The 57,288-nt window shown below is 72.5% G+C and carries 52 protein-coding genes and 1 riboswitch (1 of these 53 only partly in view); of the genes, 25 read left to right on the top strand and 27 right to left on the bottom strand.

Translation table 11 applies throughout. The features are described from left to right. Together AB0C36_RS08115 and AB0C36_RS08110 are read left to right on the top strand one after the other, a co-directional pair. A protein-coding gene (locus AB0C36_RS08115) for an enoyl-CoA hydratase/isomerase family protein (protein ID WP_358350975.1) crosses the window boundary here: on the top strand, window positions 1–616 show its 3' portion. The gene continues 212 nt to the left of window position 1, outside the view; 616 of the gene's 828 nt are visible here — the last part of the coding sequence; its start codon lies beyond the left edge, outside the window; its stop codon occupies window positions 614–616. A gap of 1 nt (window position 617) precedes the next feature. Then, window positions 618–1,745: an acyl-CoA dehydrogenase family protein gene (locus AB0C36_RS08110; RefSeq protein ID WP_358350972.1), complete on the top strand. Its 1,128-nt coding sequence runs from the start codon at window positions 618–620 to the stop codon at window positions 1,743–1,745. Between the two features lie 58 nt (window positions 1,746–1,803). Here AB0C36_RS08110 and AB0C36_RS08105 read toward each other — a convergent pair whose 3' ends face one another. From AB0C36_RS08105 to AB0C36_RS08095, 3 genes are all read right to left on the bottom strand, one after another. Beyond that, entirely contained in the window at window positions 1,804–2,769 is a 966-nt protein-coding gene (locus AB0C36_RS08105; RefSeq protein WP_358350969.1) for a hypothetical protein, read from the bottom strand. A 117-nt stretch (window positions 2,770–2,886) separates the two neighbouring features. Further along, entirely contained in the window at window positions 2,887–3,987 is a 1,101-nt protein-coding gene (locus AB0C36_RS08100) for a class II histone deacetylase (RefSeq protein ID WP_358350966.1), read from the bottom strand. 80 nt (window positions 3,988–4,067) lie between these two features. Next, window positions 4,068–5,126 (bottom strand): helix-turn-helix transcriptional regulator, encoded by a 1,059-nt coding sequence (locus AB0C36_RS08095; RefSeq protein WP_358350964.1) that lies wholly within the window; start codon window positions 5,124–5,126, stop codon window positions 4,068–4,070. 305 nt (window positions 5,127–5,431) lie between these two features. Here AB0C36_RS08095 and AB0C36_RS08090 point away from each other — a divergent pair, with 305 nt between their 5' ends. The 6 genes from AB0C36_RS08090 (at window position 5,432) to AB0C36_RS08065 (ending at window position 10,290) form a co-directional block, all read left to right on the top strand. Further along, window positions 5,432–6,175 (top strand): class I SAM-dependent methyltransferase, encoded by a 744-nt coding sequence (locus tag AB0C36_RS08090; RefSeq protein ID WP_358350961.1) that lies wholly within the window; start codon window positions 5,432–5,434, stop codon window positions 6,173–6,175. A 222-nt stretch (window positions 6,176–6,397) separates the two neighbouring features. Then, a complete protein-coding gene (locus tag AB0C36_RS08085) occupies window positions 6,398–6,580 on the top strand; it encodes a hypothetical protein (protein WP_358350958.1) in 183 nt (60 codons plus the stop codon). Window positions 6,581–6,627: 47 nt separating this feature from the next. After that, window positions 6,628–7,410 carry a hypothetical protein gene (locus tag AB0C36_RS08080; protein WP_358350955.1) on the top strand — a complete coding sequence of 261 codons (783 nt, stop codon included), beginning with the start codon at window positions 6,628–6,630 and terminating at the stop codon, window positions 7,408–7,410. After that, window positions 7,407–8,351, top strand: a complete 945-nt coding sequence (locus AB0C36_RS08075; protein ID WP_358350952.1) for a DUF6895 family protein — start codon at window positions 7,407–7,409, stop codon at window positions 8,349–8,351. Before AB0C36_RS08080 ends, AB0C36_RS08075 begins: the two co-directional genes overlap by 4 nt. Continuing rightward, the gene (locus AB0C36_RS08070; RefSeq protein WP_358350949.1) at window positions 8,348–9,484 is read left to right on the top strand and encodes a serine hydrolase domain-containing protein; all 1,137 of its coding nucleotides are present in this window, start codon (window positions 8,348–8,350) and stop codon (window positions 9,482–9,484) included. Before AB0C36_RS08075 ends, AB0C36_RS08070 begins: the two co-directional genes overlap by 4 nt. 80 nt (window positions 9,485–9,564) lie before the next feature. Next, window positions 9,565–10,290, top strand: a complete 726-nt coding sequence (locus AB0C36_RS08065) for a hypothetical protein (RefSeq protein ID WP_358350946.1) — start codon at window positions 9,565–9,567, stop codon at window positions 10,288–10,290. 31 nt (window positions 10,291–10,321) lie between these two features. On the opposite strand, the gene AB0C36_RS08060 is transcribed toward AB0C36_RS08065, so the two are convergent. Continuing rightward, window positions 10,322–13,192, bottom strand: a complete 2,871-nt coding sequence (locus tag AB0C36_RS08060; protein WP_358350943.1) for an RNA polymerase sigma factor — start codon at window positions 13,190–13,192, stop codon at window positions 10,322–10,324. A gap of 361 nt (window positions 13,193–13,553) precedes the next feature. Between AB0C36_RS08060 and AB0C36_RS08055 the strand changes: the two genes are divergently transcribed. From AB0C36_RS08055 to AB0C36_RS08025, 7 genes are all read left to right on the top strand, one after another. After that, window positions 13,554–14,048 carry a hypothetical protein gene (locus AB0C36_RS08055; protein ID WP_358350940.1) on the top strand — a complete coding sequence of 165 codons (495 nt, stop codon included), beginning with the start codon at window positions 13,554–13,556 and terminating at the stop codon, window positions 14,046–14,048. A 296-nt stretch (window positions 14,049–14,344) separates the two neighbouring features. After that, complete coding sequence (locus AB0C36_RS08050) at window positions 14,345–15,271, top strand: DUF4328 domain-containing protein (RefSeq protein WP_358350937.1); 927 nt, start codon at window positions 14,345–14,347, stop codon at window positions 15,269–15,271. A 351-nt stretch (window positions 15,272–15,622) separates the two neighbouring features. Beyond that, the gene (locus AB0C36_RS08045) at window positions 15,623–16,285 is read left to right on the top strand and encodes an RNA polymerase sigma factor (protein WP_358350934.1); all 663 of its coding nucleotides are present in this window, start codon (window positions 15,623–15,625) and stop codon (window positions 16,283–16,285) included. Then, window positions 16,273–16,701: a hypothetical protein gene (locus tag AB0C36_RS08040; protein WP_435839007.1), complete on the top strand. Its 429-nt coding sequence runs from the start codon at window positions 16,273–16,275 to the stop codon at window positions 16,699–16,701. Before AB0C36_RS08045 ends, AB0C36_RS08040 begins: the two co-directional genes overlap by 13 nt. 341 nt (window positions 16,702–17,042) lie before the next feature. Next, a complete protein-coding gene (locus AB0C36_RS08035) occupies window positions 17,043–17,516 on the top strand; it encodes a YxiG-like protein (protein ID WP_358350931.1) in 474 nt (157 codons plus the stop codon). Between the two features lie 373 nt (window positions 17,517–17,889). Beyond that, window positions 17,890–19,401, top strand: a complete 1,512-nt coding sequence (locus AB0C36_RS08030) for an MFS transporter (RefSeq protein ID WP_358350927.1) — start codon at window positions 17,890–17,892, stop codon at window positions 19,399–19,401. A 45-nt stretch (window positions 19,402–19,446) separates the two neighbouring features. Beyond that, entirely contained in the window at window positions 19,447–19,980 is a 534-nt protein-coding gene (locus tag AB0C36_RS08025) for a MarR family winged helix-turn-helix transcriptional regulator (RefSeq protein ID WP_358350924.1), read from the top strand. A 145-nt stretch (window positions 19,981–20,125) separates the two neighbouring features. On the opposite strand, the gene AB0C36_RS08020 is transcribed toward AB0C36_RS08025, so the two are convergent. The 14 genes from AB0C36_RS08020 to AB0C36_RS07955 all read right to left on the bottom strand — a co-directional run bounded on the left by AB0C36_RS08020 (window position 20,126) and on the right by AB0C36_RS07955 (window position 36,647). Further along, a complete protein-coding gene (locus tag AB0C36_RS08020) occupies window positions 20,126–21,811 on the bottom strand; it encodes an ABC transporter ATP-binding protein (protein ID WP_358350921.1) in 1,686 nt (561 codons plus the stop codon). After that, window positions 21,808–22,629: an ABC transporter permease gene (locus AB0C36_RS08015; RefSeq protein WP_358350919.1), complete on the bottom strand. Its 822-nt coding sequence runs from the start codon at window positions 22,627–22,629 to the stop codon at window positions 21,808–21,810. The genes AB0C36_RS08020 and AB0C36_RS08015 overlap by 4 nt, the downstream gene beginning before the upstream one ends. Continuing rightward, window positions 22,626–23,576, bottom strand: a complete 951-nt coding sequence (locus AB0C36_RS08010) for an ABC transporter permease (protein WP_358350916.1) — start codon at window positions 23,574–23,576, stop codon at window positions 22,626–22,628. Before AB0C36_RS08010 ends, AB0C36_RS08015 begins: the two co-directional genes overlap by 4 nt. Further along, the gene (locus tag AB0C36_RS08005; protein WP_358350913.1) at window positions 23,573–25,195 is read right to left on the bottom strand and encodes an ABC transporter substrate-binding protein; all 1,623 of its coding nucleotides are present in this window, start codon (window positions 25,193–25,195) and stop codon (window positions 23,573–23,575) included. Before AB0C36_RS08005 ends, AB0C36_RS08010 begins: the two co-directional genes overlap by 4 nt. Window positions 25,196–25,275: 80 nt before the next feature. Further along, the gene (locus AB0C36_RS08000) at window positions 25,276–26,637 is read right to left on the bottom strand and encodes an MFS transporter (RefSeq protein WP_358350910.1); all 1,362 of its coding nucleotides are present in this window, start codon (window positions 26,635–26,637) and stop codon (window positions 25,276–25,278) included. Beyond that, the gene (locus tag AB0C36_RS07995; protein WP_358350907.1) at window positions 26,634–27,767 is read right to left on the bottom strand and encodes a dipeptide epimerase; all 1,134 of its coding nucleotides are present in this window, start codon (window positions 27,765–27,767) and stop codon (window positions 26,634–26,636) included. Before AB0C36_RS07995 ends, AB0C36_RS08000 begins: the two co-directional genes overlap by 4 nt. Then, the gene (locus AB0C36_RS07990) at window positions 27,764–28,828 is read right to left on the bottom strand and encodes a PLP-dependent cysteine synthase family protein (RefSeq protein ID WP_358350904.1); all 1,065 of its coding nucleotides are present in this window, start codon (window positions 28,826–28,828) and stop codon (window positions 27,764–27,766) included. Before AB0C36_RS07990 ends, AB0C36_RS07995 begins: the two co-directional genes overlap by 4 nt. Then, window positions 28,825–29,751 carry a Rossmann-like domain-containing protein gene (locus tag AB0C36_RS07985; RefSeq protein WP_358350901.1) on the bottom strand — a complete coding sequence of 309 codons (927 nt, stop codon included), beginning with the start codon at window positions 29,749–29,751 and terminating at the stop codon, window positions 28,825–28,827. Before AB0C36_RS07985 ends, AB0C36_RS07990 begins: the two co-directional genes overlap by 4 nt. Beyond that, a complete protein-coding gene (locus AB0C36_RS07980; RefSeq protein ID WP_358350899.1) occupies window positions 29,748–31,025 on the bottom strand; it encodes an ATP-grasp domain-containing protein in 1,278 nt (425 codons plus the stop codon). Before AB0C36_RS07980 ends, AB0C36_RS07985 begins: the two co-directional genes overlap by 4 nt. A 350-nt stretch (window positions 31,026–31,375) precedes the next feature. Then, window positions 31,376–32,056, bottom strand: a complete 681-nt coding sequence (locus AB0C36_RS07975; protein WP_358350897.1) for an ABC transporter ATP-binding protein — start codon at window positions 32,054–32,056, stop codon at window positions 31,376–31,378. Beyond that, complete coding sequence (locus tag AB0C36_RS07970) at window positions 32,053–32,982, bottom strand: ABC transporter ATP-binding protein (protein ID WP_358350894.1); 930 nt, start codon at window positions 32,980–32,982, stop codon at window positions 32,053–32,055. The genes AB0C36_RS07975 and AB0C36_RS07970 overlap by 4 nt, the downstream gene beginning before the upstream one ends. Further along, a complete protein-coding gene (locus AB0C36_RS07965; RefSeq protein ID WP_358350891.1) occupies window positions 32,979–33,917 on the bottom strand; it encodes an ABC transporter permease in 939 nt (312 codons plus the stop codon). The genes AB0C36_RS07970 and AB0C36_RS07965 overlap by 4 nt, the downstream gene beginning before the upstream one ends. A gap of 1 nt (window position 33,918) precedes the next feature. Further along, the gene (locus AB0C36_RS07960; RefSeq protein WP_358350889.1) at window positions 33,919–34,953 is read right to left on the bottom strand and encodes an ABC transporter permease; all 1,035 of its coding nucleotides are present in this window, start codon (window positions 34,951–34,953) and stop codon (window positions 33,919–33,921) included. Next, window positions 34,950–36,647 carry an ABC transporter substrate-binding protein gene (locus AB0C36_RS07955; RefSeq protein ID WP_358350886.1) on the bottom strand — a complete coding sequence of 566 codons (1,698 nt, stop codon included), beginning with the start codon at window positions 36,645–36,647 and terminating at the stop codon, window positions 34,950–34,952. The genes AB0C36_RS07960 and AB0C36_RS07955 overlap by 4 nt, the downstream gene beginning before the upstream one ends. 108 nt (window positions 36,648–36,755) lie before the next feature. Next, window positions 36,756–37,001: riboswitch (cobalamin riboswitch) on the bottom strand. A gap of 247 nt (window positions 37,002–37,248) precedes the next feature. Here AB0C36_RS07955 and AB0C36_RS07950 point away from each other — a divergent pair. The 3 genes from AB0C36_RS07950 (at window position 37,249) to AB0C36_RS07940 (ending at window position 43,061) form a co-directional block, all read left to right on the top strand. Continuing rightward, window positions 37,249–38,253, top strand: coding sequence for an LLM class flavin-dependent oxidoreductase (locus tag AB0C36_RS07950; protein ID WP_358350883.1), 1,005 nt, complete (start codon window positions 37,249–37,251; stop codon window positions 38,251–38,253). A 190-nt stretch (window positions 38,254–38,443) separates the two neighbouring features. Further along, window positions 38,444–39,736, top strand: coding sequence for a TerD family protein (locus AB0C36_RS07945; RefSeq protein WP_358350881.1), 1,293 nt, complete (start codon window positions 38,444–38,446; stop codon window positions 39,734–39,736). Window positions 39,737–39,914: 178 nt separating this feature from the next. Continuing rightward, window positions 39,915–43,061, top strand: a complete 3,147-nt coding sequence (locus AB0C36_RS07940) for an AfsR/SARP family transcriptional regulator (RefSeq protein ID WP_358350878.1) — start codon at window positions 39,915–39,917, stop codon at window positions 43,059–43,061. A 90-nt stretch (window positions 43,062–43,151) separates the two neighbouring features. Here the strand turns inward: AB0C36_RS07940 and AB0C36_RS07935 are convergent, their stop codons facing one another. The 3 genes from AB0C36_RS07935 to AB0C36_RS07925 all read right to left on the bottom strand — a co-directional run bounded on the left by AB0C36_RS07935 (window position 43,152) and on the right by AB0C36_RS07925 (window position 45,585). Further along, window positions 43,152–43,913, bottom strand: a complete 762-nt coding sequence (locus AB0C36_RS07935) for an ABC transporter permease (protein WP_358350875.1) — start codon at window positions 43,911–43,913, stop codon at window positions 43,152–43,154. Next, window positions 43,910–44,857, bottom strand: a complete 948-nt coding sequence (locus tag AB0C36_RS07930; protein WP_358350872.1) for an ATP-binding cassette domain-containing protein — start codon at window positions 44,855–44,857, stop codon at window positions 43,910–43,912. The genes AB0C36_RS07935 and AB0C36_RS07930 overlap by 4 nt, the downstream gene beginning before the upstream one ends. A 116-nt stretch (window positions 44,858–44,973) precedes the next feature. After that, entirely contained in the window at window positions 44,974–45,585 is a 612-nt protein-coding gene (locus AB0C36_RS07925; protein WP_358350870.1) for a TIGR03086 family metal-binding protein, read from the bottom strand. Window positions 45,586–45,744: 159 nt separating this feature from the next. Between AB0C36_RS07925 and cynS the strand changes: the two genes are divergently transcribed. The 4 genes from cynS (at window position 45,745) to AB0C36_RS07905 (ending at window position 49,135) form a co-directional block, all read left to right on the top strand. Further along, window positions 45,745–46,194 (top strand): cyanase, encoded by a 450-nt coding sequence (gene cynS, locus AB0C36_RS07920; RefSeq protein WP_358350867.1) that lies wholly within the window; start codon window positions 45,745–45,747, stop codon window positions 46,192–46,194. Window positions 46,195–46,244: 50 nt separating this feature from the next. Beyond that, complete coding sequence (locus AB0C36_RS07915) at window positions 46,245–46,697, top strand: amidase family protein (RefSeq protein ID WP_358350864.1); 453 nt, start codon at window positions 46,245–46,247, stop codon at window positions 46,695–46,697. Between the two features lie 101 nt (window positions 46,698–46,798). Continuing rightward, window positions 46,799–47,524 (top strand): TetR/AcrR family transcriptional regulator, encoded by a 726-nt coding sequence (locus tag AB0C36_RS07910; RefSeq protein ID WP_358350862.1) that lies wholly within the window; start codon window positions 46,799–46,801, stop codon window positions 47,522–47,524. 75 nt (window positions 47,525–47,599) lie between these two features. Beyond that, complete coding sequence (locus tag AB0C36_RS07905) at window positions 47,600–49,135, top strand: MFS transporter (protein ID WP_358350859.1); 1,536 nt, start codon at window positions 47,600–47,602, stop codon at window positions 49,133–49,135. Window positions 49,136–49,290: 155 nt separating this feature from the next. Here AB0C36_RS07905 and AB0C36_RS07900 read toward each other — a convergent pair whose 3' ends face one another. From AB0C36_RS07900 to AB0C36_RS07885, 4 genes are all read right to left on the bottom strand, one after another. Beyond that, on the bottom strand, window positions 49,291–50,025 hold the full coding sequence (locus AB0C36_RS07900; RefSeq protein ID WP_358350856.1) for a rhomboid family intramembrane serine protease: 735 nt from the start codon (window positions 50,023–50,025) through the stop codon (window positions 49,291–49,293). Between the two features lie 234 nt (window positions 50,026–50,259). Then, window positions 50,260–51,495, bottom strand: coding sequence for an SUKH-4 family immunity protein (locus AB0C36_RS07895; protein ID WP_358350853.1), 1,236 nt, complete (start codon window positions 51,493–51,495; stop codon window positions 50,260–50,262). Window positions 51,496–51,809: 314 nt separating this feature from the next. Next, window positions 51,810–52,127, bottom strand: coding sequence for a DUF3759 domain-containing protein (locus AB0C36_RS07890; RefSeq protein WP_358350851.1), 318 nt, complete (start codon window positions 52,125–52,127; stop codon window positions 51,810–51,812). A 96-nt stretch (window positions 52,128–52,223) separates the two neighbouring features. Next, on the bottom strand, window positions 52,224–52,715 hold the full coding sequence (locus tag AB0C36_RS07885) for a hypothetical protein (RefSeq protein ID WP_358350848.1): 492 nt from the start codon (window positions 52,713–52,715) through the stop codon (window positions 52,224–52,226). A 180-nt stretch (window positions 52,716–52,895) separates the two neighbouring features. Between AB0C36_RS07885 and AB0C36_RS07880 the strand changes: the two genes are divergently transcribed. The 3 genes from AB0C36_RS07880 (at window position 52,896) to AB0C36_RS07870 (ending at window position 56,105) form a co-directional block, all read left to right on the top strand. Beyond that, the gene (locus AB0C36_RS07880) at window positions 52,896–53,666 is read left to right on the top strand and encodes an NAD(P)-binding domain-containing protein (protein ID WP_358350845.1); all 771 of its coding nucleotides are present in this window, start codon (window positions 52,896–52,898) and stop codon (window positions 53,664–53,666) included. Window positions 53,667–54,264: 598 nt separating this feature from the next. Then, on the top strand, window positions 54,265–54,768 hold the full coding sequence (locus AB0C36_RS07875; protein WP_435839006.1) for a nucleoside deaminase: 504 nt from the start codon (window positions 54,265–54,267) through the stop codon (window positions 54,766–54,768). A 218-nt stretch (window positions 54,769–54,986) separates the two neighbouring features. Next, window positions 54,987–56,105: an acyl-CoA dehydrogenase family protein gene (locus AB0C36_RS07870; RefSeq protein WP_358350842.1), complete on the top strand. Its 1,119-nt coding sequence runs from the start codon at window positions 54,987–54,989 to the stop codon at window positions 56,103–56,105. Between the two features lie 109 nt (window positions 56,106–56,214). Here the strand turns inward: AB0C36_RS07870 and AB0C36_RS07865 are convergent, their stop codons facing one another. After that, window positions 56,215–56,721 carry a dihydrofolate reductase gene (locus tag AB0C36_RS07865; protein WP_358350839.1) on the bottom strand — a complete coding sequence of 169 codons (507 nt, stop codon included), beginning with the start codon at window positions 56,719–56,721 and terminating at the stop codon, window positions 56,215–56,217. After that, window positions 56,718–57,288 (bottom strand): thymidylate synthase (gene thyA / locus AB0C36_RS07860; protein ID WP_358350835.1); only part of this gene is annotated, 571 nt, incomplete at its 5' end. The genes AB0C36_RS07865 and thyA, both read right to left, overlap by 4 nt.

The following is a 57,288-nucleotide window of genomic DNA, read 5'->3' as shown; positions in this document are numbered from 1 at the left end:
CTTCTGCACGGGGGCCGACGTGAACGTCGTCGCCGGACGCGGCGGGATGAGCACGGGCACCGGCCCCCTCACCGACGAGGTGTTCTGGTCGCCGCGGCAGAACCGGGTGTGGAAGCCGGTCATCTGCGCGGTCAACGGCCTCGCGGCGGGCGCCGGGCTGCACTTCGTGGTCGACGCCGACATCGTCGTCGCCTCCGAGCGGGCGGCCTTCATGGACAGCCACGTCAACGTCGGGCTGGTGGGTGCCATGGAGAACATCGGCCTGGCCAAGCGCCTGCCGCTGGGGTCCGCGCTGCGGATGACGCTGATGGGCAAGGACTACCGCATGCCCGCGGAGCGCGCCTACCAGCTGGGGCTGGCCGACGAACTCGTCGCCCACGAAAGCCTCATGGACACGGCCGAGGAAATCGCCCGCAGCATCGCCAAGAACTCCCCGGCCGCGGTGTCGCTTTCGCAGCAGGCGGTCTGGGGTTCGCTCGAAATGGGCTACGCCCAGGCCTGCGAGTACGGATGGGCCCTCCTGCGCATGCACTGGGCGCACCCCGACTCCAAGGAAGGGCCGAGGGCGTTCAGCGAGGGCCGCGAGCCCAAGTGGACCACCGGCGAGGACGACTGACGTGGACTTCGGATTCACCCCCGAGGAGGAGGAGTTCCGCGCCCAGGTGCTGGAATTCCTCGCGGACTTCCGGGACTTGGACGGATACTTCCACCGCCGCGAGAAGACGGGGGAGGGCGTACGCGGGCTCTACCGGGCCCTCGGCGACCGCGGCTGGCTGTCGCTCTCCTGGCCGGAGGAGTTCGGCGGCGCGGGGCTGTCGCCCGCCTACGAGTTCATCCTGTGGGACGAAATGGCGTACGCGCGCGTCGCCCGTCCCCCGATGGGCCCCGGCCTGATGGCCAAGGCGCTGATGGCACACGGAACCGCCGAGCAGCGCGACCGCTTCCTGCCGCGACTGCGAGAGGGCCGCCTCAACTTCGCCCTCGGCTACTCGGAGCCCGACGCGGGATCGGACCTGGCCGCGGTCCGCACCCGTGCGCAGCGCGTGTCCCAGGACGAGTACCAGGTCGACGGCGCGAAGTGCTGGACCTCCAACGCCCATTGGGCAGACTGCATCTGGCTGCTCTGCCGGACCGGCGCGGCCGACAGCAGGTCGCGCGGGCTCAGCGTGCTGATCGTCCCCCTCGACCACCCAGGGGTCACGGTGTCCCCGATCCCGACGCACGACGGCGGCCGCCTGAACGAGGTCCGCTTCGATGATGTGCGCGTCCCGGTCGCGGACCGCGTCGGCGCGGAGAACGAGGGCTGGCAGGTCGTCGGGTCGGCCCTCGCCGTCGAGCGGCACGTGCAGTTCCCGCCCAAACGGCTCCGGCGCGACCTCCAGGACCTGGTCCGCTGGGTCGAGGACGCGGGCCTCGGCCAGGACCCGGCGGTCCGCGGACGCCTGGCCGAGCTGGCGGTGCGGGTGGCGGAGGTCGAAGCACTGGCCCTGGCGCTGCTGGGCGAGATCATCGCCGGTGAGCCGTCCGCGGTCCCGGCCGCGTACCACAAGCTCGCCGGAACCACCGTTGCCCAGGAAATCGCCCGTGCGGCCATGGAGTTCGGCTCGCCGGAGGCGCTCGTCAAGGGCACCGACATCGAGTTCATGTGGCGGCAGGCGATCCTGGAGACCATCGGCGGCGGCACCTCCGAAACCATGCGCGGACTCGTCGCCCGCCAGGCTTTCGACCTCGGCGCCCGCACCTGACGCGCCACGCTTCGCCCGGTCGAGTGGGGCCGACGTTCCCGTGGCGCGAGCCGGCGCGTCAGTTGAGCGAGCCCTCCATGCCGCTGTAGATCTCGGTGGCCTCGCAGAAGGCGAAGCCGTGCGCCTCCGCGTACGCCATGGCCTCGTCGACTTTGGTCAGGTCCGTGGCCAGGTCGTGGCCCCAGCCGTCGGCGTGTGCGGGGGCCAGGAGTTCGTCGCGGTGCGTGCGCAGATTGGCGCGCGCCGCGGCGACCGCGTGCGGAGGGACCAGGCCGCCTACCGAGTAGTTCCCGGTGATGGTGGGCTCCGCCGCCCAGTCGCGGCTCGGGAACACCTCGGCCAGCGCGTCGTACAGCGGAGTCGGCAGGCCGAAGCCGACGTCGTCGACGCCCGCGGTGGCACACACCCGGGTCGGCCAGGTGTAGCCCCGCGACATCCAGCCGGGGTGGAAAATGGCCGCGAACTCGACGACGCTGAAGGGGACTTCGCTGTCGATGAGGACGCCGGGCGGGTGTTCGCGCCCGGTGTCGGGATCGCGTACGGTCGGCGCGCCGGAGCGCAGTGCGGCGCCGGCCGCCCGCAGGATCCGCATGCGCCACGACATGTGCTCGCGCAGCGCCCCCGCCTCGGGGATGACGCCTTCCGTCGAAGGGGTGGCGTGCGCGGCGAGCCCGGGGTGCAGGCGGTCGAGCATCTCGCGGGCGAGCGCCGGGACTTCCTCCGGCGTGGCGGCCAGATAGCGCCCGATGTCGTGGACGACCTGCGCAGGATCGTCCCCGGTGACGAAGAACGGGCGGCCCCACACGTGCAGCCTGGTGTCGAACGCGTCCACGCCCAGCCCCTTGGCGGCGTCGATCGCCCCGACCGCCCACTGCTTGGCCTCGAACCGCGTCCGGCGGACGGCCACCGCCCGGTCGAGGAGGTCGTCGAGGCCGTCGTCGTCGCCGACCCCGGCGATGTACGGCAGTAGGCGGTCCTGGACGAGGGCCAGGTCAACGGGGTGGAAGCTTGTGTCGAAACCCATGCGTGCCGACGATACCCGGTCGGGGGCCGCCGGTCGGAGCCGGTTCGGCAGGGCGGCTCACACCGCCGCGCCGATCGTCCGACTGCCGCCCCGGCACCGCGCGTTGCGGCGCCGCCGTCACTTGAGGAGCGACCGGGCGGCGTCGACGGCTTCGCGCTGATGGGGCTGGAGGTCCTGGCCGGCGAAGCCGGAGACGATCGGGAGGAACGGGTCGTCCAGCGTGCGGACTCCGGCCATCGCCTCGATCACCGCGAGGCCGCAGAAGGGGACGTACGACGGGTTGTAGCCGCCCTCGTGCGACATCACGACCCGGCCGCCGCACAGGTCGGCCGCGGTGTCGAGCAGGCGTTCGGTGAGTGCCCGGTAGCCCTCGGAGGTGACCATCTGGCGGGCCATCGGGTCCATCGCACTGGCGTCGAACCCCGAGGCGACCAGCACGAGTTGCGGCTCGAAGGCACGGAGCGCGGGGACGACCACGGTGTCCATCGCGTACAGGTAGGCCCCGTCGCCGGAACCGGCCGGGAGCGGGACGTTGACGGCGGAGCCCAGCCCCGCCCCCTCGCCGCGCTCGTCGCGGTACCCGCTGCGCGGCGGGAAAACGTCGTCCTGGTGCAGCGAGATCGTCAGGACGTCCGGGTCGGCGTAGAACGCCTTCTGGGTGCCGTTGCCGTGGTGCACGTCCCAGTCGAGGACGGCGACGCGCTCGATGCCGCGCGCCGCCATGGCGTGCCGGACCGCGACGGCGACGTTGCCGAAGATGCAGAAGCCCATGCCGGTCTGCGGTTCGGCGTGGTGGCCCGGCGGCCGCACCAGGGCGTACGCGTTGTCCACGACACCGTCCAGCACCGCGTCGACCGCCACGATGGCGCCGCCCGCGGCGAGCGCCGCGATCTCGTACGCGCCCTGGCCGAACGGGCTGAGGCCGTCGCCCGCGTCGCCGCCCTTGGGCAGCAGGCTCTCGGCCCGCACCCGGTCGAGGTGCGCGCGGTCGTGCACGCGCAGGATCTCCTCCTCGGTGGCCGCGCGCGGTGCCAGCCGCACCAGTTGGTCGGCGAGCCCCGAGACCACCAGGAGTTCGTGCAGGCGGCGCTTGGTCTCCGCGTTCTCGACGTGGACCAGCGGCTGGAGCCCGGCGGCGGGGTTCGAGGGGAACAATCCCGCGTGGGTTCCGGTGTCATGCCAGCCGAAGATCTCGTGGTAGACGTATCCGGTGGTCATTGCGGCCTCCTCGGCGCATCGCGGTCCGGCGTTGGGGATGCAAGCCTCGGGCGCGCGGGGTGGGCGGCGGGTCCGTGAGTTCACGGACAAGTTCGCGCGTCAGGCCACCGAGGGGTGCCCCGGCGGGACGCGGTGCGGGTGAACGAGGCGCGATCGCCCAGGTCCCCGGACCCGGGACGCGGGCGCACCAGGCCGTTGCGCGCCGCGACGGCGGCCAACTCGCTGCGCGAGCGGCAGTCGAGCTTGCCGAGCAGGCGTTCCACGTACGTCTCCACCGTGCGGCGCCCGATGGTGAGCCGGTCCGCGATCACCGGGTTGGCGTGCCCGGCGGCGATGGCGGTGAGCACGTCGACCTCGCGCATGGTGAGGCCGCTCTCGTTGGGATACGCGCGCGTGAGCAGCACCGCCCCGGCGTACGACGACCGCCCGGCGGCGAGCAGGACCGCCTGGAGCCAGCGCCGGCCGACGGGCCACAGGAACTCCAGGCGCGGTTCGCGCAGCGCCGCGAAGCGGACGGCCAGCGAGCGGAGCCCGGCGTCCTGCGCGGTCGGCCCTTCCGGCCGCGCGCGCAGCGGCAGCACGCGGCCGTCGGGAGTGACCCGGTTCCCCGTCCAGTCGGGACCGTACGCCGCGTCCACCTGCGGACTCAGGCACGGGTCGACATGCGGTACGAGGAACGCCGCAACCTCCGCCACAAAGGCCCGCGCCGCCTCCCCGAACGCCGCCGGGCGTCCGGCGCTCATCTGGATGAACCCGGCGGGCCGCCCCGCCTCGTCGCGCAGGCAGGCACCGAGCCCGTCGTCGTAGCCGGCCGGTGCGAGCCAGTCGCGATAGTGCGGCGAGCCCCGGAAGCCGAGGCCCTCGTCGTCCATCAGCAGCGGCAGGTCCGAATTGCGCAGCAGCCGCCCCCACACGGTTCCCGGCATGCCGGTCAGGTCGGCCGAGACGCCGCTCGGGTAGCCCTGCTCGGCGACCACCGCATAGCGCGACGCGACCGGGTCCCATCCCGTGACCTGCACGGCGCTCAGCTCCGGCAGGGCGAGTGCGAGCGCGTCGAACGCCTGTCTCCAGTCGGCACCGCCGGGCCGGTTGAGGGCAAGGCCCACCCCGACCGCCGCGGCGACCGTACGTCTTTCCATGTCCGCCTCCTCGTGCCCGCCCGGCGCCGACCCGGCCGCCGATGGAGGTACATCGTTTGACCGCAAACAATGCGCCGTCAAGCTCCCCGCCCCACCGAGCCCTACGAAGCACCGCCGAGTGGCCTAAGATGATCGGCCAGACGGCAAGCGCAGCCGACGCCCCGATCAGCGGGAAACAGGCCAGATCCGTCATCGACCTCACCAGGGTCCGGCGTTGGCGGCGGTGGTCAACCGGCCTGGTGGGTAGTGGTGTTCGGGGTGGGGGCTGCCCGCGGGGGTGATCGGGCCATCCGGATACTTGGGCCATGAACATCTACGACACGATCGGCACTTCGTACGTCCACACCCGGCAGCCGGATCCGCGGATTGCCGCGCAGATCCACGCGGCGCTGGGGGACGCGTCCGACGTGATCAACATCGGGGCCGGCAGCGGCTCGTACGAACCGCCTCAGACGGTCCTCGCAGTCGAGCCCAGCGAGGTCATGATCGCGCAGCGGCCGCCCGGTGCCGCGCCCGCCGTGCGCGCGGTGGCCGAACGCCTGCCGGTGCGCGACGGCGCCGCCGATGCCGTCATGGCCCTGCTGACCATCCACCACTGGACCGATCCGGAGGCCGGGATCGCCGAGCTGCGCCGGATCGCCAGGCGCCGCATCGTGGTCCTGACGTGGGACCAGCAGGTGTTCCGCGAACGGTTCTGGCTGGTGCGGGACTACCTCCCGCAGGCCGCCGAGTTCGACGACGAGCGGGCCATGCCGATCGACGTCGTGGCCGAACTGCTGGGCGGGGCATGGCAGGAGCCCGTGCCCATCCCGCACGACTGCACCGACGGCTTCGGTGCCGCGTTCTGGCGGCGGCCGCAGGCGTACCTGGACCCCCGGGTACGCGCCGGCATCTCGATGCTCGCGCAGACCGGCGACGCCGCCCTGGCGCCCGGCCTGGCCGCGCTCGAGGACGACCTGAACACCGGTCGCTGGCAGGACCGTTACGCCGATCTATTGGCACTGGACAGCATCGACGTCGGCTACCGCCTCCTCGTCGCCGAACTCTGACCGCCGCGGTCGCGGCCACGACCCGTTTGGGCCAGGCCGGCGTGCGCCGTCCGGCCGCAACCCGTACCCTCCGGCGCCCGGTTCTCCGACCGGGAAGAACAACGATCCTGGGCCCGTCCGTCCGGCGCGCCAACCAACCGTGTCGGCTGGCGACCTCGATCATGATTTGTGACTCTGAAGAGACGGCGCCATCCGGACGCCGTTCGATCGTGAGGAGATCTCATGCTCACCAAGCTGCACCCGACAACGGAGGCCGTGGCCTCGTCGGTCGAGCAGACGGCGCTGACCGCGCTGCTCGCGGAGGACGAGGCGCCCATCAGCGACGCGCCCATGCCGTGCCCGGCGTCGGCGTACTTCCTTCTGCTTCTCCTCTCCCCGAAGCAGCCCAAGGAAAAGGGCCGGTAGGTCCCCTGGTCCGACTTCACCCGCCCTGACAGGAGGCTCCACAAGCCATGCCAGTCACCGCAGACGCGCTGCGCGACGAATACGCCGACGCAGTTGAGCGGATGGCGGGTCGCGCCCTCGACGCCCTTGCGGGCGGCGGGGGTGCGGTCGTGTTCCCGGATCCGCCCTCCACCGCCGAACTTGCCGCCGTACGGGTGCTCGGCCCCGATGTCTTCGCCCCCGCCCTGATGGATTCCCGGCCGCCCGATCCGGAGACGGCGACGGTGGTGGCGAGTGCCTTCCGGGTCTTCCCGCCCGCCGACGGCCCCGGAGCCCACGCGTCGCCGGCGGTCTGGCGGGACTGGGCCGCCGGACGCCTCGCCGTCCAGGCCGGTGCCGTGATCCCGGCCGTCGCGGCGCCGGAACGGCCGCCCCAGGGCGGCGGCTGGCAAGCGTGGTCGCTTGCGATGGCGCAGTTGTCCGCGCTGGCGCTGCCCGGCCTCGAAGGCCCGGTCCACGACGCCGCGCGGCGCGACCCGCTCTCGTTGTCCCGGGGCGCGGTCCGTGCGCTGTTGCGGCGCGACCACCGCACTGCCGTACGCCTCACGCGCTGGCTGGCCTGGTCGGAGCGCGCCGGGGTGACGCTGCCGGTGGAGGTGCCGCCGATGCTGGTACGCCTGCGGCAGATCGGGGACGGAAGCGCCCGTTCCGCGCTGGAGATGGCGTTGGCCGACCGACTGTCCGCGGAATCGGCCCGACACACCGAAAAGCCGCCGCCGACGGAAGAGCCGCCGTCGAACGCAGACGAGCCGTCGACCGGCGACACGCAGGCCACCGGAGAACCGCGATGACCGACGCCGCGACCGACACCGAACTGCTCGCCACCGCGCAGCGGTGGTCCTCACGCGCGCTGCACTGGCTGCACACCCGGTACCGCACCGGGCAGGGCGACCTTCCGCCGGACGCCACCGTGGACTTCGCCGATCCGGACAGCGCGTACAAGCCCCTGGGTGAGGCCGCGCTCGCAGCGTCCCTCGTGCTGCGCGACGGCGTCGCCGGGGCACGCGACCTCGAGGCGGCACGCGACCTGATGGACCTGTGCTGGCGGCAACTGCACGGCGGCGACCTGCTGTACGAAAGGCAGCTGCGGCACATGCTGCTCACCGATCCGGTGGAGACGTACGCCCACTTCGCCCGCGTCGGATACCGGCATCAGCCGCTGGAAGACCTGCTTGACTCGTTCACCCGCCTGCGCGCGCCCAACGCCGTCGAGTTGCTGCCGAACCGCAGGCTGGCGGTGGCCAACGCGCGGCGCGTGATCGGCCTCGGGGACCGGCCGGACTGGACCTCGCTCTCGGCGGCCACGTGGCTCGGCGCCCTGCCGGAGCCGTGGGCGGTCGATTGGAGCACCGGGTACAGCATCACCCACACGGTGTTCCACCTCACCGACTGGGGTGCCCGGCCCGAGGGCCTGCCCGCCGCCGTACGCGACTACTTGCGGGACTGGCTGCCGGTGTGGGTGGACATCTGGCTGGAGGTCGGCCAGTGGGACCTGGTCGGCGAACTCCTCATCGTGGACGCGTGTGTCGGCGCCCCCGTGTGCGATTCCGCCACCTGGGACCGGCTCGCCGCCGTCCAACACCCGGACGGCCTCACACCGCGCGACACCGATCCGGTCGAGGACGACCCCGCGGAGGCGTTCCGGGACCACGAACACACCGCAGTCGTCGCGGTGATCGCCGGCACCGCCACTTTGTCGCGCGTGCTGGACGCGTCATCCGCGACCCGATGACCCACCGCGAACCGCCGCGCCACGATGCCCCGCCGGTCGACCGCGACCAGGCGACCGGTACGGCGGCCACGATCGGCACGGCGGACATTCTCGCCGATCTCGTCCAAGCGTCCCCCGGCGCAACGGCCGTGACGTTGGCGGCCATCCACGACGGACGCTCCGAAGTGCTGTGTCATGGTCGTGAGTTCGCAGGCGGTGCGCCGGCGACACCCGCCACGGCGTACGAGGTCGGCTCGGTGACCAAGACCTTCACCGCGTTGCTGCTCGCGGACTCGGTGGCGCGAGGGGAGGTGCGCCTCAGCGACCCCGTCGACGCGTACCTCCCGGCCGGATGCCGCCCGAGGGTCGCCGCCGGAGGTCCGATGACGCTGTTGCACCTGGCCACTCACACGTCGGGACTGCCCAGGCTGCCGCCGGGGCTGGCCGTGCGTGCCCTGCCGAACTGGTCGGACAATCCGTACGCCGCATTCTCCGACGACCAGTTCCGCGCCGCCCTCCCGCGCACCCGGGTCACCAACAGGCCCGGCAGCAGGGTCCGTTACTCGAACTACGGGGTGGCGCTGCTGGGTCGCCTGCTGGCCGGGGCGGCGGGACGGACCTACCCGGAACTGCTGGCGGAACGTGTCTGCCGTCCGCTCGGCCTCACCGCGACCGGATGCGCTCCCGATCCCGTGGCGCAGGCTGTCGGGCACCGGCGCGGACGGCCGCTGCCGCCGTGGCGGATCCCGGGACTGCCCGCGGCGGGCGCGCTCCGCTCGACCGGGGACGACATGTTGCGGTACCTGGCCGCCCACCTGACGCCGACGAGCACGCCGCAGGCCGGCGCGCTATCGACAGGCGCGCTACCGACCGGCGCGCCGCCGATGGCGGACGCGCTGCGCGAGGTGCGGAAACCACGCTTGAGCCGGGCCCGTTCGGGCGACGAACTGTGCCTGGTCTGGAACTCGCGCCAAGTAGGGGGCCAGAGCGTGGTGTTCCACGCCGGTGCCACGCGCGGGTTCGTCGCTTTCCTCGGGTTCGCCCCGCAAAGCGGCACCGCACTTGCGGCCATGACCAACACCGGTCCGACGCTGACGGGCGCGTTCGTGCAGACCGCGTACTCCGCCCTGCGCGGACTCATGGCCACGCCCTGAGTGTTGCGGAACGCGGCGCCGTCACGGATGTGCGGCGGGTGCCGATCCTGCTGTCGGGCGGCCATGGGATGGTTGCACCCATGGGGATCTTGGCGCCGGGGCGGCGCGGACATGTCGCCGCGGCCACCGGCCTTCTCGGCGCCGCGCTTCTGCTGACCGGCTGTGGTGAGCAGCGGGGCACGGACGCGGCGGTCAGCGCGCCGAGCGCCGCCGCCCGGAGCACCGCCCCGAACGCAACCGGCCCGGACGCAACCGGCCCGAGCACCACTGCTCCGAGCACGGCACGGAGCGTTGCGCCGAGTGCCGCCGCGAACGAGAGCGAGAGCGCGGGTGCGACCGAGACCGCCGCCTCCCCGCTGGGGCCGCCCGCGTACGTCGAGCCGGGGATCGTCGACGGAGCCCCGCACAACGGCGCCAACAACGACTACCGCCGACCGGGCGAGATGTCGGCCGCCGATGAGGCCGCTGCGCAGCGTGAGGCAGCGCGTATCGAGCCGGTGCTCAGGCAGTTGTGGACAGCGCGTACCTGGGATCCCCGGACCGTACGCGAGGCGCTGCTCCGCCTTGGGTACGAGGAGGAGCGGACCGGCCCCATGGGTGAGCCGCTCGGCGGCACGCTTTCCGTGCAGCCGATGGCGCCCCGCCACGAGGTGGACCACTACGTGACCCCCGAGGGAGCCAGGATCGCGCTTCGCGTCGGTGGAGACGCGTGTGTCACGGCCTGGGTGCAGCAGGCGAACTTCACGGTGAAGGTCAACGGCGGGTTCGCGGAGACCGGTTGTTTCGAGCCCGCCGTCGGCCACTGAGCCGCGTACCTGCCGTTGATGCGCCCGGGGCCTATGGATACTGCGGCGACGCGGTCATGTAGGTCACCTGGAAACCGGAGTTCGCCGGGGCGCCGGACGCCGTGAAGCAGGCGACGGTCAGGGTGACGTCGTTCTTGGCGGCGTAGTCGTTGCGGATCACGGACGAGCAGTAGCCGCCGCCGGTCGCGGTGACGTGCGTGTAGCTGGAGAGGTAGCCGACGTCGAAGCGGACGGTGTACCGGCCGGTCCCGGTCCGTGTGACGGACGCGTTGCCCGGCCGGGACATCCACGGTGCGGTGACCGTGGGCGCGGCGGCGGCCGGGGAGTCGGCGACGACGAGGCCGACGCCGTGCGGTACGCGCCGGTCGTCGAGCAGGCTCTGGCCGCCGGTGTGGCTCAGCGCGAAGCCGGTGTCGGCCGGGGCGCCCGCGTACGTCGTGCACGCGATCGACGCGGTGCCGCCGCCCAGGCCGGTGACCGCGCAGTGCCGTGCCGCGTTACCGACCGGAGTCACCTGCGCCGTCGACGTGCCGGGCGGAACAGCCATGGTGTAGCTGCCCGTTCCGGTCCGGGTCACGGCCCCGGTGTTCTGCCGGGACGCCGGTGCGGGCTCCTGGCGGCCGGCCGCCGCGTCGGACGCGTGGACGTACCCGCGCGAAACCCCGAGCGTGTTCGGACCGTTCTGGGTGCCGCCGAGGAACATCCCGGTGAACGGTACGTCCGCCGGCGCGCCGAAGCGGTCGAAGCACGCCACCTCGACGGCCTCGTCGACCCCTTGCTGCCACCATGACACGGTCTGGCAGGACGCTCCGGTGTCGGAGAAGACGTTGACGGCGGCGTGGGCGACGCCGCCGGGCGCACCCGTATCCGGCAGGGTGATGACGTGCCTGCCTGTCGCGACGTGCGTGACCTGCGCCTTCCGGCCCGATTGCGCGCCGAGCCGCCAGGAACCGTACGTCCAGTTGCTCTCCGCGTTGCCCGGATGCTGGGGGGAGGGGCCAAGGTCTCGTGTGGTCCCGACGGGGTCGTCCGGGTAGCGGAGCTGCCAGAAGCCCCAGGTCGCGCGAATGGTGAGCGGGGGAGGAGGCGGGGGATCGACCACAGGGTTGCCGCTGCCGCCGCTGCCGCCGGTTCCGTTGCCGCCGCCGTTCCCGTCTCCGTTGCCCTGGCTGCCGGTGCCGCCGTCGCCACCAACACCACTGGATCCCCGGCCGGTTGGGGAGGTCGCCGGGTTCTCGGTCCGGAGGGTGCCGTCGGGGTTCGTCGCGGCGGGCGTGCCCGTTTCGGTCCCCGAAGGCCCAGGGGGGGATCCGCCCCCGGGCGGAGGCAGGGCGCCCGGCGGTCCCGACTGCGTCGGAGCACTCCCGGTCGGCGCCGGGCTTTCGGTTCCGGGGGGAGAACTTCCCTCGCCCGTACCGCCGTCGGGGGGCGCCGAGACTCCTGCCTCCGGACGGCCGGACCCGCTCGCCGCCTGCGACGCGTCGCCGGGCGCGACCGCCGCCAAGGTCACCGCGGCAGCCGTCCCCAACGCCACCAACGCGCCGCCGACGCGCACCGCCAAGGGGTTCTCGGCCGCGACGCGGGTCGTCGCGTTCACCGCGGAATTGACCCCGGGTACGCGCAAGGCCTGCCGCAGCATCGCGTCGCTCGTCGTCCGCGCGGCGGACGCGACCGGGCGCGCCACGCTCTGCGACGCCGTCCGGACCACCCGGCCGACCGCGGCGAACGGTCCGGCGCCGGTCGAGCCCGCGCCGCCCAACACCGTCCCGACGTCGGCGACGGCGCCCTCGACGGCCGCCCCGGCCGCCGGGGGAGGAGGGAGCGTACGTGCCGGGGCGGCGGGGCCGCGACCCGTCCACCAGGCCAGGACTGTCCGGCGGCGTTCGTCGTCGTCCGCGTTCTGCTGGGCGGCGACGAGAGCGATGCCCGGTCCGAGGGCCCACTGCTTCTCGCACACGGCGTCGCGCATCACGGTCGAGCAGTGTGAGCACACCGGCGCGTGCTTCTTGAGCGCCGCGTACTCCTTGCGAGTCGGCACCAACCTGGGCCCGGTGCGGTCGTCGGCGAACAGGGAGTGCAACGGACCCTGCGGCTCCGTGAGTTCGCGGTAGCCGGGGCACGAGCGCATCGCCCGCGCGGCGGCCAGGAGCCCGATCTGCTCGAAGACCTTTGACATCCCGCGGCTCAGCTCGGTGTGCACCTTCTTGTCCGGCCAGTCCAGGTACGCCGCCAGTTCGGCACCCTTGAACTCGCGCATCTCGGCGAGGCTCCGGTCCAAGTAGGCGCTGACGACGGTGCGTTGGGCACGGGACAGGGAGGCCGCCGCGTCGAAGAGCGCGTCGAACGCCTGCTGTTTGCCGTACACCAGGCCCGGCTCCGCGGGTCCGGCGGCGACGCCCACGGTGCGCGCGGGAGAGTCCTCGGAAGCGGGGTCGCCGTCCTCGAACTCCGCGTCGGTGCGCCGCTTCTTCGCCTTGAACTGCTCGATCAGGACGTAGCGGGCGATGCCCCACAACCATTGGTCGACGCCGTCCCTGATGTCGGCGTTCCTGGCGATGCCGTCGAGTGCGCGGACGAAGACCTCGCTCACGCAGTCGTCGGCGTCGACGCCGGACGGCAGCTTTGCCCGGAACCAGCGCCGCAGCCCCTCATGGTGCTTCTCGTAGAGCGCGATGCGGGCCGCCTCGTCCCCGGCGCGCAGGCGCTGCCACTGGTCGTCCGAGGACACGTCGGAGGTTGCTTCCGCGGTCAGGTCCGCGGATACGTCCGCGGCTGTTCCCGCGCCCGTGCCGACGGTCTCGTCCGACGCGTCGGCCGTCGTGTCCGCGGCCAAGTCCGGGGCGAGCCGCGCGTGTTCGGACGCCATCCCGCCGGGGCGGTCGTCCGGGTGGGGTTGTGTCATCACACCCTCCTCGAAGGCGACGTGGTGAGTCACCGGAGACGTGGTGCGAGGGAGCCCGTTCTCTCCAACTCGGGTGGAGCAATTATCCGAGACCGCCGACCGGTTGGCAGGCCGATCCGAAACGCGGGCGTCGGCAGCGGCAAGCGGCGAGCCGTAAAAGTCCTCGAACTACCCCAAAAGTTCCGCCGAGAGAGCTGGGCGAAAAGTTCCACGAAAAGTTTCCGCGGAACCCGAGAGATGCGGCGATCCCGTGCCACGTCCCCGGTGAACCGGCCGCTCTCCGCGGCCTCCGTACGGCATGCGGCCCGGCCGACAGTCGGACCGGTCCGGACGCCGCCGTCCCCGCAAAGGAATTCGGCTCATGCAAGAACACGTGGACAAGCTGACCCTCGCCCTTCAAGCCGCCTGGATCATCGGCCCCATCGTGATCGTTCTGACCGCGCTGCGGGTGGCGCGCCTGCGCAGCGCGGGCGTGCGTACGACCGGCATCGCCGTTGCGACCCGGCGGGAAGCGCGCACGCGGACCGTGACCGACTCGAACGGGCGCAACCGCTGGGAGACCTACTACGTCGATGTGACCGACGTCAGCTACGCGGACCGGGCGGGCAACCGCTACCACTGCACCGTCGACGGCCGGTACGACTACGGCGAGGGCGTGCCTCTTGTCTTCACGCCGCGCCGTCCGGACCGTGCGCAGCACGCGTCGGCCGCGTCGTACGGCCGGGTGCTGGTTGCGATCGTCGGGTTTGCGGTCGTGGTGGCCGCGCTGTTGTACGCGCGCCAGGAAGTCTCCAGCGACATCGACCAGTTCTGCTCGGGTCTGAACGCGGACGCCCGCGCCTTCCACGACTGCTGACCCGGCAGAGTGTCGAAACTCGCGGCCGTCAAGGCGACGGGTGAGAGTCGGCCCAGGGTGTGCTTCCTCGGTCAGCCGGCCGCAGTGCCGGGCGTCCGGGCGACAGCGGCGGCGCGTGCGGCCGATGCGAGGGCTGGTGAAGTAGCGGTCTCGGCGTGTCGTTTGGCCCCGACTTCCCGGGTAGTACTGCTGCGTGGTCCGCAACGGGGGCTGTGGCTCGCGGACCGCGTCGTCACGACCCGCCCGCGGCAAGAGCTCCGTACCGTCCGATCGGCCGACTTCGAGGGGAAGTACTCATGGCATGTCCGTACTGCGGCGGCGAGGGAACCCATGCCGTCGGGTGTCCGGGGGCAGGTCAGCAGAACCCGGCGGGGTCCCCGCAGGGGTACCCGCCCGGTCAGCAGCCCTACGGGGGCCGGCAGCAGGGCGGCGAGCCGTATTCGGGGCAGCAGTACCAGGGCCAACAGCCCTACCCGGGGCAGCAGTACGGCCAGCCCTACCCGGCCGCACCTCCGCCGCCCGGAGACTGGGGCATGCAGGGTCCGGGCCAGGGCCAGATCCGCCGGGTCAGCTCGATGGTCACCGCGCTCAACGTCCTCATCGGCGTCACGATCGCCGGCGCCGTGTTGTCGGTGTTCGCGTACGTCCAGCGCGCCATGCTGGTCGGCGACGTCCTGGACGGCGAACTCAAGTCCAAGGAGGACGCTGACGACGCCGACGCGTTCGTGAGCGCGACCGGCATCAGCATGCTGGTCTTCCTGGCGGCCGGCATCGTGTTCATGATCTGGCTGCACCGCGCGCGCAAGAACATCGAACTGTTCGGGCCGCCGCCGCACGGCAAGCTCGGTGCCGGGTGGGCGATCGGCGGATGGTTCGTCCCGCTCGCGAACCTCGTGCTGCCCAAGCTCGTCGTCGACGACGTCTGGCGCGGCTCCGAGCCGACCGGTTCACCGGCCGAGCAGCGGTCGGGCAAGACCCTGATCCTCGCGTGGTGGCTCGTCTTCGTGGTCTCCGAGGTGCTGTTCTTCGCCGGTACGTTCACCCGCGGCGACGACGGCAACGAGGACGGCATGCCCAAGCTGACCAAGGCCGAGGACCTCGACGCGTGGCAGACGGCCGACTGGCTTCTGGCCGCCGGGTACGGCCTGCTCGTCGTGGCCGGCGTGCTCGCGATCATGGTCGTCCGGCGCATCAGCGCCGCCCAGGCCGCCCGCGGCGCCTGATCCACAACCGCTCCCGCAGCACCGCGTAGGCCGCCCCGGCGAACCCCTGGGCGGCCTACGCCGGATCGGTCCCTACCGGGTTCGACCCTCCCGGCCTCGGTCCTGTTCCACGGCTCCCGGAAAACTTGGGCCCGTGCGGAATCCTTTTCGCTCCCTGCCGCCTCTTGTTCGTGTACCGGCCGAACGGGCCGGGGGAAGTGGGAGGGAACATCCATGGTTGTCGGCCTGATTGTGATCGGGGCTCTACTGGTGGGTGCATGCAGTTGGCACCTGACGCGGCGCTACAAGAGCCGCAGCTGACCAGGTCCTGTGCGGGACCCGCGCGGGAGGCGTTCCGATATGAGTAGGCACATGAACCCACGCCCTTCCTGGCCGGACGAGCGGCTGATCAAAGCCGCCCAGGACGGTGACATCACGTCGCTGACCGCGGTCGTCATGGAATCGCAGCCCCATGTGCGCAGGTTTGCGATGTCGCTGTGCGCCTCGCCGCAGGACGCGGAGGACGCGGCGCAGGAGGCGCTGATCATCCTCTACCGGAAGATCGGCACCTTGCGGGCCAGCGGCGCGCTCGCGTCGTGGATGTTCCGAATCGTGCGCAACGAGTGCCTCCGGCATGTACGCACGCTCGTCTCGCGCAGCGACCAGGCGCCGGCCGAGACGGACACGTACGCGGAACCGTCCGCCGAAGACGCGGTGCTGCGCTCGTTGGAAGCGGAGCTGATCGCGGCCGCGGTGAGCGCTCTTCCGCGCGACCAGCGGCAGGTGCTGATCATGCGCGACGTGCAGGGCCTGCCGGGCAGGACGGTCGCCCGTTCGCTCGGTCTGAGCAACGCGGCGATGAAGTCGCGGCTGCACAGAGCACGCGTGGCCCTGCGCCAGGCCCTGGCGGCGGGCGACCCGGCAGATAGAGCTGATGGAGCAGTTGGAGCGGGTGGAGCCGGTGCGGTGGACGAGGTGCCGGCCGCGGTCGTCGGGCGACGGATCGGAAAGGAGCCGGGACCGTGGAAATCGTGAACGCCGGGGATGACACCGCGCACGCGGACGGCACCGCGCACGCCGTACGGTCCGCGCCGGGAGCGGTGGCCCTGGCGGCCGCCGTACGCCCCGCGGCACCGGCGACGAACTTCGCCAGCCGCTCCGTTCCGCGCCATCTGGCCCGCGGCGTCATCGGGGTCGGGCTGATCGTCGGCGCGATCGCCCTGGTTCCCGTCGTGGGCCCGGTCGCCCTGCTCGCGGCGCCGTCGGCACTGGTGGCGTTTCGCGGCTGCCCCACGTGCTGGCTGATCGGGTTGGCGCAGACCATCTCCCGCGGTCGCGTGGAACGTCGGTGCGACGACGGGGTGTGCACCCTCGGCAAGCCGCGGCAGGAGGCCGAGGACCCAGGGCCGCGGTCATCGCGTCCGGGGACACATGTTCGCCCAGGGAGGTGAGAATCGCGGCAGGACGTCCTGGGGGTCTTGGGCGATGCCCTCGGGGTGCTGTCCGTCCGCCATGCCGCCCGCCCGGCCGCCGAGTTGTCTCGTCGGCAGGAACAGTGCGGCTCCGCGGTCCTCGGGTGCGACACTCGCCACGGCCTGACGGTGTGCCCCGCAAGTAGATGTCCGGGCAGGCGGCCGGCGGCGACGGCCACCTGTCCGGCACGTCCCGCAGCCCTGACTGCGATGCCGTAGGGCCGGTGCGGACCGGTCGATGCCCGTGGCGCGGCCGGCCGCCTCGGACCGGCACTCCGCAGGGCGGAGTGCGGAGGGCGGAGTGCGGTATCAACGGCGGTATGGACACCGATGCACTCGAACAACTGCTGGACGAGATCTTCGACCACGCTGTCGTGCACCACGGATACACCGACTACATGCGCGACTACGAGGTCATCGTCTACATGACGGCAGATCCCCGTAGCGGCGTCGCGCCGGCCTACCTGCGGTACCTCTTCCGGTACTGCGTCGAGGCGCGGTGCGAGACTTCGGTGCAGCCGGAGACGTGGAAGGTCTCCTTGGACGACCGGCTCATCGTCCACGAAACCGGCGCCGACCTCGACGGGTACGTCTGGGGTGTGAAGTGGCACTGCCTGTATCCCGGAGCCCGGCTCCTCCCCGGGTCGGCGGCGACCCGGCGCTGGTCGAAGGCCCTCGGGATCGAGTTTCACGAGGTCCGCATCGAGACCAATGCGCACAACCTGAACCTGGTCTTCTCCGACCTTCAGGTGAATCAAGTGCCTGTGGGATACGCGCCGTTCGTCACCGACTGACACCGGTCCGCCGCTCTGCCGCGGGGACTGTACGCGGGCCGCGGCCCGGGCGCCCGCGCACGGCGTGGCCGGGAGGCGCGTACCAGAGGCCGGGAGAGCGGCCGCTGCCCGGCAAGCCGGGAAAGGCCCACGTGACCGAGTCGGGGCACGCGCCAGACCGTTGCGGGCGGCGCATTTGCATTTCGGCAGGCGGGGCATCCGGCGGGTGCGGGCGGATCCGCGAAGCCGGGGCTGTTCGTAGGCGGCCCGCCGCCGGCGGCCCGTCGCCTCCGTGCCGGATGCTTCGACCCTGATCCCGACGGGCGGACGAGGCTTGCCTCGCGAATCGTTGTATGTATATAACAGTTATAGATCTACAACGATTGGGGCGCGCGTGTCCAAGGGAGTACCCGACGAGCTCGACGGCCGCCGCAAGGCGGTCATCCTCGCGACGTGCTGCATGAGCCTGTTCATCGTCGGCCTCGACAACACGATCCTGAACGTCGCGCTCCCGTCCATCGGCCGCGATCTGGGCGCCTCGGTCTCCGGCCTGCAATGGGCCACGGACGCGTACACACTCGTCCTCGCCGGGCTGCTGATGCCGGCCGGTTCCACCGCGGACCGGATCGGCCGGCGGCGGGTGTTCCGCACGGGTCTGATCGTCTTCGCGATCGGCTCCCTCGCCTGCGGCCTGGCTCCTGGGCTCGGGTGGCTCGTGGCGTTCCGCGTCGTCCAGGCGATCGGCGGTTCGATGCTCAACCCGGTCGCGATGTCGATCATCACCAACACGTTCACCGACCCGCGCGAGCGCGCCCGTGCGATCGGCCTGTGGGGAGCGGTGGTCGGCATCAGCATGGCTCTGGGGCCGGTGCTCGGCGGTGCCCTCGTCGAGGGCCTGGGCTGGCGCTCGGTGTTCTGGATCAACCTGCCGGTGGCCGCGGCGGCGTTGTACCTGACGTCGCGGTACGTCCCGGAGTCCAAGGCGCCGCACGCGCGCCGCTCCGACCCGCTCGGCCAGGTGCTGGTCGTCGTGTTCCTGGTCGCGCTCACCTCCGGGATCATCGAGGGCCCGGGCCACGGGTGGGCGAGCCCGTGGATCGTCGGGCTGTTCGCGCTGTCCGCCGCGAGCCTGGCCGCCCTGGTGATCCATTCGGGACGCCGTACCGAACCGCTCCTGGACCCGCGCTTCTTCCGCAGCGTCCCGTTCAGCGGCGCGACCGTGACGGCGGTGTGCGCCTTCGCGGCGATGTCCGGCTTCCTCTTCCTCAACACGCTCTACCTGCAAGAGGTACGCGGCTACTCGCCGTTCGAGGCAGGGCTGCACACGCTGCCCATGGCGGTCGCGACGATGGTGTGCTCGCCGCTGTCGGGGCGGCTGGTCGCGGCGGTGGGACCGCGGCCGCCACTTCTGGTGGCAGGCGTCGGGATGGCGGTCAGCGGACTGCTGCTGACCGGCCTCGGCGACGACACGCCGACCGCGCTGCTGATCACCTCGTACGCCGTGTTCGGACTCGGCTTCGGCATGGTGAACGCGCCGATCACCAACACCGCGGTGTCCGGCATGCCGCGTGCGCAGGCCGGGGTGGCCTCCGCGGTCGCCTCGACCAGCCGTCAGGTCGGCCAGGCGCTCGGCGTGGCGGTGATCGGTTCGACGCTCGCGGCATCGAGTGCGGCGGGCGGCGGTGTCGGGAACGGCCTGGCGGCGGCCACCCACACGGGCTGGTGGATCGTGACCGGCTGCGGGGTGGCCGTGCTCCTGCTCGGTATCATCACGACCGGCCCGCGAGCCCGCGCGAGCGCGGCCCGGACCGCGGCCGCGTTCCCGTCCGAAACGGGTGCGGAGTCCGCGGCGGGTGGTCGCCGCCCCGGTGAACTGCCGTCCGCGGACCGCGCGTCCGCCCGTTGAACCGACCGTCCGATGGTCACCAGAGCCGAGAGCACGGGAACCCCGATGAACGCCTCCACCGTCGACCCCGCAGAATCCCGGCGCGCGCGGGCCCTGCCGCCGGAAGCCGCGGCACCCGGCGGCGCCGACGACGCGGCCGCCGAGGCGGCCGAGGCCGCGGCGCGTGCGTGGCAGGGCATGCGCGAGCTGGTGCTCAACCGCTTCGACAAGCGCAAGGCGGTGTCCGAGGCGCTGGGCATGAGCTTCGTCCGCGGCAAGGCGCTGCGGCGACTTGCCAAGGGGCCGCTGACGATGCGTGAACTCGCGGAGAAGCTGGCCACCGACAAGCCGTACACCACCCTTGTGGTGGACGACTTGGAGCGCCGCGGGCTGATCGAGCGCAGTGTGCACCCGACCGACCGGCGCCAGCGTGTGGTGACGGCGACCGAGGCGGGAGTTGCGGCCGCGCAGATGGCCGATGCCATCCTCGACACGCCGCCTCCGATCCTGGCCGCGCTGCCGCCGGAAGACCTGGCCGCATTGGACCGCATCGTGGCCCGGCTGATCGCCGGTGCGGGAGAGCCGCCGGACGAGTTGTAGGAGCGCGCCGCCCCGGCCTGCGCGCCGACGCTGGGCGCACACCGAAGGGGGTCGCCCCGGTGCCCCGGTGCCCCGGAGCCCCGGTGCCCCGGAGCCCCGGTGCCCCGGAGACCGCCGTACGTCGCGCCGCCCGTCGGAGAACACGTCAAGGCGCCGGGGCCGCCGCGAGGTCGGCCGACAGCAGTGCCGCCGTCAGCGGGTGAGTCGGGCGGTCGAGGAGTTCGGCGGCCGGCCCCTCGTCGACGATGCGCCCGGAATCCATGACCGCGATGCGGTCGGCGAGCCGGGCGGCGACCGCGCGTTCATGGGTGATGACCAGCAAAGCGAGGCCCCGGACGCGGAGTTGGGTGTCGAGCAGGTCGAGTACGGCGTCCCGGGCCAAGGGGTCCAGGCCCGCGGTGATCTCGTCGCAGACCAGGACGTCGGGATCGGCCGCGAGTGCGCGGGCGAGCGCAGCCCGGCGCAGTTCGCCGCCGGAGAGTGCCCGCGGGCGGCGTCGTGCGATGGCCTCGTCGACACCCATGGCCGCGAGGATCCGCACTGCGCGGTCCTCGGCGGCACGCGGATCGGCGTCGCGCAGGCGTACGGCTGGCCGGGCCACCTGGTCGAGCACGCTGCGGCGGGGGTCCAGCGAGGCCCGGGCGTCCTGGAACACGTATTGCACGCGGGCGAGTTCGCCGCGGCTCCGGTCCGCGGCCGAGGCGGTCAGCGGTTGTCCGTCCAGGCATACCGATCCGCGCTGGTCCCGGTGCAGACCCACCAGGCAGCGCGCCAGCGTGGTCTTGCCGCTGCCCGACCGCCCGACCACGGCCAGCGAGGTGCCGCGGGTCAGTCGCAGTGAGACGTCGCTGAGCGCGTCCGCGCGTCGGCGACCGCCGTACCAGGCGGACAACTCGGAGACCACGAGCCCGTCGACGGACCGGCTCGAGGAGTCCGGAAGGCCGCCGTACGGCCCTTCCGTTGCCTGGGCGGCGACGGCATCGGCTGCTGCCCGCGGGGTGGCGGCATCGGCTGCTCGGACTGTCACGGCCTCGGCCGGGCGCGCGGCGCGTCCGCAGTCCGCCGCGACGAGTGCCCGGGTCAGGGGCGCGGACGGGCGGCCGAGGACCGCCTCGGCGGTCCCATACTCGACCTGCCGACCCCGGTCCAGCACGAGTACGTCGTCGGCGACGCGGCGGACCACGTCGAGATCGTGGCTCAGCAGCAACACCGCCATCCCGTCGTCGGCCAACACCCGGATACGGTCGGCGACTTCGCGGCGCAGGACGGCGTCCAGCCCGGTGGTGGGCTCGTCCGCGACGACCACGCGCGCACGGGCCAGCAGGGCGTGGGCGATCACGATCCGCTGCTGCTGCCCCCCGGAGAGCTGGTGCGGGAACCGCCGGTGCAGGGACCCGTCGTCGGGCAGACCCACCTGACGCAATGCCGAGGCGACCGCCGCACGCACGAGCACGCGCCTTTCCCGGCGGCCAAGTTCGGCGGCCGGGAGATGGCGGCGGGCGATCTCGCGCAGTACCGGTCCGATGCGCAGTGCGGGCGCCAGCGCGCCCGCCGGGTGCTGCGGAACGTAGGCGACCGGGCCCGGCGGGACAGGCTCCCGGGCGGACACCGCCTTCCCGTCCACGGTCACCGTTCCACCCACCACGCTTCGCGCCGGGAACTCGCCGAGGATCGCCGCCGCCCCGGTGGTCTTGCCGCTGCCCGACGGCCCGACCAGCGCCAGGACGCGACCGCGGTGCAGGTCGAAGGAGAGGCCGTCCACCAGGAGTCGGTCCGCGACGCCGACACGCAGATCGACGACGGATACGACGGGGACCAATTTTGACGTCACGTGGTCTCCCGGCGACGGTGGAGGGCCTGGTCGAACAGCAGATTGAGCCCGACGGACATTGCGGTGACCAGCAGCGCCGGGACCAGGACGGCCCACGGTTGCAGGAACAGTCCCGGCCGGTTGCGGTCCACCATCACGGCCCAGTCGGCCGCGTCCGGTGCCACACCGACGCCGAGGAAGGCCGCGGACGCGACCAGGTACAGGGCGCCCACGATGCGCATGCCGAAGTCGGTCGCCAGCGTCGGGAGCACCGTGCCACCGAGGTAGCGGAAGTTGCGACGCCACCACGACTCGCCGGTCAGCAACATGGCCTCCATGGCAGGGCCGGACGCCGCCGCCAACGCCGCCGCCCGGCTGATCCGGGCCACCTCCGGCAGCATGATCAGAGAGACCACCCCGCCGAGCACCAAGGGGCCGGGCCGGCTCAGGCCCGCGATCAGCAGCAGGGTCAGCAGCGACGGCACGGACAGCAGGATGTCGAGCGGCCGCATGAGGACCTCGTCCACCCACCGCCGCCGCGCGGCAGCCGCACACATCCCCCAGGGAACCCCCACGATGTACGCGGCGACCGCCGCGCCGCCGCCCACCAGCACCACGGTGCGCCCGCCCAGGAGGACTTGGTCCACCACATCGCGCCCGACGAAGTCGGTGCCCAGCAACGCATCCGAACTCGGCGGAGCGTAGGCGCCCGAGCGCGGGTCGGCCGGGTCGGCGAGCCACGGTCCCAAGAGGGCACAGATGAGGGGGAGTCCGAGGAGGACCACAGCGCACAGGACGAAGGCACGGCGGCGTCGAGGATGCTCGGGTGCGCCGGTCACGTCGCGACCCCGGCTCGCGGCGCGAGACGGAAGGCCGCGAGGTCGGCCAACAGGTTGACGGCGACCGTCGTGGCCGCGAAAACCACTGCCAGGCCCTGCACCACCGCGACGTCACGGGCCGCGACGGCATCGACCAACGCCGTGCCCAGGCCCGGGACCACGAACACCGCCTCGACCACGACCACGCCACCCAGCAGCCAGTCCGCGGTCCGGGCCAGGTGCTGCGCGGCCGGGGCCAGCGCCCCGGGCAGCGCGTGCCGCCACAGCACGCGGCGCGACGACAGGCCCAGACGCCGGGCGTGCCTGACGTGCTCCGACGAGTAGGCGTCCAGCAGCCCGACGCGTACCAACCGGGCCAGCGAGCACACCGGGCGGATCGCCAGCACGACGAACGGCAGGACGAGGACCGCCGGTTCGGCTGTGAGGTCGGCGCCCGCGCCGACCGCGGTGGCGGGCAGCCAACCCAGGTGCAGTGCGAACACCGCCACCAGTACCACGGCCAACGCGAACTCCGGTACGGAGTAGAGCGCCACACCGACCACGGTGAGCCCTCGGTCCAGCAGCCCGCGTTCGCGTGCCGCGGCGGCTGCGCCCAACAGCACCGCGACCGGTACGACCAGTGCCAGCGTGCCGAAGGCGAGCAGCGCTGTCGGTGCGAGCCCGCGTGCCAGCTCCTGCGCAACCGGCCGGCCGGACGCCAGCGAGGTGCCGAGGTCGCCGTGCGCGATGCCCGCGAGCCACCCGGTGAACCTGTCGAAGGCCGATACGTTCAAACCGAGTTCATCGCGCAGTGCGGCGATGCGTGCGGGGTCGGGGTTGTCGCCGGCGCGTACCACCGCGGCATCGCCCGGCAGTGCCTCGGTGAGGGCGTACACCGCGCTTGCCGCGGTCAGGACCTGCAGCAGTCCGAGCACCAGGCGGCGCAGCGCGTACCGCGCGGGGCTCACGCCAGCCACACCTTGTCGAAGCGCGCCCAGTCCAACGTGTTCGCGGGTGCGTTGGCGACGCCTGCGAGATTCTTGGCGGTGCCCACGAGCCAGTCGGCGAACCCCCAGACCAGATAACCGCCTTCGGTGTGCAGCAGGCGCTGCATGTCCAGGTACGTCCGGCGCCTGACCGCCTCGTCGGCGGTGCTCACCGCCGTGTCGTAAAGCGCGTCGAAGTCCCGCCTCGCCCACTTGGTGACGTTCGTGGTCGATCCGGTGAGCAGCCGCTGCGCGATGTGCGTCTCGATGGGCATGGCACCGGAACGGAAGCAGGACAGAACGCCGGCGTCCTTGGTGTCCTTCCAGTACGTGTCCTTGTTGCCGACCGCCGGCTCCAGGCGGAGCCCGGCCTCACGCGCCTGCGCGGCGAAGACACTAGCGGCCTCGAGGAACCCGGTGGCCGCCTCCGACGTGTCGAGCCGGATGGTCGAGCCCGCCGCGCCGGATCGTTCCACGAGCCACTTGGCCCGGTCGAGGTCGCGGACCCGCTGCGGTATCTCGTCGGCGTAGTAGCGGTATCCGCGGCCGAAGAGGTCGTTGCCCACTTGTCCGGTGCCCGCGAGCACGGTCTCGACCAGGGACGGCCGGTCGGCCAGCAGGAACATCGCCTCGCGCAGGTCGCGGTTGTCGAAGGGCGGGCGGTCGACCTTCATCGCGAAGGCCTGCATGGCGCTGTTGGCCAGGCGGAGGACCGAGATGCGGTCGCTGTCGCGGTGTATGCGCGCCGAAGTGGGGCTGAGTTCGTGGGCATAGTGCACCTGGCCGCCGACCAGGGCGTTGACACGTGCCGATTCCTCGTTCGCGACGACGAACTCGAGTTCGTCGAGGTACGCCGCGCCGTCCCAGTGGTCGGCATGGCGGCGCAGCAGCAGCGAGCGTCCCGGCTCGACGGACGAGTACACGAACGGACCGGATCCGACAGGCCGTTCGAACGTATCCGCGCCCTCGGGGACGATGTACGCGCCGAAGGCGGCCAGCACGTTCGGGAACTCCGCGAACGGTCGCTTCAACGTGAACTCCACGGTGCGATCGTCCACTGCCCGCGATGCGGCCAGATCGATGACGCCCAGGTTGGGCTTGGCGCGAAAGCTCCGCCTGGGGTCTAGGATGCGGCCGTAGCTGTACAGCACGTCGGCCGCGCGCACGGTACGCCCGTCGTGGTAGACGGCCGGGCGCACCGTCACGCGCCACTTGGTCAGCGAGGCGTCCGATTCCCAGCGCTCCGCGAGACGCGGGACGACCGACAGGTCGGGGCCGTGGTCCGCGAGCTTGTCGAACATCGCCTTGGCGCGGGCCGCTTCGACGAACAGGTTCGCCAGGTGCGGATCCAAGGTCTCCTGCGCCCCGCCTCCCGCGAACACCGCGCGCAGGCGACCACCGGGCCGGGGACGGGAGTTCGCACCCGCGGGGGAAGCCGACCGGTCCGCGGCGCAGCCGGCGAGCGCGGCTCCGGCGGCCGCGACCGCCAGCGAGCCACCCAGGAAGCGCCTGCGGGAGAGGGCGGGACGGAACGCTTCGAGCGGGCGGTGGCCGATCGAGGCAAGCGGGGAACGGTCGGGGAAGCGTGCATGGGAACGCATGGAGCACCTTTCGCGGGAACAGGTCGGGAGAGTCGAGCCGTCCCTCCGGCAGCCGGTCATGCCGGGGCCGGGGGAAGGGTTCAGTGCCGGGAGGGACGCCCCTGGTCACCGGGTTGCGAGGGCTTGGCGTCGTCGTCCGGTCCGTCGTCCGGTCCGCCGTCCGCGGCGTCGTGCCTGACCGCGGTGTCGTCGTCCGCCCTGGGGTCTTCGCGTGCCAGAGCGCCTCTGCGGTCGAGCCGCAGCACGGCCGCCGCCGATCCGAAGCCGAGGGCCGCGCACACGGCCCACGGCGTCCAGCCGCCGGTGCCGCCGCCCAGGTCGGCGGCCTGCCCGACCGCGGCACTGCCGAGCGCGGCGATGACGCCCGACACGGTGTAGAAGACGCCGAAGTAGGTGCCCGACAGGTCGCTTCTGGCGTACGCCGGGATCAGCTCCATCACGAACGGCTGGGCGACCATCACCCCCAAGGCCAGGAGCAACGCCGCGGCGCAGACCGGCAGCATGCGCGCGACGATCAGGCCGCCCCCGCCACCGGACGGCCCCGAGGTCAGCGGCAGCGCGGCGAGGGGGACCAGGAACGCGGCGCCCATCAAGGAGACTCCGCATGCGATGGCCCGACCGCGCCGGACGTGGGACGCGCGCCGGGTCACCCTTACCTGCCAGGCAAGCGTGGCTCCGGTCGAGACGAGGAACAGGACCGCGGTTGCACCGCCGTGCCCGGTGGCGCGTTCGGCTTCCATGGGCAGTACGAGGTAGAGCTGATTCTGCAGCGCATAGAGCCCGGACAAGGCGAACGTGAAGGCGAGGAACCGCCGGTCGCCCAGGCACAGTCGCCAGTCGGCGGTCACCGTGCGTCCGCTGCGGGACACCGGCCGCGCCGGCAGCACGCACGCCTGGGCGACGGTCAGCACCGCGAACACCGCCGCGGCCACCACCGCGCCTGCGCGGAAGTGCCAGGCGAGCATGGCGGCCCCGAGCAGCGGCCCGGCCAGCGCACCGGCGTTCGCGAACACGTTGAACAAGGCGAACGCCTCCGCCCGGCGGTCCGGTTCGACGGAGTCCGCGAGGTACGCGCGCACCGCGGGATTGAACAGCGCCCCCGCGAGCCCGGACAGAACCGACGCGGTCAGCAGGATCGCCAGGGAGTCGTCCACCGCGAACAGCCCGAACCCGACCGTGCGCAGGCCGCACCCGGCGATGATGACACCGCGCGCGCCGAGCCGGTCCGAGGCGCTGCCGCCGAGGAGGAACATGCCTTGTTGGCTGAGGTTGCGTACGCCTAGGACCACGCCGATCAGGGCGGCCGACATGCCCACATCGTCGGCGAGGTAGCCGGCGAGGAACGGGACCAGCAGGTAGAACCCGGTGTTGACACCGAACTGGTTGACGAGCAGGAGCCGAACCGGCAGAGGGAAGGAACGGTAGAGCCGTCGGGTCGTCACGGCGCCTCCGCGCGGCGCCGCACACCGAGGCCCGGTGCGCCGGAGAGCCGCAGGACGCCGTCCTCGCCGCCGATCCCGGTCCAGGGGTCGCGTGCGATCAGCAGGTGCCCGTCGAGGTCGATCCACCGGGCGCGGTCGGCCAGGTGCACGGCGGGGGCGAGGCCGAGCGAACTGGCGGCCAAGCAGCCGAACATCACGTCCAGGCCGTGCGCGGCGGCCAGTTCGGCGCAGCGGACCGCGGCCGCGATGCCTCCGCACTCGGCCAGCTTGAGGTTGACGCCGTGGACGACCCCGGCGAGGCGCGGGATGTCGGCGGCTGTACGCGCGTCCTCGTCCGCGACGACCGGGACCGGGCTGCGGGCCGCGACCCAGGCCAACCGGTCGAGTGTCCCCGGCGCGACGGGCTGTTCGACCGCCTCGACCGCGAACTCCGCCATTCGGTCGAGCAGTCGGACGGCCTGGTCGGGCGACCATGCGCCGTTCGGGTCGAGCAGGACGCGTGCTCCCGGTGCCGCCCGGTGGACCGCGGCGAGACGGGCGAGGTCGTCGGCCGGATCCGGCGACCCGGCCTTGACCTTGAGCACCGTGAAACCGCGCTCGGCAAGTCGGCGGGCCCGGGTGGCGGCCGCGGCGGGGGAGGTGATGCCGATGGTGTACGCGGTCGGGGTCGGCCGAAAGGCCGGTTCCCCGAGCAGCGCGTGGACGGGTTGTCCCGTGTCGCGCCCCCGCAGGTCGTGTGCCGCGGCGTCGACGGCTGCGAGTACGCCCGGCGCGTCCGCGAGCGGTGCGCCGGGGCCGTCGGCCAGTTCCGGCAGCCGGGCGAGCAGCGTCGCGAGGTCGGGCCGGGCGTCGGCCCAGCGCGCGACGCGGCGCAACAGGGCGTCGATGCGCGCCGGCCCGAGCCCCTGGCGCGCGCTGGTCACGACTTCCCCGTGTCCGGATCCGTCCGCGCCGTGGTCCCCGACCGCGTCGTCCGGATCGGAGTCCGGGCGGCGGGCCGCCGCCCGCTCGGCGGACCGTGGGGTGTGGTGCAGGGTCACGGTGAACGCGTCGCGTGTGGTGGTCACCGAGCGGGATATACGGAACGGCTCACGCATCGGCAGGGGCGCGCTGGTCCAGGTCAGTTTCATGCCGGAGCTCCGTGGTGCACCGCGGGTGCCGGGTCGAGCGGATCGGTGACGGCGCCGCAGCGCGCCCACGTGGCGCTTGCGGCGGCCCGCGGCGAGGCGATCTCGACGGGGTGCTGCGCGGTCGACCCGAAGAGTCCGTGGTGGCGGCAGTACGCGTCGTCGTAGATGGAGTGCGCGTACCGGTGCGGGCCGTCCGGGAACACCGCTGCCACGCGTGCGCCGGCCTCGGTCCTGGCCACCCACGCCGCGACGCGGGCCACCGCGCCGGTGCTCCAGCCGCCGGTCACGAATGCGTGGGCGGCGAGGCGGCGGCAGGTGTCGGCGGCCTCGGCGGGGCCGATCCAGTGCACTTCGTCGAACTGCCGGTACGCCACGTTCCGCGGGTGGATGCCGCTGCCCAGGCCACGCATGAGCCGGGTCCCCGGACGGCGGCCGAAGATGGCTGAGTTGACGGTGTCGACGCCGATCAACCGCAAGTCCGGCCAATGGCAGCGGAGTTCGTGGACCACGCCGGAACTGTGGCCGCCGGTACCGACGCTGCAGACCAGCACGTCGAGGCCGTCGAGGGCGGCGACCAGTTCCCGGGCGAGGCCCGCGTACCCGGCCGGATTGTCGGGGTTGCCGTACTGGTCGGGCCAGAATGCGCCGGGGATGTCGCGCAGGAGGTTGCCGAGCCGGTCGAGCCGGGCCTGCTGCCAGCCGCCCACAGCGTGCGGGCGCGTGACGACCTCAAGCCGTGCGCCGTACGCGGTGAGCATCGCCCGCATCTCAGGCTCCAGTTCGGCGTCCACCACCAGGACGACGGGGTGGCCGAGGGCCTGCCCGGCGAACGCCAGGCCGATGCCGAGGGTGCCGCTCGTGGACTCGACGACGGTGTCCCCTGGGCGCAGTTCGCCGCGGGCCCGGGCGGCGCGCAGCATCGAGACGGCGGCGCGGGCCTTCATGCCGCCTGCCTGGAGGCCCTCCAGCTTCGCCCAGAACCCGGCGTGCGGGAGCGGCAGCGGAGCCGTGATGCGGGTCAGCGGGGTGTTCCCGACCAGGGCGAGCAGAGCCGCGTTCACCAGGTCTCCTCACGGACGATGGGAGTCGTTTGCGGGGCCGGCCGTGCGCCGCGCGGGCGCACTGGAGTGCGGTACCGATGGATGGCGGTCGGTCCGCCGTCGAGCCAGAAGAACGGGTAGGGCTCGGCGGAGACCGCGGTGACGCCGTGCCCGAGGAAGAACGGCGCGACCGCGCTCGCGGTCTGGGCGAACAGCACAAACGGCTTGCCGGTCGCGCGGGCGTGCGCGGCGAGAGGTTCGAAGGTGCCGTTGCCGAGCGTCATTCCGGACGCCAGGAGCGCGTCGCAGGCGTCGAGGTGGCCGGTGGCGTCGCGCTCGTGTGCCTCGCCCCATTCGGTGGCTCCGGAGCGCAGGTCGCACGGGACGTACCGGAAGCCGCGTTCGCGCAGCTCGGCGAGCAGTGAGTTGACGACGCCGACCACGAGCACCCGGGCGGGGGGCGTGGCCGGGAGCAGGTCGACGACTGCGGACGCCCGCGTCCGCGACTTGTCGAGCGAGTCGCCGGACGGGATCCGGACCGTGTCGTCGGCGTGCCCGGCATGCGGCCGCAGGTGCATCAGGTAGGCGTCCAGCGTCGCCACGTGGATGGCGCGCGCCGGATGCGCGAGCAACGCCGCGACGTCCTGTCCCGCGCATCCGAGGACGGTGTCGTCCGGGACCTCGCCGGGCTCGAGGGCGCACGAACCCACGGCCGCCCCGACCCGCAGGCTCACCACGTCGTTGCGGTAGCCGCTCAGGCGGCCGTGATGGCGTACGCCCTGTCGCGTGACGAAGCAGGTGCCTACGCGCAATTGCCCGGGGTCGGGTCCGAGCAGGCCTGATACGGCGGCATGCAGCAAGGCGTCGACGGTCGGCGGGACTTCGGGCTCGGGCGAGGAGCCGGTGCGGACGACCGGACCGACGCCGAGACTTCGCCGGGTCATGCCGCGGCCGGTTCCGGATCGGGGATGATCTCGACGGAGACGCCTCGGAGGAGCTCTTCGGCTCGCGTGCGTGCCCCGGCGCCGTCGCGGTCGAGCACCATGACGTGGCCCAGGTAGTGGTTGTTGCTGCGGCCGTCGCCGACCCGCGTCCCGGCGGGCTTGACCTGCCACTCCACGACGTCGGGAGCGTCGCACGGATCGGGGGCGGCGGGCGATGCGGCCAGGGTTCCGGGGAGTTCGGGCAGCAGGAAGGAAACGGCGGCACTGCGTACCCCGGTGTCCGCGGGCGCCAGCTCGGGCTTCTCGCCCAGCGCCAGCCGGGCGGCGGCCATCGGCAGGTCGACGCCGGTGACGCGGCGCACCAGCTCGGTGATGCGGTTCCCGGCCGGCCGGGGGTTGATCTCGACGAGCCGGGGGCCGGCCGCGGTGAGCCTGAACTCGGTGTGCGCGACGCCGTGTTCGTAACCGACGGCGGCCAGGGCCGCAATCGCGGCGTCCGCGGTCGCCGAGCGATCCGCGGCGCCGAGATCCGCGGGGAACATGTGGCCCGACTCCACGAACCACGGTGCCGCCGCGAGCGACTTGTCGGTGATGCCGACCACATGGGTGTGGCCCTGCCAGGTGACGGTCTCCACGCTGACCTCGGGGCCGTCCAGCACCTCCTCGAGCAGTAGCAGCGGAACCCGCTCCTGGTGGCGGGCGTTGACCGGGAAGTCGGCCAGGGACCGCCAGGAGTGCAGCAGTTGACTCTCGTCGGCAACCTCGCGTACGAACATCCCGGCGCACAGGTCGACCGGCTTGACCACGAGCGGGTACCCCAGCCCACGAGCCGCGGCGGCCGTCTCGCGCCAGCCCTCGGTGACGGCGTACCGGGGCCCGGGCAGCCCGGCGTCGTCCATTGCCGCTCGCGTACGGTCCTTCCGGCACGCGCGCTCCACCGCCTGGACCGAGGCCCCCGGCAGGCCCAGCCGCGCCGCGACGGCAGCAGTGGCAGGCAGGTAGTAGTCGCACGAGGACAGGACCCCGTCGAACTCCATTGCCCCGTGCAGCCGTTCGACGGTCTCAAGCAGTTGCGCCAGGTCGTTGGTTTCGGTGGTCACCACGTTGCCGCCGGACAGCAGCGGGTGCACGCCTCCGGCGCCCGGCTCGCCCTGGAGGTAGTGCCCCAGGTCGCGGGTCGCGAATGTGAAGGTGTGCCCGGCTTCACGGATTGCCCTGGGCAGCAGCGTGCTCATGGCCCCCACCCAGCTCTCCACCACGAGGAGATGTCCCATCCCGCCCCTCCTAAAAGAGAATGAAAACCATTATCGTTTTCAGAGAGATTTCTAGCCCATCCCGCGGGGCCGCGTCCAGTCGGATCGGTGAAACGCGGGGCCGCCGACGTTTCAGCGCCGCGGTGGGTGGCGCATCGGGATGATCGGGCGGCACGAGTGAGGGCGCGGGGGAGCGGCTGCGCCGGAGCGGTGGTGTCGTGGCAGGTCGGCCGCCGGCGGGCCGGTCGTGGCCGCGCTCGGGATCGTTGCGGGTGCCTGGGTCGATGGCTGAGGCGCGACGTCGGAGGGTATGGGCGTGCCAAGTTGCATCGACCCCGCCCGGTGCGCCCGCTGGGATGGTCCGGCCCGGCTCAGCCGATGTGGGTCAGGACCCCGTCGGACATGCCCAGAAGGCGCGTGGTCAGTGCGGCGGCCGCGTCCCGGTCGTGGGTGACCAGGACGACGGCGGTTCCGGAGTCGGCGGCTCTGCGCAACAGCCGGAGGATTGCGGCGGCGGCCGAGGCGTCGAGGGCGGACGTCGGCTCGTCGGCGAGCAGCAGTCCCGGTCGGGCCGCGAACGCCCTTGCCAATGCCACCCGTTGGCACTGGCCGCCGGACAGGCGAGCGGGGCGCAGGGACGGGTCGAGATCGCCGAGTCCCACCGACCGCAGCGCTTCCAGCACCGCTGCGCGCCGCGCCTGCCGCGTCAGACGCCGGGCCAACGGCTCCGCGACGCTGCGCGCGATACTCCAGTTCGGATCGAGGCTGCCGGCCGCGTCCTGGAAGACCGCGGCGACGCTTCCCGGCGCGGGCCGCCCGGCGCGCGTGCCGGGGTTCCAGAAGACGCTTCCCCGGTCGGGCCGCTCCAGGCCGGCGAGGATGCGCAGCAGGGTGCTCTTGCCGCAGCCTGACCGGCCCACAATGCCGATGATCTCCCCTGGCAGCGCGGTGAGTTCCGTGCCGCGCAGGACATCGTGCGCCCGTGGGCCGCGCCCGTGCGTGCGCCACAAGTCCCGTGCGACGACGACGGGCTCGGTGCTCGGGTCCGTCATCGCGCCGCCACGCAGGCCACCCCGTCGATCGGTGCCGGGACGTCGTCCGAGCACTCCGCCCGGACGCGGCGGCAGCGCGGGGCGAACGGGCAACCCGCGTCGGCGCCTCGCCGCGGAGACGGGGGTTCGCCGGGAAGCGGCTCGGGCAGCGGATGTCCGGGGCGGGGGAGAGCGGCCAACAGGGCTTGCGTGTACGGGTGTCTCGGCCTGGACAACGCCTCGCCGGAGTCACCGGTCTCGACGATCCGTCCGGCGTACATCACCGCTACGCGGTCGGTGTGGCGCGCCGCGAGACGCAGGTCATGGGTGATGAGCAGGACTGCGGCGCCGGTGGCGCGCAGGTGCGCCAGGGTGGCGTCGGCGAGGCCCGCGTCGAGTGCGGACGTCGGTTCGTCCGCGACCACCAGGGTCGGCGCCAAGGCCGTCGCGGCGGCGATGGCAGCCCGTTGGAGCATGCCGCCGGACCAGGTGTGCGGCCGGCGGCGGGCGGCGGCGTCCGCGTCGGGGACACCGAGGGCGGCGAGGCGCTCCGGGATCGCACCAGCGGGCGGCGTACGCCCCTTCGCGCGCCATGCCTCGGCGATCGACGCGCCCACCTTCAGGCGCGGATCGAAGGCCGCGAACGGGTCCTGCCCGACGTACCCGATCACATCCCCGCGGACGGCCCGCCACGCGCGGGGGTCCGCGCCGACGAGTTCCCGTCCGCCCACGCGGATGTTTCCGGTGACCGCCGCTCCGCGTGGCAGGAGTCCGAGCACGGCGCGGGCCACGGTCGACTTGCCGCTGCCGCTTTCGCCGACCAGCCCCAGGACTTCGCCGGCGCCGACGGCCAAGTCGACGCCGCGCACGGCGGCGGCGCCGTTCCGGTACGTCACACGCAGTCCGCCCACGTCGAGTTCGGCGGTTCCGGCCCTCGGGCCGCTCACGGGTGCACCTCCTCGACCGCGGAGTGATGGGTGGCGTCCCGGACCGCGTCGCCGACCAGGGTGGCCGCCGCGGTGACCACCAGGACCACGGTGGTCGGGGCGGCGAGCAGCCAGGGCGCGACGGTGACGAACGCCCGGGCGTCGCCCAGCATCGCGCCGAGCTCCGCGGTGGGCGGCTGCGCCCCCAGGCCGAGGAACGACAGGCCCGCCAACGACACGATGGTGCCGCCCAGTTGGAGGGTCGCCACGACGAGGAGCCGGGGGACGACGGCCGGCAGCACGTGACCGACGGCAATCCGCGCGGGTCCGGCCCCGCCGAGGCGCGCCGCCGCGATGTACGGGCGGTCGCGTACGGCGAGGGTGAAGGCGCGGACGATGCGGGCGTTGGCCGCCCAGGACGAGATGACCAGGGCGAGAAGGAGATTGCCGAATCCGGGGCCCAGCACGCCGACCACCGCGAGCGCGAGCACCAGGGACGGGATCGCCAGGACGATGTCGACGACGCGCATGAGGACGGCGTCGGCGAACCCCCGTGCGAGGCCTGCCACCACGCCGACGACCAGGCTCACCGTGCACGAACCGGCCAGCACGGTGAAGGCGGCCAGCAGCGACCTGCGGGCCCCGGCCGTCAGCCGGGCGAACTGGTCGCGGCCGAACTGGTCGGTGCCGAACCAGTGTTCGCCGTCCGGCGCATGCAACTTCGCGCCCAGGTCGACGGTGTCCGGCTGATGGGTCGCCACGACCGGGCCGAGGACGGCGAACAGCAGGGCGAGGCCCGCGAGACCGAGTCCGGTGCGGCCGAGGGCACTTGCCATGAGGGGGCCGTGCCGGAGCGCGGCGGCGGCGCGCCGGAGCGAGGCCGCCGTATGGCGGAGTGCCGGGGTCGCGCGACCGGGTGCCGGCGGCGTCGTGTCCGGGGCGGCGGCTTTGGGCACGTCACACCCCCTTGGCGCAGTCGCCGCGCAGGCGCGGGTCGACGAGCGCGGCCAGCAGGTCGGCGAGCAGGCTGGCCGCGACGTACGCGAGGGTGGCCAGCACCGCGAACGCCTGGATCACCGGCAGATCGCGGGCCTTCACCGACGACACGACGTAGGAGCCGGCGCCCGGCCAGGTGAACACCGTCTCGAGGATCGCCGCGCCGCCCCACAGCGCTCCGGCGCTCACCGCGACGGCGTGGATCAGCGGCGGCAGCGCGTTCGGGAGGGCGTGCCGCAGGAGCAGTCTCCGGCTTCCCGTGCCGCGGGCGATCACCGAGGCGGCCCATCCGCTGTCCATCGCGTCCACCAGGGCACCGCGCAGCAGACGCGACCACACGTCGAACATGCCGAACGCCAGGCACAGCGCGGGCATCCACACCGCGGCCCACGTACCGTCCAGCACCACCGAGCCGAAGCCGCCCTGGACCACCACGAGTTGAATGAGGATCAGGCCCACGACGAAGCCCGGCAGGGCGGCCCCGAGCAGCGCGAGCGCGCGGGCGAGGGTGTCCGGCCAACGGCGCCGGAAGGCCGCGGCGACGAGCGCGAGCGGCACCGCGATCGCCAACGCGAACAGCAGGGCGGCACTGCCCAGCCGCAGTGTCGCGGGCAGCCGTTCGCCGAGTTCGGTCAGCACCGGGCGGCCGCTTTGGTACGACGTACCCAGATCGCCGTGCAGGGCGCGGACCACCCAGTGCCCGAACTGCTCGGCCGGGGCACGGTCGAGACCCAACTCGGCGCGTGTGGCGGCGAGCTGATCCGGCGTCGGTTCCGGGACCCCCTGTGCGGTCAGCGTCATCCGGGCCGGGTCGCCGGGAGCAAGGGGCAGCAGGGCCCAGATCAGCAGCGCCGCGCCCGCGACGGTGACCGGAACGGACAGAAGCCGCCGCGCGATCGGGTGACCCGCCGCGCGTGCGCTGCGCAGGGCCCGCGGGACGGCTCCCGGCGCGGCGGGTCCGCCGCCGGGAGCCGCCGTTGCGGCACGCGATGTCACGGCGCCGTGTCGAAGCGCAGATGCCTCCGTACGTTGGAGACCTGGTACCCCGTCCAGTCGCCGCCGGCCACCACGGCGAACTGCTTGTACGTGGCGGCGATCACGTACGCCTCCCGGTCGCTGAGAATTGCCTGGCCCTCGCGCAGCAGCTGTTCGCGGGCCGCCTGGTCGGTCGTGGTCAACAGGCGGTCGCCGAGCGCGTCGACCCGCGGGTCCGAGAGCTTCTGGGCGTTCGCCGACCCGCCGGTCGTCCAGCGCGCGCGGAACGGTTGGATCGGGTCCGCCGTGCCGGACAGCGAGCCGTTGAGCCCGATGGACGCCTCCCACGCGCCCAGGTCCGCCTTCGTGCGCGCGGAGTCCTCGGCGTTCACGATCTGGAGGTCGAAACCGGCCTTCGCCACTTCGGACTTGATCACCACCGCAAGGGCGTTCGTCTCCGGCCCCTGGGCCTGCGTGACGAAGCGGACCGTCAGGCGCTTGCCGTCCTTGCCGCGGACGCCGTCCTTGCCCTTGGCCCAACCCGCCTCGTCCAGCAGCCGGTTCGCCTCGGCGAAGTCGGTGTGCTGGGTGGCCGCCGCGTAGGGGTAGCCCTCCGGATACAGACCCGTCGCGGTGGCGAACGAGCCCTTGGCGACGTCCTCGCCCAACTCCCGGTAGTCGATCGCCCGGGCGAACGCGCGGCGCACCCGGGCGTCGTCGAACGGCGCGGCGGTGAGGTTCATGTCGATCAGCAGCGCCTGGAGCGCCTTCGGCGAGGTCCTGAGCACCGAGTCCGTGCGACCGGCCAGCGTGAGCGCCGCGTCCGGTGAGGGGTAGAAGGCGAGTTGCGCCTCGCCGGACTGCACGCCGGCGATCCGGGCCTGCTCGTCGGGCACCACCTTGACGGTGACCGACGGAAGCTTGGGCCGGCCGGCCCAGTACTTGTCGTACCGGGCGAGTTTCAGCAGATCGGGTGTCCACGCGGTGACGGCGTACGGTCCGGTGAAGGCACCGGCGTTCACGATCTTCGCGGAGTAGCCGCCCGCCGCCTCGACGGCTTCGGTGTCGTAGATCTGCAGCGACGTGTCGCGCGCCGCCAGCGCGGCCGGGACCGCGGCGTTGGGTGCGGGAGTGGTCAGGACCAGGTCGAGCGGGCCCGTGGTGCGTACCGTCGAGCCCTCGGCCAGGTACGTGCGCACGGCCTTGGACCTGGCGATCTGCCGGGTGAGGGCGCGGTTGACCGCCTCCGCGTCCACCGGCCTGCCGTTCTGGAACGTCATGCCCGGCCGCAGCGTGATGCGCCACTCGGTCGGGCTGCCCTGGGTCACCGACTGCGCCAGCCACGGGCGGACGACGCCGTCCTCGCCGGCCTCCATCAGGTTCTCCGCCACGCCCCAGTCGAACAGCCAGTTCGTCCCGGTGCCGACGGGATCGAGGCCCGCGATCGAATAGGAGTTGTAGATCGTCAGCGGCTTCTCGGCCGCGGCGCCCGCCGGCTTGGCCGCGGAGTCGCCACCGCTCCCGCACCCGGTGGCGAGCACGGCCAACGCGGCGACGGAAGCTACGGCGAGCCCGGCCTGCCCGGTCGCGCGGCCGTTCGTACGGTCGCCTGTGCGGTCCGTCGGGCGGCGCGTCGTCCGGCGGGACAGCAGCCGGGACAACGGGTTGCGGAAGCGGCCGCCGAACGCGGACGCGGGTCTGTCGGGGGATGCCATGGCGCTCTCCTTCGCGAGTTCCGGGCACCGGAACCGGAAGGCGAGTGAGCGCACGGCCGAGCGGCCTCCGCACGACCCGCCCTCGGGGTCCGGCTGGAACCGCACGCATGCCGCGTACGGGCGTCGGCAGGTCTTCGGACTCGCGGGCACCCGGGCACATCGCGCCTCGTCCTTCGAACGAGGCATCAGCCCGGACCTACTGGCCGTCGCTTCCCGGACCGTGGGCGGTCCAGTGCTCATGACGGCGGTCGTTCCCACTCACCGCTGCGGGGCAGTCCCGGATTTCCACCGGGTTCCCTCTTGCGACGCCCTGCCGCACGAGACGGAGGGCGAACCGATGCGGGCACCACGGTAGCGGCACCGATCTTGCCCGCCGCACCCGGGCGGTCCGGGCGTCCGCGACGAATCGCCGGACACGGCGGGTACGCTCACGCGCCAACAGCCCGCCGCCCCGCCCTCGGTCCGGCGACAACCCTGCCGGACCCTTACGACAAGTCGTGCCGGCAAGTCCGTCCGACGCGTCCGCCGACGCCCCCGCCCACAAGCCCGTCCACAGCCTGCCCGCCGTGCCGCCCGACGCACCACGACCCCGGGACCGTCCATGCACCACCGCCCCCGCAGCCTGCCCCGACTCGGCTGGATCACCCACGTCTCCGCCGACGGCCCACCCCGGAGCCTCTATCGGGAGACCATCGAACTCGCCGTCGCTGCCGAAGAGTTGGGTTTCCACAGCTTCTGGGTCGCGCAACATCACTTCGGGGCCCACGGCGGCACCCTCCCGTCGCCCCTGGTCCTGCTCGCCGCCATCGCCGAGCACACGACCCGGATCCGTCTCGGGACCGCGGTCGTCGTCGGCCCGGCCGAGAACGCGCTGCGGCTCGCGGAAGACGCGGCCGTCGTGGACGCGTTGAGCGGCGGACGCCTCGAACTGGGCCTCGGGGCAGGCGCCGACGCCACCGCCTCCCGCGCGTTCGGCCTGGACCACGAGCGCCGCCACGATGTCCTCGACGGCCTGCTGCCCGTACTCCTCGACGCGCTCGACGGACGCGAACTCCCCGGCGGGGTCCGCCTCACACCGCCCGCACCCGAACTGTCCGAACGGGTGTGGCTCGGCACCGGCTCCGCGGCGGGCATGGACCGTGCCGCCCGTCTCGGCCTCGGCGTCATGTACGGGCGGCGCGGCCCGGGCCCCGACGGCCCGCACGCCCAGGACACCGAATACGCGCGCCTCGCCGACGGCTACCGCGGCCGTATGGAGGCCGCGGGACGCACGGCGCGCATAGCGGTGTCGCGCCCGGTGTTCCCATCGGAGCCCGCCGAACTCGCGCGCGCCGTCCTGGCGCCACGGCTGCGCGACTGGATCGACGACGGGGTCCGCACCGGGCGCTACCCGGACGGCTTCGACCCGGACGCCTACCTGGCCGCCGGAGCCTTCGCGTACGGCGCGCCGGACCAGGTGGCCGCCGCACTCGCCCGCGACCCCGGGCTCCCCGGTGCGACGGACCTGCTGTGCCACACCCAGCCGGTTCGGCTCGGGCTGCGCCTCGTCCTCCCGGCAATGGAGCTGATTGCCCGTCAGGTCGGGCGTCCGCGCACCCCGGCGTGACGGCGTCGCGTTTCGCGCGGCCTGGGGGCGCATGGGTTCGGCGCTGCGTGGGTCGGCGTTGCGAGGGTTCGGCGTTGCGCGGGTTCGGCGTTGCGCGGGTTGTCCGGGATCCGCGCTTTTCGGAGCACCGGGGTGCCGCAAGATTGCCCGCTAAGTACGCTTCCCGGACCTGATGTGAGGGAGGGCTCGGATGTCGATGAGCAAGGGTGCCAACGTGCCGGTGCCCGCCGCCGCGGTACGGGTCGAGCTCGGCCGGCAGCACGGCCCGGGGAGCCCCGACGTGGACGCCTCGGCGCTGCTGCTGACCGCGGCCGGCCGCGTCCGGTCGGACGACGACTTCGTCTTCTACAACCAGCCCTCGCACCCCCGCGGCGCGGTCCGCTACGAAGGCACGCGCCAGGACGGCGCGCAGGCGGTCGACACCCTCGCGGTGGACCTGGCCTCGGTGGAGCAGGACATCACAGCCGTGGTGCTGGCGGCCTCGGCCGACGGCGGGACGTTCGGTCAGGTACGCGGCCTCTGCATCCGGGTGCTGGACGCAGCGAACGGCTCCGAGCTGGCCCGGTTCGACAGCTCCGACGCCACGTCCGAGTCGGCCTTCGTGCTCGGGGAGCTCTACCGCGGCAAGGGGACGTGGAAGTTCCGCGCCGTGGGCCAGGGCTACGCGTCCGGCCTGGCCGGGCTGGCCACCGACTTCGGCATCAGCGTCGCGGAGGAACCGGAGCCCGCACCCGTGCCGGTGACCCCGCCGCCGCCCCCGCAAGCCGCCCCGCCGAGCCTTTTGCCGCCCGTACCGCCCGTACCGCCCGCATCGCCCGCACCGCCACCTCCGCCCGCGCCGGTCTCGCTGTCGAAGATCACGCTGACGAAGACCGCGCCGACCGTCTCGCTCACGAAGCAGGGTGCGACGTCCGGCGCGCTGCGGGTCAACCTTTCCTGGAGCGCCCGCCCACACTCGCGCGGTCTGCTGCGGAGGGGCCCGCGGGCGGTGAACCCGAACGACATCGACCTCGACCTGTCCTGCCTGTGGGAACTGCAGAACGGCGACAAGGGCATCATCCACCCCATCGACGAGCAGTTCGGCTCGTTCGACGAGCCGCCCTACGTCCGGCTGGACCGCGACGACCGGACCGGCGGGAGCCGGGGCGGCGGCGAGAACCTCACCGTCAACCTCGACCGCACCGCCGAGATCAAGCGCCTCCTGATATTCGTGGCCGTCTACCAGGGGGCCGAGAGCTTCGCCGGACTCGACGGGGTCGCCACGCTCTATCCGCCGGCCGGCCCGCCCGTCGAGGTGCGGCTCGACGAATGCACGGTGCCCGCGCCGGTGGCGGCGATCGCCCTGATCGAGAACATCGCCGGTGAACTGGTCGTACGGCGTGAGGCGAAGTACATCGTCCTTTCCGGCGGCATGTTCAAACAGCAGGCCGTCGACGTGGCGTACGGCTGGGGCCTCAAGTGGCACGCGGCGAGCAAGACCTGAGCCGGGCACCGGGCCGGGATCCGGGCACTCGGCACCAGCCACTCAGCGCCGACCATTCGGCACTGGGCGGTGAGCGGTGATCGGAAAAGCGGTGATGCAGTGACGCGGTGAGCGCCGATGCTCCGCGCGCCCCGGCCGCCCTTGCCGGGGAAACGGCGGGCCGTGGCAAACTCGGCGGGTGCAGATCGGGATGCTGGGTCCATTCGAGGTGCGCACGGACGACGGATCCCCGGTCGACGTGCCGGGCGCACGACTGCGCGGACTGCTGATCGCCCTGGCCCTGCGACCGGGCCGTGCGGCGCCCAAGGCGTCGCTCGTCGACTGGATCTGGGGCGGTCTGCCGCCCGCCGACGCCACGAACGCCTTGCAGCGCCTGGTCTCCCGGCTGCGGAAGGTCCTGCCGGACGGGGTGGTCGAGGGGCAGACGGACGGCTACCGGCTGCGGCTGGAGCCGGACGCCGTCGACGCCGTACGGTTCGAACGGCTCGTGAGCGAGGCCCAGGCCGTCCGGGCCGAGGACGGCGCGCGTCGGGCCCGGCTCCTGCGTGAGGCCCTGGACCTGTGGCGCGGCGCGGCCATGCAGGACGTCGGCCTCCCCGACAGCCCCGCGTTCGACACCGCGGTCGCCCGCCTGGAAGGACTGCGTCTGACCGCCGCCGAGGAGCGGGTCGACGCCGAGATCGCGCTCGGCCGCGGCGCCGGGATGGTCACCGAGCTGACCGATCTGATGGCCGCGCATCCGGTGCGCGAACGCCTCGCCGCCGCACTGATGCGCGCCCTCGTCGCCGCCGGCCGCGACAACGAGGCACTGCTCGTCTACCAGCGCACGAGGGAGGCACTGGCCGACGCCCTCGGCGCCGACCCGTCCCCGGAGCTGGCCGCGCTGCATGTCGCGCTGCTGCGCGGCGAGTTGGGGCGGCGCGAGGAGAGCCCGAAGACCAATCTGCGCGCCGAGCTGACCACCTTCGTCGGCAACGGCGCCGATGTCGCCGCGGTACGCGGACTCGTCACCGAGCACCGCCTCACCACCGTGATCGGCCCGGGCGGCGCGGGCAAGACCCGGCTGGCCACCGAGACCGCGCGTACCCTGCTCGGCGATCTGCCGGACGGCGTCTGGCTCGTGGAGCTCGCCGCGATCGGCCCGGACGGCGACGTGGCACAGGCGACGCTCGCCGGGCTCGGCCTGCGGGACGCCCTGCTCGGCGGCGCCCCGAACACGGAGCTGACGGACCGGCTCGTCGCCGCGATCCGCGACCGCGACGCCCTGCTGATCCTGGACAACTGCGAGCATGTCGTCGAGTCCGCCGCGGTGTTCGCGCACCGCGTGCTCGGCGAGTGCCGTCGGCTGCGCATCCTGGCCACCAGCCGCGAACCCCTTGGCATCACCGGCGAGGCGTTGTGGCAGGTCGAAGCACTGGGCCTGCCGGCCGACGACGCCGGCCCGGACGAGATCGAGGCCTCACCCGCCATCAGACTGCTGCGCGACCGGGCCAGCGCGGTACGCCGCGACCTCGCGGGCGACCCGCACACCCTCGCCACGATGGTGCGTGTGTGCCGGGCGCTCGACGGGATGCCGCTGGCGATCGAACTGGCGGCGGCCCGGCTGCGCACCATGTCCGTCGACCAGTTGGCCAATCGGCTCGACGACCGGTTCCGCCTGCTGACCGGCGGCAGCCGTACCGCCCTGCCGCGGCACAAGACGCTGCGTGCCGCGGTCGACTGGAGCTGGGAGCTGCTCAGCGACGCCGAACGCACGGTCCTGCGCAGGCTGTCCGTGTTCTCCGGAGGGGCAAGCCTGCAAGCGGCCGAACGGGTGTGCGCGGACGAGACGGTCGACCGCGACGAGGTGCTCGAACTCCTCACCGCCTTGACCGAGAAGTCGCTGCTGCGCGCCGAGGGCGACAGCGCGCCGCGCTACCGCATGATGGGCACGATCAAGGAGTACGCCGCCCAACGCCTCGCGGAGGCGGGGGAGTCGGAGCAGGCACGCCTCGCGCACCTGGCCTACTTCACCGATCTCGCCGAGACCGCGGAGCCGCACCTGCGCCGCGCCGAACAACTCGAATGGCTGGCCGTCCTCGACGCCGACCACGACAACATCGCCGCGGCGGTGCGCGGCGCCCTCGCCTCCGGCGACGCCCAGGCGACCATGCGGATCGCGGCGGGCTGCGGCTGGTACTGGTGGCTCGCCGGGCACAAGACCGAGGGCTTCGAACTCCTCAGCACCGCGGCCAGGATGCCCGGTGAGGCCGGCGACGACGTCCGGGCCATGGTGTACGCGCTGGTCGTGCTGTTCGTGAGCTCCGGGCGCCGCGACGAGCACGAGGCGGAGGAGTGGATCCGCGAAGCGCACCGCCATGGCCGGCGCAGTTCTGGGCGATACCCGCTCCTGGCGATCATGGGCGCGATGGAACGCCTGCTGGACGGGCCCGACGCCTTCCTGACCGCCTTCGAACCGCTGCTCGACGACGAGGACCCGTGGGTGCGCGCGCTGGCCCGCCTGCACATGGGCAAGATGCGGATCGTGCTCGGCCGGGAGGGGGAGGACGGGGAGGCGTACCTGGCGGCGGCGCTCGCCGAGTTCCGGGCGCTCGGCGAGCGGTTCGGGATCTCGTTCGCCCTGACGGAGCTCGCGGACCAGTTCGCCGTGCGCGGCGAGTTCGCCCGCGCCTGCGAGTACTTCGAGCAGGCGATCGAGGTGTGCACCGAGGTCGGCGGCAGCGAGGACGTCATCCGGATGCGGGCCCGGCAGGCGCAGTTGCACTGGCTGTCGGGCGACCGGGACGCGTGTGCGGCCGCCGTCGCCGAGGCCGGCCGGATCGCGGAACGGGTCACCTGGCCGGACGCGCTGGCCGAACTGGCCTTCGCGCGGGCCGGACTCGCCCGGTGGGCCGGCGACGACGAGGAGGCGTACCGGCAGATCGGCGTCGCGACGGCCCTGCTGGGCGACGAGGCCGAGCAGCCGCACATCCGCGCGGTGACGCACGACGTGCTCGGCTACCTCTCCGAGGACCTCGCCGAGTCCCGGGCGCACCGCGCGGCGGCCTTCGACGCGGTGGTCGAAACCGGCCACATTCTGGGGATCGCGCAGGCGATCGTCGGCGTCGCGGATCTGGCGCTGCGCCGTGACGAGCCTGAGCAGGCGGTGCGGCTTCTGGCGGCGAGCGCGGCTGTACGCGGGCTGCCGGACCGCGCGAACCCCGACGTGGCCCGGATCGAGCAGGCGGCCCGAAGCCGCCTCGGCGACGGGCGGTTCGCCGAGGCGGCTCGGGAGGGCGCCGAGGCGGACTGGCCGGGGTTGGTCGGGGCCACGCTCGCCGAGTGAAACCCGAGTGAAACCCGAGTGAGCACATGAGTGAACACCCGAGCGAACCCCGGGTCGGCGTCGTGCCGGCCCGGGGAACCCCGAGGCGGGCTACGCCCGACGGCTGAACGACGCGACCGACCAGACGTACCCGACGACGACGAACCCGACGCACCAGGCGACGGCCGCCATCGCGTCGCCGCCGGACGGGTCGCCCGCCAGCAGGCCGCGCAGGGTCTCGATGACCGGGGTGAAGGGCTGGTACTCGGCGAACTGCCGCACGCCGGAACCCATCGTGTCCGCGGGGACGAACGCGCTGCTCAGGAACGGCAGCATGATCAGCGGCACGGTGGCCAGACCCGCCGACTCCGGCGTCTTCGCGGCCAACCCCAAGGCGACGGTGAGCCAGCCGGCCGCCACGCTCAGCAGCACCACGAGGCCGATGACACCGAGCCATTCGAGTGCGTTGGCGGACGGGTCGAACCCCAGCGCGAACGCCACCCCGACGATGGCCGCGCAGGCCACCGTGCACCGCACCGCGGTGACGACGACGTGCCCGGTCAGCACGGCGCCCCGGGAGACGTCCATGACCTGGAGCCGGCTGATGATGCCCTTGCGCATGTCGTCGTTCACGGATGTGGAGGTGGCCCCCAGCCCGGAGCTGACGGCCATCACGAGCAGGCCCGGCGTCGCGTAGTCGATGTACGGTTCGCCGACGCTGAAGCCGCCGCCGAACACCTTGACGAACATCAGCATCATCACGATGGGGAACAGCACCGAGTTGAACACCACGACCGGGTTCCGCATGCTGTGCTTGATGTTGCGGCGCAGCATGACGGCCGAGTCGGCCCACGCCGTCGAGACACTGCTCATTTTGCGATCGCCTCCGCGCTCGGGCGCCCGGTCAGGGCAAGGAAAACGTCGTCGAGGTCTGGTGTGTGCACCGCGAACTCCCGGGCGTTGAGCAGGTGTTCGTCGAGCACGTCCAGTAGGGCGCGCAGCGACCGCGACTCCCCGTCGCTGGGCACCCGCAGGGTCAGCTCCTGGTCGTCCCGCGTGGAGCCGGCCAGAATCCGCGCCGCCGTGTCGAGGTCGGCGGGATCGGTGAACCGAAGCCGGACGTGCGTGCCGGGCATCCGCCGCTTGAGCTCGTCCGGAGTGCCGTGCGCGACCAGGCGGCCCTGGTCGAGCACCGCGATCCGGTCGGCGAGCTGGTCGGCTTCGTCCAGGTACTGGGTGGTGAGGAAGATGGTGGTGCCGTCGGCGACCAGTTCGCGGACGATTCCCCACATCGTGCGCCTGCTGCGCGGGTCGAGGCCCGTGGTCGGCTCGTCCAGGAAGATGATCCGGGGGTCGCCGACGAGGGTCATCGCCAGGTCCAGCTTCCGGCGCATGCCTCCGGAGTACGTCGCGGCAAGCTTGTCCGCGGACTCCGTCAGGTCGAACCGCTCCAGGAGCTGCGCCACCAGGCGGGGGGAGCGGACGCGCTTCAGGTCCGCCATCATCTGCAGGTTCTCGCGGCCGGACAGCAGGTCGTCCACCGCGGCGAACTGGCCGGTGACGCCGATGGCGGCGCGTACCGCCCGGGTCGCGGTCGCGGTCGCGGCGGTCACGTCGTGACCGGCCACGAGCACCGTGCCGGCGTCCGCCGCCATCAGCGTCGTCAGGATGTTCACCGTCGTCGTCTTGCCCGCCCCGTTCGGGCCGAGCATGGAGAAGACCGACCCCGCCGCGACATCGAAATCGATGCCGTCGAGCACGACCTTGTCCCCGTATGCCTTTCGCAGGCATGAAACCGCAATCGCCGAACTCGTCATGCGCCTACGCTCTCGGCCGGTCCTGTCACCCGTCTGTCACGCCCCTGACACGGCTCCTGACGGCAGCGCAGGGGATCCGCCGACAAGGACGGCCGACGGGACCCGAAGCCTCGGTGTCAGGGGCGGGCCCAGGTCGGCGTACGGCCGGAGAGGGCGATGACGCGGTCGAGAAGACCGGTGTCGGCGGCCACCGGGACCGCGGGGCCGAAGAGCGGTCCGCGCGTCTCGGCGTCCGCGCCCGCGCTCGGCGCCAGCATCTCGAACGAGCACTCCAGGCTCGCCCGGTCGGCCGGGTACTCCTGTCCGATCGCCCGCGCCAGGTCCCAGCCGTGGATCACCACTTCGTTGAGCGCCACGCGTCCCGCCAGGACGGCCGGGAAGGTGAGCCCGCCGGCCTGCGTCATGCCGTCCCACGCTTCGGGGGTCCGCCAGGCGTCGGCCAACTCGTCGTGCTGCCGGGGCAGGACCGTACGCCAGTCGTCGTCGACGTCCGGGGTGGTCGATCCCGGGTCGGTGGCGGTCGACGGTCCGAGATCCTTCCGCGCGGCGTCCCGGAAGGCGGCGGTGAGTCCCACGAGGTGGCCGAGGAGGTGGCGCACCCGGTAGTCCTCGCACGGGGTGGGCGCGTCGAGTTGGTCGTCCCGTACTTGCGCGGCGAGGTCGGCGACCAGCTTGACGGCCGGTCCGAAGTCGGGGCCGGGGGTGGCGGGAAGCTCGGTCGCTGTCATGGCAGGGGCTCCTCTGTCGGGTTCTGTCGGTCCGCGGCGGGGCCGGGACCTGCCGCGCGTCGGTGGCATGCCCGCGCGGGCGTAATGCGGGTGTAACGCCTGCAGATAGAGACTGATCGCGGTCCGCGAACTCATCGCTCGGCCTCGAAGGAGTCAGGTATGACACCCATCATGAGCAAGTCCGACGCCGCTGCCCTGGTGTCCGCCGCCCGCATCCGGCGCGGCCTGACCTGGGCCGAGATCGCCAAAGAACTCGGCGCGCCGCTCGTCTGGACCACCGCCGCGCTGCTCGGCCAGCACCCGATGACCCGGGAGCAGGCCGCTCGGGCCTGCGCCTTTCTGGGCCTCGAGGACGAGGTCGCCGAGAGCCTGCAACTTCAGCCGAGCCGGGGTTCCGCACCCGAGGTGATGTCCGACCCCACGGTCTACCGCTTCGTCGAGGCGCTGTCCGTCTACGGACCCGCCCTCAAGGAGCTGATCCACGAGGAATTCGGCGACGGCATCATGAGCGCGATCAACTTCCAGGTCGACATCTCCCGCCGCCCCGACCCCGACGGTGACCGTGTGGTCGTCACCTTCGACGGAAAGTTCCTCGACTACAAGTGGTGACCGGCTGACCGGCTACCCGGGTGATGGATGACCGGTGAACGGCTGACACGGTGAACCGGTGGCGAGGCAACCGGCCGGCGGTTGACCACGACGCGGTTCTGCGCGCCCTGGTGATCGAGGGAATCGCGATCGCCTCGACGCTCCTCATGGCGCCGCGGACCCCGGATCCCGCGCAACTGGAGGCGGTGTCAAGGCAGTTCCTGAAGGCGGCGAGGGAGGCCAGTGCCCTGGACCTGTTGGCGGCGTTCGATGCGCAGAATCGGGTCACGCGCGCGGTGGCCGGTTTCTTCACCGCGTACGACCTGCTCGTCACGCCCACACTGGGCCGGCTCCCGGCGCCGCACGGGACGCTGGCGTACGACGATCCCTACCTCACCGTGGCCGACTGGTTCGAGCGGCTGACGGGCCGCGGAAGCTGTGCCGCGGACCCCCCCCGCGGGCCGTCCTGGGCGTGTCGGGCGGGCAAATTTTTTGGTGTGATCCAGGACACGGTCGGCGTATGAAATATCCGGGGACTTCGTGTCCGTTTACCCGTGTGAACGTAATCGGGGAGCGAGTCCCCGTTTTCCCGCACCGGGCGGACACGAGTGAGGAGGGCCGAGGCGTGAATGGTGTCGACACGGCAGCCGTCGTACGCGAGAGGCCCCGCCTGCGCGCGGACGCCCGGCGGAACCGGGAGCGCATCGTCGGCGCCGCCCGCGAGATGTTCGTCGAGTTCGGCGCCGACGTGCCGCTCGACGACGTCGCGCGGCGGGCGGGCGTGGGCAACGCGACGCTGTACCGGCACTTCGCGGACCGCCGCGAGCTCGTGCACGAGGTGGTGCTCTCCGTACTGGAGCGCATCGTCGTCAGCGGCGAAGCGGCGACGGCCGAGGAGCCGGACGCGTTCGCGGCGCTGCGCCGCTTCGCGCACGGCGCGGCCGAGGAGAAGGTCGCCGCGGTGTGCCCGCTGCTCTCCGAGGACATCGACAAAAGCCACCCGGACATGGTCGCGATGCGCGAGCGCCTGGACGGTGTCATCGGCGCCCTGGTCGGCCGGGCGCACGCGTCCGGTCAACTGCGTGCCGACGTCGGCGCCGGTGACCTGATGATGGTCATCACCCACCTTGCCCGCCCGCTGCCCGGCACCCGCTGCGCGGCCAACGAACAGTTCGTGCACCGCCACCTCGACATCATGCTCGACGGCCTGCGCGACCTCCACCCCACCCCACTGACCGGCTCGGCCGTGGAACTCCGCGATCTGCGGGGCATCGGCCAGGCCGAAAGCCACGCGGACAAACTCGCGAACCGCCGTTCATCCGGCCACGCGAACCGGGACGGGAACGGCTGACCCGCCGGCGCCCAGGCGCGCGCCCGTCCTCGACCTCCCCCGCACGACACACCCCACACCCAGGTGAGTACCCCCATGTCACAAACAGCCGTTCCGCCCAAGACGTCCCTGCCCGACCCCCGGCGCTGGAAAGCGCTGATCTTCATCGCCCTCGCCCAGCTCATGGTGGTGCTCGACGGCACCATCGTGAACATCGCCCTGCCGTCGGCCCAGGCCGACCTCGGTATCTCCGACGGCAACCGGCAGTGGGTCATCACCGCGTACGCCCTGGCGTTCGGCGGGCTGCTGCTCTTCGGCGGCCGCATCGCCGACCTGTGGGGGCGCAGGCGGACCTTCATCGTCGGCCTGATCGGCTTCGCGGTCGCCTCCGCGATCGGCGGCCTCGCGGCCAACACCGGTCTACTGCTCGGCGCCCGTGCGCTGCAGGGCGTGTTCGGCGCGCTGCTGGCCCCGTCCGCGCTGTCCCTGCTCGCGGTGATGTTCACCGACGGCAAGGAGCGCGCGAAGGCGTTCGGCATCTTCGGTGCCATCGCGGGCGGCGGCGGCGCCGTCGGCCTGATCCTCGGCGGCGTGCTGACCGAGTACATGAACTGGCGCTGGACCTTCTTCGTCAACATCCCGTTCGCCGTCGTCGCGGCGCTCGGCGCCATCGCGGTGATCAGTGAGCCGGCCGGCGGCCGCAACCGTTCGCCCATGGACGTGCCGGGTGTGGTGCTGTCGTCGCTCGGACTGGGCTCGCTGGTCTACGCGTTCACCCGCGCCGAGTCCGACGGCTGGACCTCGGGCGTCACGCTGGGCCTGTTCGCCGCAGCGGTCGTGCTCCTGGCGTCCTTCGTGTTCGTGGAGAGCCGGGTGGCCGCGCCGCTGCTGCCCCTGCGCGTCGTCACCGACCGCCGGCGCGGCGGGATCTACCTCTCGCTCGGCCTCGCCGTCATCGCGATGTTCGGCATGTTCCTGTTCATCACCTACTACCTCCAGGTCGTCAAGGACTACTCGCCGGTCGTCACCGGCCTGGCGTTCCTGCCGATGATCGCGGGCATGATCACCGGCTCCACCCAGATCGGCGCCCGGCTGATGACCCGCGTGCCGCCCCGGCTGCTGATGGGGCCGGGCTTCCTGACCGCGGGTATCGGCATGCTGATGCTGACGCAGCTGGAGGTCGGCAGCTCGTACGTCGGCCTGATCATGCCGGCGCAGCTGCTGCTCGGCCTGGGCATGGGCACCGCCTTCATGCCGGCGATGAGCATGGCCACCCAGGGCGTCCAGGCCCGCGACGCCGGTGTCGCCTCCGCGATGGTCAACACCTCGCAGCAGGTCGGCGGCGCGATCGGCACGGCATTGCTCAACACCGTCGCGGCGAGCGCGACCACCGCGTACGCCACCTCGCACGCGGGCCGCGCGGCCGAACAGCTCAAGCTGGAGGCCATGGTGCACGGGTACGCCACCGCGATCTGGTGGGCGGTCGGCATCCTGGCCCTCGCGTCGCTGATCGCGTTCACCTTCGTCAACGGCGGCCACGGCGGCAGCACCGTGGTCACGTCCGGCGACAAGGACGCCGCCACGGGGGAGGACGCGACCGACGAGCTCGCGATCCCGGTCCTCGCGCACTGAGCGCGGCGGCCCGGACGAGCGGCCGGAACGGACCGACCTGGGCGGAGTGATCGAGGCGTACCGGGCCTGACGCGGTGCGCGGAGACAGCCGAACGGCCGTCGGAGGAAAAGCGGGTGACCCCCGCTGCGCCTCCGGCGGCCGTTCGGCTTGTGCGCTACAGAAGCCCGAGGTCCTTGAGCTCGTCCGACAGGGGGCGCGGGCCGGCCGCCGTGGTCCGGTGGGCGCCGACGGTCCGGGAGCCGCCGTCGGCCTCGCGGGGTTTGTCGCGGCGACGGCGGAAGACGTACGCGGCCGCGACGCCGCCGACGAATCCGAACAGATGGCCCTGCCAGGACACGTGATCGGCGGTGGGCAGCACACCCATCAGCATCGACCAGCCGTACACGCCGGTGACGACGAACGCGATCAGGATGTCCAGGAGCTTGCGGTCGAGGAAGCCGCGGACGAGCAGGTAGCCGAAGTATCCGAACACCAGGATGCTGGCACCGGCGGTGACGGAGTTCGCGGGCGAGGTGAGCCATACGCCCAGGCCGCCCACCACGACGATGACCAGGGTCAGGCCGACGAAGCGGGACACGCCGCGCGTCGCGCACAGGAAGCCCAGCACGGCGACGGGAACGGTGTTGGAGATCAGGTGCCCGAAGCCGAAGTGCAGGAAGGGCGCCGTCAATATGTCCGGGAGCTCGGCCTTGTCGCGCGGCGAAATCCCGTGCGGCAGCAGCGAATCGTCGGTGGCGACGTTGTAGACCTGGAGCGCCCAGAGGACGGCCAGCAGGGTCACCGTGACGAAGAACGAGCTGACGAGCCCGCGGAACGGGACGGCGGATCCGAGCGGCGACACCATGACCTCCACAGGCGTTGCGGGACCGCCGCCTCCGGCGGTCCTCACACATGCATGGTCCAGCAATCGTGAGGCGGCTGGGAAGCATCGGCGTCTCTCGGGTCGGGCGGAACAGGCTCGGCCTGCTCCCGCGCGTCTTCCCGCCGGCGCCTTTCTGCGTGGGGGTCTTCCCGCGTACGGGCCTCTCCGATCACGGGACTTCCACCTACAGGTCCTCCACCTACGGGACCTCCCGCCTACGGGACTTCCACTCACGGGACTTCCACCCACGGGGCTTCCCGCCTACCGGTCGAAGTAGGAGCTGTGGCCGTCGTCGATGACGGTCTGCCACAGGTTGTCCTCGTCGTCGCAGGCCTCCGGATCGGCGGCGCGCAGCAGTTGGGACAGGATGTCGCAGCAGAGCCAATAGGCGTGGAAGACCTGCCAGTCCGCGCTCGGGCGGGCGTTGGTGGAGCCGATGCGGACGAGGCGGGAGGCCGACCACAGCGCGTACCCGAACACGGAGATGTCCGAGTTGACCAACGGGGCCGGCCACTCCGGGTCTTCGTGGCCGACCGCGGTGACCCGCCCGGTGGCGCCGTCCAGCAACACCGTGCACCAGAAGCCCAACGGCCCCAGGGACAAGTGGTCGCGCATCGCGAGGTCGCGCTCCCACACCGGCCCGCCGTTCGGGCCGAAGACGTCGGGCGACCGTTCCTCGTGGGTCAGCGGCGCGGAGGCCAGATCTTCGTGGAACTGGACGAGGTCTTCGTTGCGCGGGAGGCCCACCTCGGCGAGGAACCGCGAGGTCGGTTCGTGGGCCACCGCGGCAGGCCATGCGCTCGTGGCGAAGTCGATGCGTACGCCCGTGTCGGCGACCAGATCCGCCCCGACGTCGAAGATCAGCCCAGTGCCCGGCCTGCCCTCGTCGCCCTCGTGCCCCGCGCCGCCGGCGCGTCGGGTGACTCCCCAAGGCAGCGCCCACATCGCCAGCAGGGCGCTCCAGACCGGCGCATGGCCGTCCTCGCGGAACACCGCCGGGTCGACGTCGCGGATCCGGTCGAGCGCGTCGTCCAGAAGCCTGGTGTACGCCGTCAACCCGCGCGGATCGGCCTCCCGCGGTCCGCGGCTTGTCACGTACACGACGTGCAGCGCGTGGACGAAAGCCGACAGGTCCGACGCGAGCAGGTCCCGGCGCATCCGTGCTGGATACCCCTTCGGGTACGACTGCCGTTTGTCGACGAGCCATACCTTGCCGGTGGCGCCGTCCACGGCCACGAAGTCGGCGCCGAGTTCGCCGATGCGGACGAGCGCGGCGGCACCCGGTGGGATCCGCTCGGCCCCCTGTTCCGCGAGCACCCGGTCCAGCGCCTCGGCGTCCGGCGTGACCTCGAAGTGCGGTACGCAGGCGGGGAGTCCGATGTCCGTGAGGAAGCCGCGGGACGCCCCGTGTGTCAGTGCGGACGGCAACCGGGCCGCCCCGGTGACGCGCATCACCGCGTCGTTTCCGAACCACTCGTCCACCGCACCCCTGGTCACGGGCACCCGCATACGTCTTCCCACCCCGGCCACACCTGCGTGTTCGTACGCTTGTGCGCCTACGACGAGGGCCCGCCGGTTCGGCGGGCCGCGTCCGCCCATTCAACCCGCCTGGTGGGCGGCGTGCTGCCGGTCATCCACCCTGCGCACGGCACGCGGGCGGCGTCGAGGCGGGCAGTTGGGTGTCGTGTCAGGGGGGCCGGGTCAGACTTTCCTGCCAGGCGGCCAGGCGGGCAGGCGGCCAGGCGGTCGGGCGGTCGAGTCAGGGTGTCCGGCCCGGTGTGTCCGGCCGGGGGCCCGGCCAGGCTGTCGAGTCAGGCGTACTCGGCTCGCAGGAGACCGCCGAGCTTCTCGGCTGCCTGGTCCTTGGCGGTCCGTACGGCATCGTCGTCGAGGGCGCGTTCCTTGGCCGTCTCGTCGATGAACGCGTCCGCGGCCTGGACGGCCAGGTCCTGGGCGCGGGCCAGGGTGCCCGGGCGGCCGTGGTGCGCGACGTGCCCGTCCCAGGCCATGGCACCCGCGTACGCCCCCGCCTGGGCCAGCAGGTCGGCGTCGACCCGCTCCCCGTGCGGAGCCGACCGGCACTCGTGGAAGCGCGCGGCTTCCGCGCTGTCGTCTGCGAACAGGGCCATGGCTGCTCCTTCGTGGTCCTCCGTGTGCAGGGGACGGCTACCCGCACGCCGGGAAATGATCCCCTTTGTCGCCGATCAGGTGTCGCCTGTCGCCGATCAGGTGTCGCCGACCAGCGTCGCGGCGCCGTGCAGGACGGCCGCGTTCTCGGTGGCGAGGCGCAACCGGGCGTTGAAGCGGCGCACGCGCTCGCGCTCGGAGCAGCCCCGGCCGTACACCGGCCAGGTCCCCGGCGGCAGGATTTCGACCACCACCATGCCGTGCAGCTCCGCGGCCGCCAGCCAGGCGCCCATCGGGTCCATCGGCGTGGGCAGGAGCCACCTCTGGCGGTCGCCGACCAGGGTGAGGGCGGCGACGAGCCCGCGACGGACGAGAAGCTGTGCCGTGGTCATGGGAGGTTCCCCGAGGCACAGGCTGAAACCCGACTCGTGGGCGTGATCGACCAGGAGCGGATAGTCCCCGGCGCCCGCCTCCACCAGGGCCTCGGCGACCGGCGGCATCGGCTCGCCCATGTCGTCCTGAGCGAATTCGCGCAGCGCCAGCGCCAGGCGCAATTGCGCGTGACGTGCGGCCGACGGGTGGATACCCATGCATGACCGCTACCCGCCAGGGGCGACCCCAACCGGTCGGTGGCGCGTGGTGTCCGCGCGCGCCGTGTCCGCGCGCGCCGTGTCCGCGCGCCTTCATCCAGGTCGGCTGCCATCCTGGTGCGATCACGGACCCGGGACAGCCCGGGTCGCCGCCACGACGTGGGACAGGGACGGTCGAGCATGCAGCGGATCGGCGTCATCGGAGTCGGCGAGATCGGCCGGGCGATCGTCGCGGGCCTGAGCGGCGGGGACGAGCAGGCGCCGGAGATCTTCCTGTCCCCGCGGGGAGCCCGGGCCGCCGCCGAGCTGTCGGCGCGCTACGCGGGCGTCCAGGTGTGCGCCGACAACCAGGAGGTGGTGGACCGCTCCGACCTCGTGATCATCGCCGTACGCGGTCCCGACCGCCACGAAGCACTCGCCGGTCTGACCGTGGGCGCCGACAAGATCGTGGTCAACGTCATGGCCGGCGTCGCGAACGAGGACCTGCGCCGGACGCTGGCCACCGACGCCGCGCTGGTCCGCGCCATTCCGCTGCCGCCCATTCGCGAGCGCCGCTCGGTCACGGTGACCTGTCCCTCGCATCCGGTCGTGGACGCTCTCTTCGACCGCCTGGGCGGCGCGCTCCCGGTCGCGGACGAGGCCGCCTTCGACGTCTTCTCCACCGTCACCGGAACGCTGACCACCCAGTACCACTTCCTCGCCGCACTCACCTCATGGGCTGTCGCGCACGGCGTTCGGTCAGATGACGCGGACCGCTACGTTCGCAGCCTGTTCCTGGGACTTGCGGGCACGCTGGGCGACGGGACCCGCTCCCTGGAGCAGCTTGCGGCCGACCACGAGACCCCGAACGGCAGCAACGAACGCATTCGTACGACGTGGTTCACGTCGGCCAACTCCGAAGCCCTCCACAAGGCCCTCGACGACTTGCTCGCCGTCCTGCGGCAGGGCTGAACCGGCCGACGAACCGGGCGACAACCGGGCGGCAATCGGCTCGGCTTCGGCCGCGGGGGTGCGGGCCCGATCTTGTAGAAGTCTACGAACGGCAGGTGTCGGCCTGTCGACGTCTTCATGTCTTCCACCCCTACCTGAGGTCCCCCGATTGGCTGTGTACTCCCTCATACGAGATGCGAAATACAGACCCGCAACACGGGACACGCGATACGGGACACGCGATACGGGATACGGGATACGCGCACGGGAAACCGGACACGCAAGCGGGGACCACAGCCAAGCGAGGGGTGAGTGACGCGGTGGCATCGACACACTCGGCCCACAGCCACTCACCGAGGCGCCGGGCATGGCCCCGGACGTCACAGATGACGCAGTTGGACTGCGCGCAACGCGACGGATTTGAACCTGACGTACATCCCCGTCCCACCAGAGCACATTTGCGGCGACCCGCCGTGACGATCGCGGGCGGGCGCCACCGCCCGCAGTGATCGCGCGGCGGAGCCCGCGGAACGTTGTTGTTGCCCCGACTTGTCGCCGGTGCGGATTCGCACACGGGCGGGGAAGCCGGGAGCCCCCATCCTCTCCGATAGGAGTAACTGTGACCGCGCACACCCAAGAAGCGAGCATTCAGGAACTCGAGCACGCCTGGATGAACGAGGCGATCAAGCTGGCCACCACCAGCGTGGCGAACGGCGGCGGCCCGTTCGGCGCACTGATCGCCATGGACGGCGCCGTGGTCGCGATCGGGAACAACCAGGTCACCGCGACTCTGGACCCGACGGCACATGCCGAGGTGAGCGCGATGCGGGCGGCCTGCAAGCAGCTGGACAGGTTCTCGCTGGAGGGCTGCGTCCTGGTCACCTCGTGCGAGCCGTGTCCGATGTGCCTGTCGTCCGCGCTGTGGGCGCGCCTGGACCGGATCGTGTACGCCGCCGACCGGCACGACGCGGCGACGGCGGGCTTCGACGACCGCAAGTTCTACGACCTGTTCGAGAAGAAGCCGGCGTCGATGTGGCCCACGCCGGTCAAGCAGCTCGACCTGCCCAACCGCACGGCGCCGTTCGACGCGTGGCTCGCCAAGGCCGACCGCATCGACTACTGAGAACGCATCGAGTACCAGAACGCGTCGACCGCCGCGGGCGCGTCGATTGCCGAGAGCGCGTCGAACACGGACGACCCGTCCACGGACCGGAGTTCGTCGTCGGACGATCGACCATCGCGAACGCAGGCTCCCCGGCATGTGCCCGGGAGCTTGCGTTCACCGGTGAGGCTTCGGCCGACCTGCGGTCCGCGGCCGGGAGTTCCGCCTAAGCTGGGCCGGTGACCTCACCGTTTGCGGTTTCCCAGGGCGAACAGCGGTTCGTGGACGCGGCGCGGGACCTGGCCCCGCAGTTCGCGGCGGCGGCGGACGAGCACGACCGCGAAGCGACACTGCCGATCGCCAACTTGACGGCCCTGCACAAAGCGGGGCTGGACATGGCGGCGATGCCCGTGGACCGGGGCGGGGCCGGGTTGTCGTACCAGGCGCTCGGCGAGATCCTCCGCATCGTCGGCAAGGCCTGCCCGTCGACCGCATGCGTGTGGATGATGCACCTGGGGGCCGCGCAGGCCCTGGTCACGTACGGGCCGCCCTTCTACGCCGACGAGTTGCGGGACGGGAAGCGGTTCGCCAACGCGTTGTCCGAACCCACCGGCGGGAACCTGTTCCTGATGCCGCTCCAACGGGCCGAGCCGGTGGCCGGCGGCTACGAGCTGGACGGCGCCAAGCGCTTCGTGTCCGGGTGTGAGATCGCGGACCACTTCCTGGTCAACGCGCTGCTCGACGACGGCCCCGGGTTCTTCGGCGTACCGAGCGACGACAGCGTCGAGATGGTGCCGATCTGGGACTCGATGGGGCTGCGCGGCACCCGCAGCCAGCTCCTGAACTTCCGCAACACCCTGCTGCGCCAGGAGAATCGGTGCCTGATCACCGACCCGCTCGCGCCGAACATCATCGCGCTCGGCCTGCCCTGGCTCTCCATCGGCGTCGCGGAAGCCGCCCTCGACGCGTTGACCGAGCATGCGCGTAAGCGCGTCGTGCCCACCACCGGCAAGCCGGTCGGGGACCTGCAGTGGGTGCAGTTCGACGCCGCCGACTCGCACGTGAAGCTGTTGGCCGCGCGTACGCTCGCGGAACGCTCCCTCTGGCTCGCCGACCACAACGCGCCGGGTGCCCTGGAGGCGGCGGTCGAGGCGAAGCTCTACGCCAACCAAGTCGCCAAGAACATCGCCGAGTTCGGACTTCGGGTCGGCGGCGGCTCCGGCTATCTGCGGTCCTCGCCGATCCAACGGCACTTCCGCGACGCCCAGGCGGGCGCGCTCATGGCGTTCTCGGTCGAGGTCTGTCGGGACATGCTCGGCAAGCGCCTGATGGGCAGCCAGACCGATACGACGCAGTAGCCGCCCGGACGTCCAACTGCTTGCGCGCTGCGGCCAGTTCGGCGGACCAGAGCGCACCGGCCTCCAGGCCCACCCGCGCCGCGACACCGGCGCAGGCGGGCGAGGCGGCCTAGCGCGTGTACTTGCGGATGCGGTAGCGCAGGCCGGACGTCGACGACTGCCAACCGGAGTCCTCGGTGACGGTCCACGCCGCGTCCGGGACCGGGGCGTACGTGTCGCCTGGCACCGCCGAGTCGACGTCGGTCACCGACAGCGTGGTGGCGTACTCCATCGCAGCGCGGTAGATCTCGCCGCCGCCGATCACCCAGATCTCGGCGGAAGCGCCGTCGGGCCGCGGCGGCTCGGCCGCGAGCTCCAACGCCTGCTTGACCGACCCGGCGCGTTCCGCGCCCTCGGCCGCCCATTGCGGATCGCGGGTCACCACGATGTTGCGCCTGCCGGTCAGCGGACGGAAGCGCGGCGGCAGCGAGTCCCACGTCTTGCGGCCCATGACGACGGGGTGGCCGAGGGTGGTCGCCTTGAAGTGCGCCATGTCCTCGGGCACGCGCCACGGAATCGCGTTGTCCGCGCCGATCACGCCGTCGAGGGTCTGCGCCCAGATCAGCCCGACGTTCACACCGCGACCGGGGCTTTGATGGCCGGGTGGCAGTTGTAGTCGACCACTTCGACGTCCTCGAAGGCGTAGTCGAAGAGCGAGTCCGCGCGGCGCAGGCGCAGCGAGGGGAAGTCGTACGGCATGCGCGAGATCTGCTCGGTCACCTGCTCGACGTGGTTGTCGTAGATGTGGCAGTCGCCGCCCGTCCAGATGAAGTCGCCCGGCTCCAGGCCGACCTGCTGGGCCACCATGTGGGTGAGCAGGGCGTAGCTGGCGATGTTGAAAGGTACGCCGAGGAACAGGTCCGCGCTGCGCTGGTACAGCTGGCAGGACAGCTTGCCGTCGGCGACATAGAACTGGAAGAAGGCGTGGCACGGGGCGAGCGCCATCTTGTCCAGCTCGGCGACGTTCCATGCGGACACGATCATCCGGCGGGAGTCCGGGTCGCGCCGCAGCGTGTCGAGGATGCCGCTGATCTGGTCGATGTGCCGGCCGTCCGGGGTCGGCCAGGAGCGCCACTGCACGCCGTAGACCGGGCCGAGGTCGCCCTTCGCGTCGGCCGAGGTGTCGCAGGCGCTGAACCCCGCG

Origin of the sequence: Streptodolium elevatio (assembly GCF_040649515.1) — a bacterium.
Taxonomy (GTDB): domain Bacteria; phylum Actinomycetota; class Actinomycetes; order Streptomycetales; family Streptomycetaceae; genus Yinghuangia; species Yinghuangia elevatio.
Note: the sequence above shows the minus strand (reverse complement) of the source record. Positions and strands in the feature narration are given on the sequence as shown.

Coding starts and splice junctions, on each gene's coding strand:
- AB0C36_RS08090 (WP_358350961.1), top strand. CDS start 5,432: ATGAACATCTACGACACGATCGGCACTTCGTACGTCCACACCCGGCAG.
- AB0C36_RS08100 (WP_358350966.1), bottom strand. CDS start 3,987: ATGACCACCGGATACGTCTACCACGAGATCTTCGGCTGGCATGACACC.
- AB0C36_RS07980 (WP_358350899.1), bottom strand. CDS start 31,025: ATGGGACATCTCCTCGTGGTGGAGAGCTGGGTGGGGGCCATGAGCACG.
- AB0C36_RS07905 (WP_358350859.1), top strand. CDS start 47,600: ATGTCACAAACAGCCGTTCCGCCCAAGACGTCCCTGCCCGACCCCCGG.
- AB0C36_RS07885 (WP_358350848.1), bottom strand. CDS start 52,715: ATGGGTATCCACCCGTCGGCCGCACGTCACGCGCAATTGCGCCTGGCG.
- AB0C36_RS08105 (WP_358350969.1), bottom strand. CDS start 2,769: ATGGGTTTCGACACAAGCTTCCACCCCGTTGACCTGGCCCTCGTCCAG.
- AB0C36_RS07880 (WP_358350845.1), top strand. CDS start 52,896: ATGCAGCGGATCGGCGTCATCGGAGTCGGCGAGATCGGCCGGGCGATC.
- AB0C36_RS08060 (WP_358350943.1), bottom strand. CDS start 13,192: ATGACACAACCCCACCCGGACGACCGCCCCGGCGGGATGGCGTCCGAA.
- AB0C36_RS08075 (WP_358350952.1), top strand. CDS start 7,407: ATGACCGACGCCGCGACCGACACCGAACTGCTCGCCACCGCGCAGCGG.
- AB0C36_RS07945 (WP_358350881.1), top strand. CDS start 38,444: ATGTCGATGAGCAAGGGTGCCAACGTGCCGGTGCCCGCCGCCGCGGTA.
- AB0C36_RS08080 (WP_358350955.1), top strand. CDS start 6,628: ATGCCAGTCACCGCAGACGCGCTGCGCGACGAATACGCCGACGCAGTT.
- cynS (WP_358350867.1), top strand. CDS start 45,745: ATGACACCCATCATGAGCAAGTCCGACGCCGCTGCCCTGGTGTCCGCC.
- AB0C36_RS07995 (WP_358350907.1), bottom strand. CDS start 27,767: ATGAAACTGACCTGGACCAGCGCGCCCCTGCCGATGCGTGAGCCGTTC.
- AB0C36_RS07890 (WP_358350851.1), bottom strand. CDS start 52,127: ATGGCCCTGTTCGCAGACGACAGCGCGGAAGCCGCGCGCTTCCACGAG.
- AB0C36_RS08050 (WP_358350937.1), top strand. CDS start 14,345: ATGGCATGTCCGTACTGCGGCGGCGAGGGAACCCATGCCGTCGGGTGT.
- AB0C36_RS07930 (WP_358350872.1), bottom strand. CDS start 44,857: ATGACGAGTTCGGCGATTGCGGTTTCATGCCTGCGAAAGGCATACGGG.
- AB0C36_RS08005 (WP_358350913.1), bottom strand. CDS start 25,195: ATGCGTTCCCATGCACGCTTCCCCGACCGTTCCCCGCTTGCCTCGATC.
- AB0C36_RS07950 (WP_358350883.1), top strand. CDS start 37,249: ATGCACCACCGCCCCCGCAGCCTGCCCCGACTCGGCTGGATCACCCAC.
- AB0C36_RS08045 (WP_358350934.1), top strand. CDS start 15,623: ATGAACCCACGCCCTTCCTGGCCGGACGAGCGGCTGATCAAAGCCGCC.
- AB0C36_RS07925 (WP_358350870.1), bottom strand. CDS start 45,585: ATGACAGCGACCGAGCTTCCCGCCACCCCCGGCCCCGACTTCGGACCG.
- AB0C36_RS07985 (WP_358350901.1), bottom strand. CDS start 29,751: ATGACCCGGCGAAGTCTCGGCGTCGGTCCGGTCGTCCGCACCGGCTCC.
- AB0C36_RS08095 (WP_358350964.1), bottom strand. CDS start 5,126: ATGGAAAGACGTACGGTCGCCGCGGCGGTCGGGGTGGGCCTTGCCCTC.
- AB0C36_RS08085 (WP_358350958.1), top strand. CDS start 6,398: ATGCTCACCAAGCTGCACCCGACAACGGAGGCCGTGGCCTCGTCGGTC.
- AB0C36_RS08055 (WP_358350940.1), top strand. CDS start 13,554: ATGCAAGAACACGTGGACAAGCTGACCCTCGCCCTTCAAGCCGCCTGG.
- AB0C36_RS07975 (WP_358350897.1), bottom strand. CDS start 32,056: ATGACGGACCCGAGCACCGAGCCCGTCGTCGTCGCACGGGACTTGTGG.
- AB0C36_RS08070 (WP_358350949.1), top strand. CDS start 8,348: ATGACCCACCGCGAACCGCCGCGCCACGATGCCCCGCCGGTCGACCGC.
- AB0C36_RS07955 (WP_358350886.1), bottom strand. CDS start 36,647: ATGGCATCCCCCGACAGACCCGCGTCCGCGTTCGGCGGCCGCTTCCGC.
- AB0C36_RS07935 (WP_358350875.1), bottom strand. CDS start 43,913: ATGAGCAGTGTCTCGACGGCGTGGGCCGACTCGGCCGTCATGCTGCGC.
- AB0C36_RS08035 (WP_358350931.1), top strand. CDS start 17,043: ATGGACACCGATGCACTCGAACAACTGCTGGACGAGATCTTCGACCAC.
- AB0C36_RS08025 (WP_358350924.1), top strand. CDS start 19,447: ATGAACGCCTCCACCGTCGACCCCGCAGAATCCCGGCGCGCGCGGGCC.
- AB0C36_RS08065 (WP_358350946.1), top strand. CDS start 9,565: ATGGGGATCTTGGCGCCGGGGCGGCGCGGACATGTCGCCGCGGCCACC.